This is a genomic window from Streptomyces sp. NPDC055815, from assembly GCF_053616475.1.
On record NZ_JBSHDU010000043.1, the window covers coordinates 1 to 54,526 of the forward strand.

Annotated in this window: 60 protein-coding genes and 2 pseudogenes (1 of these 62 cut by a window edge); 22 read left to right on the forward strand and 40 right to left on the reverse strand. The window is 71.1% G+C overall.

Annotated features, from left to right (window positions below; all coding sequences use genetic code 11):
- Positions 1-175: 175 nt before the first annotated feature.
- Positions 176-1,048: a helix-turn-helix domain-containing protein gene (locus ACWGN5_RS25275; RefSeq protein ID WP_453519040.1), complete on the reverse strand. Its 873-nt coding sequence runs from the start codon at positions 1,046-1,048 to the stop codon at positions 176-178.
- 537 nt (positions 1,049-1,585) lie between these two features.
- Between ACWGN5_RS25275 and ACWGN5_RS25280 the strand changes: the two genes are divergently transcribed.
- The 9 genes from ACWGN5_RS25280 (at position 1,586) to ACWGN5_RS25320 (ending at position 8,646) form a co-directional block, all read left to right on the forward strand.
- Positions 1,586-1,912: a transcriptional regulator gene (locus ACWGN5_RS25280; protein WP_453519043.1), complete on the forward strand. Its 327-nt coding sequence runs from the start codon at positions 1,586-1,588 to the stop codon at positions 1,910-1,912.
- A gap of 1 nt (position 1,913) precedes the next feature.
- On the forward strand, positions 1,914-2,933 hold the full coding sequence (locus ACWGN5_RS25285) for a hypothetical protein (protein WP_453519046.1): 1,020 nt from the start codon (positions 1,914-1,916) through the stop codon (positions 2,931-2,933).
- The gene (locus ACWGN5_RS25290) at positions 2,933-3,637 is read left to right on the forward strand and encodes an ATP-binding protein (protein ID WP_453519048.1); all 705 of its coding nucleotides are present in this window, start codon (positions 2,933-2,935) and stop codon (positions 3,635-3,637) included. Before ACWGN5_RS25285 ends, ACWGN5_RS25290 begins: the two co-directional genes overlap by 1 nt.
- A gap of 117 nt (positions 3,638-3,754) precedes the next feature.
- Positions 3,755-4,321: a WhiB family transcriptional regulator gene (locus tag ACWGN5_RS25295; RefSeq protein ID WP_453519051.1), complete on the forward strand. Its 567-nt coding sequence runs from the start codon at positions 3,755-3,757 to the stop codon at positions 4,319-4,321.
- Positions 4,318-5,385, forward strand: a complete 1,068-nt coding sequence (locus tag ACWGN5_RS25300) for a DUF2637 domain-containing protein (protein WP_453519054.1) — start codon at positions 4,318-4,320, stop codon at positions 5,383-5,385. Before ACWGN5_RS25295 ends, ACWGN5_RS25300 begins: the two co-directional genes overlap by 4 nt.
- Positions 5,386-5,486: 101 nt before the next feature.
- Positions 5,487-5,711 carry a hypothetical protein gene (locus ACWGN5_RS25305; RefSeq protein WP_389669801.1) on the forward strand — a complete coding sequence of 75 codons (225 nt, stop codon included), beginning with the start codon at positions 5,487-5,489 and terminating at the stop codon, positions 5,709-5,711.
- Positions 5,708-6,376: a MobC family plasmid mobilization relaxosome protein gene (locus ACWGN5_RS25310; RefSeq protein ID WP_453519057.1), complete on the forward strand. Its 669-nt coding sequence runs from the start codon at positions 5,708-5,710 to the stop codon at positions 6,374-6,376. The genes ACWGN5_RS25305 and ACWGN5_RS25310 overlap by 4 nt, the downstream gene beginning before the upstream one ends.
- A complete protein-coding gene (locus tag ACWGN5_RS25315) occupies positions 6,376-8,133 on the forward strand; it encodes a relaxase/mobilization nuclease domain-containing protein (protein ID WP_453519059.1) in 1,758 nt (585 codons plus the stop codon). The genes ACWGN5_RS25310 and ACWGN5_RS25315 overlap by 1 nt, the downstream gene beginning before the upstream one ends.
- Positions 8,134-8,241: 108 nt before the next feature.
- The gene (locus tag ACWGN5_RS25320; protein WP_453519062.1) at positions 8,242-8,646 is read left to right on the forward strand and encodes a hypothetical protein; all 405 of its coding nucleotides are present in this window, start codon (positions 8,242-8,244) and stop codon (positions 8,644-8,646) included.
- Between the two features lie 14 nt (positions 8,647-8,660).
- Here the strand turns inward: ACWGN5_RS25320 and ACWGN5_RS25325 are convergent, their stop codons facing one another.
- Entirely contained in the window at positions 8,661-10,331 is a 1,671-nt protein-coding gene (locus ACWGN5_RS25325) for a hypothetical protein (protein WP_453519207.1), read from the reverse strand.
- Between the two features lie 254 nt (positions 10,332-10,585).
- Here ACWGN5_RS25325 and ACWGN5_RS25330 point away from each other — a divergent pair, with 254 nt between their 5' ends.
- Positions 10,586-11,185 carry a hypothetical protein gene (locus tag ACWGN5_RS25330; RefSeq protein WP_453519065.1) on the forward strand — a complete coding sequence of 200 codons (600 nt, stop codon included), beginning with the start codon at positions 10,586-10,588 and terminating at the stop codon, positions 11,183-11,185.
- Positions 11,186-11,273: 88 nt separating this feature from the next.
- Here ACWGN5_RS25330 and ACWGN5_RS25335 read toward each other — a convergent pair whose 3' ends face one another.
- From ACWGN5_RS25335 to ACWGN5_RS25355, 5 genes are all read right to left on the reverse strand, one after another.
- Entirely contained in the window at positions 11,274-11,582 is a 309-nt protein-coding gene (locus ACWGN5_RS25335) for an esterase (protein ID WP_453519067.1), read from the reverse strand.
- Between the two features lie 94 nt (positions 11,583-11,676).
- Positions 11,677-11,889 carry a hypothetical protein gene (locus ACWGN5_RS25340; protein WP_453519070.1) on the reverse strand — a complete coding sequence of 71 codons (213 nt, stop codon included), beginning with the start codon at positions 11,887-11,889 and terminating at the stop codon, positions 11,677-11,679.
- Positions 11,890-11,930: 41 nt separating this feature from the next.
- Entirely contained in the window at positions 11,931-12,191 is a 261-nt protein-coding gene (locus ACWGN5_RS25345; RefSeq protein ID WP_453519072.1) for a hypothetical protein, read from the reverse strand.
- A 64-nt stretch (positions 12,192-12,255) separates the two neighbouring features.
- Positions 12,256-12,399 carry a hypothetical protein gene (locus ACWGN5_RS25350; RefSeq protein WP_453519074.1) on the reverse strand — a complete coding sequence of 48 codons (144 nt, stop codon included), beginning with the start codon at positions 12,397-12,399 and terminating at the stop codon, positions 12,256-12,258.
- A gap of 123 nt (positions 12,400-12,522) precedes the next feature.
- Positions 12,523-12,858 carry a DUF317 domain-containing protein gene (locus ACWGN5_RS25355; protein WP_453519075.1) on the reverse strand — a complete coding sequence of 112 codons (336 nt, stop codon included), beginning with the start codon at positions 12,856-12,858 and terminating at the stop codon, positions 12,523-12,525.
- Between the two features lie 223 nt (positions 12,859-13,081).
- On the opposite strand from ACWGN5_RS25355, the gene ACWGN5_RS25360 reads away from it, so the two are divergent.
- Positions 13,082-13,348, forward strand: a complete 267-nt coding sequence (locus ACWGN5_RS25360) for a hypothetical protein (protein ID WP_453519077.1) — start codon at positions 13,082-13,084, stop codon at positions 13,346-13,348.
- Between the two features lie 4 nt (positions 13,349-13,352).
- Here the strand turns inward: ACWGN5_RS25360 and ACWGN5_RS25365 are convergent, their stop codons facing one another.
- The 26 genes and pseudogenes from ACWGN5_RS25365 to ACWGN5_RS25490 all read right to left on the reverse strand — a co-directional run bounded on the left by ACWGN5_RS25365 (position 13,353) and on the right by ACWGN5_RS25490 (position 36,683).
- Positions 13,353-13,841 (reverse strand): hypothetical protein, encoded by a 489-nt coding sequence (locus tag ACWGN5_RS25365; RefSeq protein WP_453519079.1) that lies wholly within the window; start codon positions 13,839-13,841, stop codon positions 13,353-13,355.
- 59 nt (positions 13,842-13,900) lie between these two features.
- The gene (locus tag ACWGN5_RS25370; protein WP_453519081.1) at positions 13,901-14,839 is read right to left on the reverse strand and encodes a DUF317 domain-containing protein; all 939 of its coding nucleotides are present in this window, start codon (positions 14,837-14,839) and stop codon (positions 13,901-13,903) included.
- 126 nt (positions 14,840-14,965) lie between these two features.
- Positions 14,966-15,817 carry a winged helix-turn-helix transcriptional regulator gene (locus ACWGN5_RS25375; protein ID WP_453519084.1) on the reverse strand — a complete coding sequence of 284 codons (852 nt, stop codon included), beginning with the start codon at positions 15,815-15,817 and terminating at the stop codon, positions 14,966-14,968.
- Complete coding sequence (locus ACWGN5_RS25380) at positions 15,814-16,482, reverse strand: hypothetical protein (RefSeq protein WP_453519086.1); 669 nt, start codon at positions 16,480-16,482, stop codon at positions 15,814-15,816. The genes ACWGN5_RS25375 and ACWGN5_RS25380 overlap by 4 nt, the downstream gene beginning before the upstream one ends.
- On the reverse strand, positions 16,479-16,958 hold the full coding sequence (locus ACWGN5_RS25385; RefSeq protein WP_453519088.1) for a hypothetical protein: 480 nt from the start codon (positions 16,956-16,958) through the stop codon (positions 16,479-16,481). Before ACWGN5_RS25385 ends, ACWGN5_RS25380 begins: the two co-directional genes overlap by 4 nt.
- Complete coding sequence (locus tag ACWGN5_RS25390) at positions 16,955-17,731, reverse strand: glycosyl hydrolase (RefSeq protein ID WP_453519090.1); 777 nt, start codon at positions 17,729-17,731, stop codon at positions 16,955-16,957. Before ACWGN5_RS25390 ends, ACWGN5_RS25385 begins: the two co-directional genes overlap by 4 nt.
- Positions 17,728-18,339, reverse strand: a complete 612-nt coding sequence (locus ACWGN5_RS25395; RefSeq protein WP_453519092.1) for a DUF4913 domain-containing protein — start codon at positions 18,337-18,339, stop codon at positions 17,728-17,730. The genes ACWGN5_RS25390 and ACWGN5_RS25395 overlap by 4 nt, the downstream gene beginning before the upstream one ends.
- Positions 18,340-18,432: 93 nt before the next feature.
- Positions 18,433-19,332: a DNA cytosine methyltransferase gene (locus ACWGN5_RS25400; protein WP_453519208.1), complete on the reverse strand. Its 900-nt coding sequence runs from the start codon at positions 19,330-19,332 to the stop codon at positions 18,433-18,435.
- Positions 19,333-19,447: 115 nt separating this feature from the next.
- Positions 19,448-19,708, reverse strand: a pseudogene (locus ACWGN5_RS25405) (hypothetical protein); the annotation flags it as partial.
- Entirely contained in the window at positions 19,632-20,216 is a 585-nt protein-coding gene (locus ACWGN5_RS25410) for a hypothetical protein (RefSeq protein ID WP_453519094.1), read from the reverse strand. The pseudogene ACWGN5_RS25405 and the gene ACWGN5_RS25410, both read right to left, overlap by 77 nt.
- A gap of 43 nt (positions 20,217-20,259) precedes the next feature.
- A complete protein-coding gene (locus tag ACWGN5_RS25415) occupies positions 20,260-21,432 on the reverse strand; it encodes a DnaB-like helicase N-terminal domain-containing protein (protein WP_453519096.1) in 1,173 nt (390 codons plus the stop codon).
- Positions 21,429-21,659 (reverse strand): hypothetical protein, encoded by a 231-nt coding sequence (locus ACWGN5_RS25420; RefSeq protein WP_453519097.1) that lies wholly within the window; start codon positions 21,657-21,659, stop codon positions 21,429-21,431. The genes ACWGN5_RS25415 and ACWGN5_RS25420 overlap by 4 nt, the downstream gene beginning before the upstream one ends.
- Positions 21,656-23,357, reverse strand: a pseudogene (locus ACWGN5_RS25425) (type IV secretory system conjugative DNA transfer family protein). The gene ACWGN5_RS25420 and the pseudogene ACWGN5_RS25425 overlap by 4 nt, the downstream one beginning before the upstream one ends.
- Positions 23,269-24,639 carry a hypothetical protein gene (locus ACWGN5_RS25430; protein ID WP_453519099.1) on the reverse strand — a complete coding sequence of 457 codons (1,371 nt, stop codon included), beginning with the start codon at positions 24,637-24,639 and terminating at the stop codon, positions 23,269-23,271. The pseudogene ACWGN5_RS25425 and the gene ACWGN5_RS25430 overlap by 89 nt, the downstream one beginning before the upstream one ends.
- Positions 24,640-24,890: 251 nt before the next feature.
- Positions 24,891-26,159, reverse strand: a complete 1,269-nt coding sequence (locus tag ACWGN5_RS25435; RefSeq protein WP_453519100.1) for a hypothetical protein — start codon at positions 26,157-26,159, stop codon at positions 24,891-24,893.
- A gap of 181 nt (positions 26,160-26,340) precedes the next feature.
- Complete coding sequence (locus ACWGN5_RS25440) at positions 26,341-26,838, reverse strand: hypothetical protein (RefSeq protein ID WP_453519102.1); 498 nt, start codon at positions 26,836-26,838, stop codon at positions 26,341-26,343.
- Between the two features lie 26 nt (positions 26,839-26,864).
- Complete coding sequence (locus ACWGN5_RS25445; protein ID WP_453519103.1) at positions 26,865-27,626, reverse strand: hypothetical protein; 762 nt, start codon at positions 27,624-27,626, stop codon at positions 26,865-26,867.
- A 99-nt stretch (positions 27,627-27,725) separates the two neighbouring features.
- Positions 27,726-28,553, reverse strand: coding sequence for a hypothetical protein (locus ACWGN5_RS25450; RefSeq protein ID WP_453519104.1), 828 nt, complete (start codon positions 28,551-28,553; stop codon positions 27,726-27,728).
- 134 nt (positions 28,554-28,687) lie between these two features.
- A complete protein-coding gene (locus ACWGN5_RS25455) occupies positions 28,688-29,386 on the reverse strand; it encodes a hypothetical protein (protein WP_453519105.1) in 699 nt (232 codons plus the stop codon).
- A 21-nt stretch (positions 29,387-29,407) separates the two neighbouring features.
- Positions 29,408-30,913: an ATP-binding protein gene (locus tag ACWGN5_RS25460; protein ID WP_453519106.1), complete on the reverse strand. Its 1,506-nt coding sequence runs from the start codon at positions 30,911-30,913 to the stop codon at positions 29,408-29,410.
- Positions 30,914-30,940: 27 nt separating this feature from the next.
- Positions 30,941-31,393: a DUF6238 family protein gene (locus tag ACWGN5_RS25465; RefSeq protein WP_453519108.1), complete on the reverse strand. Its 453-nt coding sequence runs from the start codon at positions 31,391-31,393 to the stop codon at positions 30,941-30,943.
- Positions 31,394-31,427: 34 nt separating this feature from the next.
- Entirely contained in the window at positions 31,428-32,894 is a 1,467-nt protein-coding gene (locus ACWGN5_RS25470) for an SCO6880 family protein (RefSeq protein WP_453519109.1), read from the reverse strand.
- Positions 32,895-33,026: 132 nt separating this feature from the next.
- On the reverse strand, positions 33,027-34,424 hold the full coding sequence (locus ACWGN5_RS25475) for an SCO6881 family protein (RefSeq protein WP_453519112.1): 1,398 nt from the start codon (positions 34,422-34,424) through the stop codon (positions 33,027-33,029).
- 26 nt (positions 34,425-34,450) lie between these two features.
- Entirely contained in the window at positions 34,451-35,140 is a 690-nt protein-coding gene (locus tag ACWGN5_RS25480) for a hypothetical protein (protein WP_453519113.1), read from the reverse strand.
- Positions 35,140-35,448 carry a DUF6112 family protein gene (locus tag ACWGN5_RS25485; protein WP_386869888.1) on the reverse strand — a complete coding sequence of 103 codons (309 nt, stop codon included), beginning with the start codon at positions 35,446-35,448 and terminating at the stop codon, positions 35,140-35,142. The genes ACWGN5_RS25480 and ACWGN5_RS25485 overlap by 1 nt, the downstream gene beginning before the upstream one ends.
- Before the next feature lie 89 nt (positions 35,449-35,537).
- Positions 35,538-36,683, reverse strand: a complete 1,146-nt coding sequence (locus ACWGN5_RS25490) for a C40 family peptidase (protein ID WP_453519116.1) — start codon at positions 36,681-36,683, stop codon at positions 35,538-35,540.
- A 581-nt stretch (positions 36,684-37,264) separates the two neighbouring features.
- Between ACWGN5_RS25490 and ACWGN5_RS25495 the strand changes: the two genes are divergently transcribed.
- A complete protein-coding gene (locus ACWGN5_RS25495; protein ID WP_453519118.1) occupies positions 37,265-38,011 on the forward strand; it encodes a DNA-methyltransferase in 747 nt (248 codons plus the stop codon).
- Between the two features lie 96 nt (positions 38,012-38,107).
- On the opposite strand, the gene ACWGN5_RS25500 is transcribed toward ACWGN5_RS25495, so the two are convergent.
- Entirely contained in the window at positions 38,108-39,043 is a 936-nt protein-coding gene (locus ACWGN5_RS25500) for a DUF5655 domain-containing protein (RefSeq protein ID WP_453519120.1), read from the reverse strand.
- Positions 39,044-39,251: 208 nt separating this feature from the next.
- Here ACWGN5_RS25500 and ACWGN5_RS25505 point away from each other — a divergent pair, with 208 nt between their 5' ends.
- Positions 39,252-39,425 (forward strand): helix-turn-helix domain-containing protein, encoded by a 174-nt coding sequence (locus tag ACWGN5_RS25505; protein WP_453519121.1) that lies wholly within the window; start codon positions 39,252-39,254, stop codon positions 39,423-39,425.
- A 40-nt stretch (positions 39,426-39,465) separates the two neighbouring features.
- On the opposite strand, the gene ACWGN5_RS25510 is transcribed toward ACWGN5_RS25505, so the two are convergent.
- Positions 39,466-40,590, reverse strand: coding sequence for a tyrosine-type recombinase/integrase (locus tag ACWGN5_RS25510; RefSeq protein ID WP_453519124.1), 1,125 nt, complete (start codon positions 40,588-40,590; stop codon positions 39,466-39,468).
- Between the two features lie 625 nt (positions 40,591-41,215).
- Between ACWGN5_RS25510 and ACWGN5_RS25515 the strand changes: the two genes are divergently transcribed.
- The 7 genes from ACWGN5_RS25515 to ACWGN5_RS25545 all read left to right on the forward strand — a co-directional run bounded on the left by ACWGN5_RS25515 (position 41,216) and on the right by ACWGN5_RS25545 (position 47,433).
- Positions 41,216-42,841 carry a sulfatase-like hydrolase/transferase gene (locus ACWGN5_RS25515; protein WP_453519126.1) on the forward strand — a complete coding sequence of 542 codons (1,626 nt, stop codon included), beginning with the start codon at positions 41,216-41,218 and terminating at the stop codon, positions 42,839-42,841.
- A gap of 224 nt (positions 42,842-43,065) precedes the next feature.
- On the forward strand, positions 43,066-43,977 hold the full coding sequence (locus tag ACWGN5_RS25520) for a universal stress protein (protein WP_453519128.1): 912 nt from the start codon (positions 43,066-43,068) through the stop codon (positions 43,975-43,977).
- A gap of 376 nt (positions 43,978-44,353) precedes the next feature.
- Positions 44,354-44,746, forward strand: coding sequence for a hypothetical protein (locus tag ACWGN5_RS25525; protein WP_453519130.1), 393 nt, complete (start codon positions 44,354-44,356; stop codon positions 44,744-44,746).
- On the forward strand, positions 44,743-45,663 hold the full coding sequence (locus ACWGN5_RS25530; RefSeq protein WP_453519132.1) for a universal stress protein: 921 nt from the start codon (positions 44,743-44,745) through the stop codon (positions 45,661-45,663). Before ACWGN5_RS25525 ends, ACWGN5_RS25530 begins: the two co-directional genes overlap by 4 nt.
- A 409-nt stretch (positions 45,664-46,072) precedes the next feature.
- The gene (locus ACWGN5_RS25535) at positions 46,073-46,528 is read left to right on the forward strand and encodes an Hsp20/alpha crystallin family protein (RefSeq protein ID WP_453519133.1); all 456 of its coding nucleotides are present in this window, start codon (positions 46,073-46,075) and stop codon (positions 46,526-46,528) included.
- Positions 46,525-46,791 (forward strand): flavodoxin domain-containing protein, encoded by a 267-nt coding sequence (locus ACWGN5_RS25540; protein ID WP_453519136.1) that lies wholly within the window; start codon positions 46,525-46,527, stop codon positions 46,789-46,791. The genes ACWGN5_RS25535 and ACWGN5_RS25540 overlap by 4 nt, the downstream gene beginning before the upstream one ends.
- 48 nt (positions 46,792-46,839) lie before the next feature.
- On the forward strand, positions 46,840-47,433 hold the full coding sequence (locus ACWGN5_RS25545) for an Rv1733c family protein (protein ID WP_453519138.1): 594 nt from the start codon (positions 46,840-46,842) through the stop codon (positions 47,431-47,433).
- Between the two features lie 71 nt (positions 47,434-47,504).
- Here the strand turns inward: ACWGN5_RS25545 and ACWGN5_RS25550 are convergent, their stop codons facing one another.
- Genes ACWGN5_RS25550 through ACWGN5_RS25560 form a run of 3 tightly spaced genes read right to left on the reverse strand, consistent with a single transcriptional unit; the run spans position 47,505 to position 49,115 of the window.
- Entirely contained in the window at positions 47,505-48,161 is a 657-nt protein-coding gene (locus tag ACWGN5_RS25550) for a DUF4389 domain-containing protein (RefSeq protein WP_453519141.1), read from the reverse strand.
- A gap of 5 nt (positions 48,162-48,166) precedes the next feature.
- Positions 48,167-48,508, reverse strand: coding sequence for a CBS domain-containing protein (locus ACWGN5_RS25555; RefSeq protein WP_453519143.1), 342 nt, complete (start codon positions 48,506-48,508; stop codon positions 48,167-48,169).
- Entirely contained in the window at positions 48,465-49,115 is a 651-nt protein-coding gene (locus ACWGN5_RS25560) for a CBS domain-containing protein (RefSeq protein WP_453519146.1), read from the reverse strand. Before ACWGN5_RS25560 ends, ACWGN5_RS25555 begins: the two co-directional genes overlap by 44 nt.
- Before the next feature lie 580 nt (positions 49,116-49,695).
- Between ACWGN5_RS25560 and ACWGN5_RS25565 the strand changes: the two genes are divergently transcribed.
- Positions 49,696-50,778: a zinc-dependent alcohol dehydrogenase family protein gene (locus ACWGN5_RS25565; protein WP_453519148.1), complete on the forward strand. Its 1,083-nt coding sequence runs from the start codon at positions 49,696-49,698 to the stop codon at positions 50,776-50,778.
- 92 nt (positions 50,779-50,870) lie between these two features.
- Here the strand turns inward: ACWGN5_RS25565 and ACWGN5_RS25570 are convergent, their stop codons facing one another.
- Both ACWGN5_RS25570 and ACWGN5_RS25575 read right to left on the reverse strand, forming a co-directional pair.
- Entirely contained in the window at positions 50,871-51,857 is a 987-nt protein-coding gene (locus ACWGN5_RS25570; protein ID WP_453519150.1) for an Acg family FMN-binding oxidoreductase, read from the reverse strand.
- 26 nt (positions 51,858-51,883) lie between these two features.
- A complete protein-coding gene (locus tag ACWGN5_RS25575; protein ID WP_453519153.1) occupies positions 51,884-52,516 on the reverse strand; it encodes a CBS domain-containing protein in 633 nt (210 codons plus the stop codon).
- A gap of 351 nt (positions 52,517-52,867) precedes the next feature.
- On the opposite strand from ACWGN5_RS25575, the gene ACWGN5_RS25580 reads away from it, so the two are divergent.
- A protein-coding gene (locus ACWGN5_RS25580; RefSeq protein ID WP_453519155.1) for a GAF domain-containing protein crosses the window boundary here: on the forward strand, positions 52,868-54,526 show its 5' portion. It continues 75 nt past the right edge of the window; 1,659 of the gene's 1,734 nt are visible here — the first part of the coding sequence; the start codon lies at positions 52,868-52,870; the stop codon falls past the right edge of the window.

Consider the following 54,526-nt stretch of genomic DNA (forward strand, 5'->3'; position numbering starts at 1 on the left):
ACCCCGGTAAGGGGTATCGCCGTAGTCCCTTCGCTGCTGTCGGTCATTAACGCGGCTGCGAAGTAGCGCGCACCGGCCTGGTCCACGCACGGTAGACGGTACGTATCAGACGCCAAGTCGGCGGAGCGGAAGCGCCTCGGAAATCCAAGCCGGTGAGGGGTGCTCGGCGACGCCGTCACTCCCCGTCCTGCACCTCTGGCAGCTTGTGCTTCAGCTCTCCGACGAGCTCGTTGATCTTGGCCATCATCTCGGCAGAGAGGCCCCCGCCGTTGCCGCGGGCAGCCAGGCCGAGGATCTGCCCCCTGCGAATCGAGCCGAGGAAGAGGAGTGCCTCCAGGAATTCGCGGGCCTTGGGGTCGAGCTCGGCATCGTCCTGGAAGAGGGCCGCGTCGACCTGAAGTGCTTCGGCTAGGCCGGCACGCACCACATCAGAAGCCTCCGTCGTGGCACCCGCACGAAGGGCGGCGATGTCGTCGGCGGTGACGGTCGCCACGCCCGCGTGCTCGTTGACGATCCGCGCAATTTCGTCATCGGAGGGCGCTTCCTGACCAACGTATCCGTGCTGCAGAAGATAGTTGATCTTCTCTCCCACCGTGCGGGGTGCGGACGCATGCTCGTCACGCGAGGCCCTGGGGCGAAGCCCGAACGAGAGATCCTGGGCGGCCAGCAACTCCTCTTCGGTCACCCCGTACGCCTCTGCGAGCGGCTGCACGTAAGCATCATTGAGTCGGCGCCGGCCGGATTCGGCGTTGCTCACCGGCACGCGGCTCGCGCCGATGATCGCAGCGGCCTGCGCGACGCTGAGGCCGGCGTCGCAGCGCAGGAGCTGCAGGTCCGGCGGACCGTCGTGAGGGAAAAGGACATCAAGCGACTGACCGAGCGCCGCTGCGATTGCGGGGAGCTTCTCACCCTTGGGGAAGTCCTGGCCGCTCTCCCACCGCGCGACCGTGGGGGCGCTGACGCCCACCATCTCGGCCAATTCCTTCTGATGGAGGTCCTTGCCCCGCCGGACAGCACGCACGCGGCTGCCGTCGAACTGACGTGGCACATGAACTCCTGCGGGGTGGCGATCGGGCCGGTGGTGGCGGCCTCTAGGGCAACTGTAGCCCAGGCTTGATACATTTCCGCAACTGACGTACGTTTCCGTATCGCACCTGCTGGCCGGGCTCCGGCTCTCTATGGTGCCAGCCCTGGGGGACCTCTATGCACGTTGCGTTGCCGTGACCACTCGCGCAACGCGCCGTCGGATTCGGTCCAGACGTTGCCGGCCGGTCGGGGGACCACCTTCCCCAGCACCGACCGTCGCGAGCCCTGTGTGAGCTGTTGGGAGCCGGGGATGGACTTGCCGCAGGTGTCTACATATGTTCGTCGTCCCCCACCGGGCAGCGACCCGGGGAGGGGTCACGCAACGAGCAGACGAAAGGCACGAACCGATTAGGCCGTAAGACGAAAACCGGCGCCCGGGAGCTACCAACTCCCAAGCGCCGGGTCGGCACCCCGAGAGGTGCCCATACACATCACGCGGGCGGCGGGGCTTTTGCACGAGAACCGCCGCACCGCGCTCCTACGAAAGACGGAGTATCGCATGCTTGCCATGCCGATCGGAACCCCGGCCTGCCCGGACGCTGGCCGCCAGCGCCGCCTGGCCGCCCGGCTCGCGGACATGATCGCGGGCGCGGCCACCATCCGGGTCAGCCTCAACGACCCGAAGCAGACGTGGCCCCACCAGCACGCTGTCGTCAACGACGAGACCAGGAAGACCACGGAGGTGGGCCGCGCCACCGTCAGGGGCGCGGGCCGCTGGATCCTGAGGGTCTGGCCGGGGGCGGACTCGACGCGACCGCACACCTTCCACCTTGCCGACGCCACCCTCACGCGCAGCGGCCTGACCGCCGCCGGTCGGGGCCGCTGACATGGCGCGGATACGAACCATCAAGCCGGAGGCATTCGTCTCCGAGTCGCTCGCCGAAGTGCGCGTCGAGGCGGAGCGGACCTTCTTCGGACTGCTCACCCAGGCCGACGACCACGGTCGCCACCGCGACAACGCCGCGATCATCGCCGGGCTCCTCTGGCCCCTCCGCGCCGAGCACACCTCGGTCCACGTCGAAGACGACCTCCACCAGCTCGCGGCCGCCGGCCTGGTCTGTCGGTACACCGGCTGCGACGGCCGTCGGTACCTCCACATCGTGACCTGGTCCGACCACCAGAAGATCGACAAGCCGAGCCAGTCGCGTCTGCCCTCCTGCCCGCAGCACCAGGCGGCCGACCGGTGTGCGCCCTGCAAGGGCTCCTGCGCCAAGCGGACCGAGGGTTCGTCTGCTACTCCCCGAGGACTCGCCGAGACCTCGCCGAATGCTCCCCGAGCCCTCGACCTGCCCGCCAAGACCACCTCCGCGCCTTCCGGAGGCGCGGGTGGGGCCTCCGTCGACCGGCAGGAAGCCGCCGACAATGCGTGCGGCGTTCCTAGCCGGGCTGGAACGAAGAGCGCAGGTCAGGAGGCATTCCCCGAGGACTCCCCGAACCTTCCCCGAAGCATCGGAGAGGGCTCGGCGCCTGGATCTAGGATCTTGGATCCTGGATCTCTTGTCCCTACGGGGCGCACGGCGCCCGCAACCGGCGTCTCGGCCAATCAGCTCGTCGGCGAGTATGTCGCCGCCTGCGACGAGCGCCCGCCCAGCGACGTGATCGGACACCTCGGCCGGATCACCAAGAAGCTCCTGGGCGAGGGCATCGCCCCGGAGCACATCAGGGCCGGGCTGGCGAACTTCGCGGCCAACCCCAAGCACCCGAGCGTGCTGACCAGCATGGTCAACGAGGCCATGAACGCACGCCCCGGCGGTTTGGCACGGCCGGAAATCCGGCCTAACGTCCCCGCCCATCAGGCGTGGACCAACCCGGCCAACGCCGCTGCCGCCTACGCCGAGGAGCTGTGATGCGCACCCGTCACCGCGAACCGCAGACCCTCGGCGAGGGAACCCTCGACCGGATGGCCCGGATCCTGGCCGCCCGCAACATCGCCCCCGCCACCGTCGCCGCACCAGCCCAGGAGCCCGAGCCCTTCTCCCCGCTGGAGGCCCTGTCGGCCGGGATGCCCCCGCGCTACCGGGCCGCCGTCGCCGACCACCCCCAGGTCCTGGCCTGGGTCCGGACCGTCGCTGAGGCCGCCGTCGCTCCCAACCAGGGAGCCAGGCGACAGGTCACCACCGGACCCAGCCTGCTGATGGCCGGCGTCGTCGGCGCGGGCAAGACGCACCAGGCGTACGGCGCGGTCCGGCGATTGGTGCAGAGCGGAGTCGGCGTGCGCTGGCACGCGACCACCGCCGCCGACCTGTACGCCGCCCTGCGGCCCCGGCCCGGAGCCGACAGTGAGCGGGAGCTGGCCGCCGTCAGCCGCTGTCCGCTGCTGATCATCGACGACCTCGGCGCGGCCAAGGCCAGCGAGTGGGTCGAGGAAGTGACGTACCGGCTGATCAACCGCCGGTACAACCACGAGCTTCCGACCCTGATCACCACCAACCTGGCGATCAGAGATCTCCGGGCCTACGTCGGCGACCGGGTCGCCTCCCGGCTCGCCCAGATGACCACTCGGGTCGAGTTCGAGCAGGTCGACCGCAGACGCCGCCGTCTCGCGGCCTGACCCGCCCCAGGCCGCCACGCCGGGCCGCGCCTTCTGCGCGCCGCCCCGAGCCCTTCCCCGACCCATCGCACCTCTCCGCCGACGCCCCTGCGCGCGGAGAGCGATCGGAGTACCCGTATGACCAGCACGACGCCCCGCCCTGCCCGCCACCGGTCGCTCGGCGACCACACCTGGCGGGACCAGGCCGTCTGCCAGAGCACCGAGTGCAACCCGGTGGACCCCGAGATCTTCTTCCCGGACCCCGATGAGACCGACAAGATCACCGAAGCGAAGGCGCTGTGCGGCCAGTGCCCGGTTCGCCGCGTCTGCCTGGACGCCGCCCTGGAAGCCGGCGACGCCGACGGCATCCGAGGCGGACTGACCGAGGAGGAGCGCGGACCTCTGCACGAGAAGATCGCCCACCGCCTCGACTACAGCCGCGTCAACGACACCATCGCCGGTCGCGACATCCACCTCAGCAAGGCCGAGCGCCGCGCGGTCATCCGCGCCGCCTACCGCCACGGGGTGACCGAGCAGCGCCTGGCCTGGCTCCTCAAGATCACCGAGGAGCACGCCCAGAAGCGGTACCGCGAACTCCGCCGAGCCCTGCGCAACCGAGACCTGAACCAGCCCGAGACGGCCACCGCCTCGTCCGAGGCCGGCGGCGAGCGCCTGGGTCGCGACGACTTCGGGACGGCGGCGTGACCACCAAGACCGTGCCGAAGACGGCGCACATATCCGGCTGGGACCGAGCGGTCGTCATCGCCCTCGGCGGTGCGGGATGCGCGCTGTCGTACGACGCGCTGCAGCAGATGGCCGTCGCCATCCACATCCGAGGCTTCCTCACCTACCTCTTCCCCCTGGTGATCGACGGATTCATCGCCTACGGCGTCCGGGCGCTCCTGGTCCTCCGCGACGCGCCGCTGCGCGCCCGGCTCTACGTCTGGACGCTCTTCGGTACGGCCACCGCCGCCAGCATCTGGGCCAACGCGCTCCACGCGGTGCGGCTCAACGAGGACGCGGTCGCCGGCACCGGCCTCCGGCTCGGGGACACGGTGGTCGCGGTGCTGTCCACCATCGCCCCGCTCGCCCTGGCCGGAGCGGTCCACCTCTACATCCTCATCGCCCGGGGGCCGGTCAAGGGCAGTGACCGCGAGGACCTCGGTCACCCCGGTTACCCGGGTCAGGGTGACCGGCGCGACGCCGTGGAGGTCACCCGGACTGACCGGGTCGGTCAGAACCGGTCGGCGGTCGGTCAGGTCAAGGCCGGTCAGCCGGTCACCGCCCTCACCGGCCGGCCGTCACTGTCCCTGGGAAAGCAGGCTCCTGCCTCCCGGTCACTGACCGGGGACAGGGTCCCGGTGGGCAGCAGCAACCCGGTCAGCGATGACCGGGGACAGTCGCACGAGGCCGCTGACCTGCCCGGACAGTCGGACTCGGCTCGGCCGGTCACTGACCGCCCCGCCGACACCGCCCCGGTCACCGGCAACCAGGACAGCCCGGCGGCGGTCACCACCCCGCCGGTCACGCCGCCGCCGGTCACTGACCGAGAGGCCCGGACACCCGGTGACCGGCGGCCTGACCCGGACACCGAGGAGCTGCTGAAGATCGCCCGGTCAGCGGTCAGGGCCGAGGACAAGCTGACCCGCAAGGTGGTCGCCCAGGCGATCCGCGGTCAGCAGATCCCGCTCTCCAGCGACACCCTGACCGCCCTGATGGCCCAGCTCCGCGCCCAGCACGGACAGCCGGTCACCTCCAGCCGGAACTGACCGGACGCCAGGGAGCGGGTGACCGAGCCGGTCACCTCAGCCGGTCACCCGCTCCGGACACCCGTGCAACACCCCTCCAGAGCAGAAGCGGAGAACACCCGATGCGCACCCACCCGGCCACTCCCGCCGAAGTCGACTCCTGGCTGACCGTCCTTCACCAGCGCGGCCACCTCCACCGCGCCCAGTCCGGCCCCGACACCACCTGGATCGTGCAGCGCGAGCAGCACGATCGCCCCTGGACCCTCCACCACCCGGTCCTCGCCATGGACTGGATCGAGGAGCTCGTACGTGAAATCCAGCAGCAGAACCCCGAGACGAGCCGATGACCAGCGACGACCCGGCGGTGACCACCGCCGGACAGCAGCGTGACCCCATGACGGCTCCTGGCGGAGCAAGCTATCGCGTACGACGGTCCTACGGCCCGTCGCACGCACTTGCCCCCGCCCAGGAGGGCGAGGGAAGCCCGGCTGGTTCCCGAGCGAGGGCGCACGGGAACCAGCCGGGCTACCGGCACCAGGGGGTGCCGGTCACCGGGGGAGAAGCAGCAGACGACCACGCTGACTGCGAGCAGCCGAGCCCGAGCACGCCCGCCTTCCCCGACCGCAAGCCGCGCCGCCGCAGCCGCAACCCGAGCGAGCGCACCCGCAAGACGACCACCCGCCTCTCCGACACCGAGAAAGCCGAGATCGTCGCCGCCGCCGCGCAGCGCAACGTCACCGTCGCCCGATTCCTTGCCGCCGCTGGCCTCGCCGCCGCCCGCGGTTCGACCATCCTGCACACCAACGAACGACTCGACACGGCCATCGACGAACTCGCAGCCCTGCGCACCGCCCTGGCCCGGATCGGCAACAACATCAACCAGATCGCCTACGTACACAACGCCGGCGGACAGCCCCGCCCCGGCGAACTCGACCACGCACTGAGCTTTCTGACCCGGTCCCTCAGCCGTCTCGACGACGCGGCGAACGACCTGGTGAACAGGCGGCTGTGATGGTTCCCGACATCGGACGCGGCTCCCGCACCCACGGACTCCTCGTCTACCTCTACGGCCCCGGTAGGCGCGAGGAGCACACCGACGCGCACCTCGTCGGCTCCTGGGACGACTTCGCCCCCGACCCCGGCCGCGACACCGACCCGCAAGTCACCCTCGCCCGCCTCACCGCCGCCCTCGACCTCCGGGTCAAGCAGGCCGGCGACCGCGCGCCCGCCAAGCACGTATGGCACTGCTCGGTCCGGACCGCCCCCGGCGACCGGCGGCTCTCCGACGACGAGTGGAACGCCGTCGCCCAGCGCATCGTCCACGCCACCGGCATCGCCCCGGACGGCGATCCCGACGGCTGCCGGTGGATCGCCGTCCGCCACGCAGAAGACCACATCCACATCGTCGCCACCCTGGTCCGTGGCGACCTGCGCAATCCCCGCCTCAACTACGACTTCAACAAGGCCCAGGCCGTCTGCCGCCGCATCGAGAACGAGATGGGCCTGCGCCGCCTCAACGCCGGCGACGGCACCGCAGCGAAGAACCCCACCAGCGCCGAGAAGTTCAAGGCCGAACGCACCGGCCGCACCGAGACCTCCCGCGAGACGCTCCGCGAAGCCGTCCGCCAGGCCGTCGCGGGAGCGGACAACGAGAAGGAGTTCTTCACCCGGCTCCGCGAGGCGGGCCTGCGCGTGAAAATGCGCCACGCCCCGTCCGGCGACGCGCTCGGCTACAACGTGGCCCTGCCCGGCGACCGCAACCGCCACGGTGAACCCGTCTGGTACCCCGGCTCCAAGCTCGCTCCCGACCTGTCCCTCCCGAAGATCCGCCTCCGGCTCGCCGACGGAACCACCGAGCGGCCAACGCCTTCGGCCGCCGACGGCCGGGCGGACTGGTCCCCGCCCGCCCGAGAGCGACGCAGCGCCACCGGCATCGCCGAGCGTGCCGCCGTCCTCCTCGAAGGCGACGACGACGAAGCCGCCGCCCAGCTCGTCGGCGTCGGAGAACTCCTGGACGCGGTCGCCCAGACCTCCCCGGCCGCCACCCGCGCCGAGCTGGCTGCTGCCGCCCGAGCCTTCGAGCGGGCGACCCGCAGCCACATCCGAGCAGAGCACGCCGACACCCGGGCTCTCCGCTCGGCCGCCCGGGGCATCGTTCAGGCCGGCGGCGCGCTCGGCCGGGGCGAGGATGGCGGCACCACCGCCATGCTCCTCTCCACCCTGGTCCTGGTCACCCTCGCCGCCGCCCGCTGGCACTCCGCCCGCGGTCACGCCCAGCAGGCCCACGCTTCCCGACAGGCCGCCGAGCACCTGCGCACCGCCTACCGACAGGCCGCCGCCACCCCGATGCGGGTACTGCACGACCAAGGACGTGCCCTCCCCGAGGCCCAACGCCGGACACACGAGGCCACCCTCCGCGCGGCTCTGCCGGAGCAGGGCGTACGAGCAGACGGGACGCCGGCGAAGACCGACGCCCTGGTCGCGACCCTCGCCCAGGTCGAGCTGGCAGGCCATGATCCCGAGGCCCTCCTGCAGCAGGCCATCGACATGCGCGAACTTGACACCGCCGAGGACGTGAACGACGTCCTGGTCTGGCGTCTGCGCCGGATTGCCCAGCTCCCCGCCCACCCGGGCGAAGCTCCCCGTCGACCGCAGGCCGGCACTCGCCCGACCAAGACCTCGGCCAACCGCGCCAGCGAACGGAACGCACTCACGGCGGCACCGCGCCCTGCCGTCACGGACCCGCGCAGCCGACCACCGCGCCGCTGACCAGCGAGTCTGGAAGGCCGGCCACCGACCGACCGGACTCCACGAAATGCATGGACAGTCGGTTCCACCGGCTGTTACGGATGAAAACAGGAAGCCCTCGACCGGGAGATGACGCTCATGCTCAGAACCACCGACCGCACCACGGAGCCGGCACCCGCGCTGCCCGTCCTTCCCACCGGCACCGACCCCCTGCTGCAACTCCAGTACGAGACGCAGCCGGCCGACGGCCCCAGCGCGACACGCTGCGTCAGCCACCCACACGAACTCGCCCTCGGTGGCATCCCCGTGATGTGCTCGGCCTGCCAGGCCCGACGCGACTGGCTGCTCATCAACCACGGCCGCAGCGTCTGGATCCGCTGCCGGTGCAGCAATCAGTGGATCGAACCCGAGATCAGCCGCGCCGACTTCGACGCCCTGATCGCCAGCCCGTGCGGCACTACCTACCCCACCGTCGAGCAGGGCCTCGCCGCGCTCGGTTTCGACGGCGTTCTCGCCGGCACCTACCTAGACTAACGAGCGGTTGGGGATCAGGCGCTGCCCGGTCCGGTCCCGGCGACGGAACGTTCGGGCTGCCCGTCAGCATGCTGAGCCAGCGCCTCGAGTACATCGGCAGTTGCGGTGAGGAGACGGGAGAACTGTTCATCGGGCGTCAGGCTGTCGAGCCCCGCTCGGGTCAGGGTGGCCTTCCAGTCTCGGGTCCGGGAGTGGGCAGCTCCGGCGGAGCGCAGGCCCTGAAGGATTCGCAGGGGCGCAGTGAGCACATCGGGGTCGCCCCCGGTCACCTTCACCCAGGCTTCAAGGGCGTTGATGGTGGCGGCCTTGGGATCGCTGCCGGGCAGAGAGCGAATTGCCTTGACGTCGAGGTAGTCGATGACGCCCTTGGTCAGCGTCAGGATCAACGCGTCGGCCGCGCCCTGCTCACTGCTCGTGGGCAAGTGAAGGCCCTCGAAGGCGATCCGGTCCGCGGGGTCCCACTCTCTGTAGACCGGACGGTCGGCAAGCCGGGACAGCGAGGTGCTGAATCGGCTTCGGCCTTCGAGTAGGCGGCTCACTGGATCGGGCGGACCGTCGACCCACTGTCCGAGGATCTCCCGGTGGTGGCGGGTTTCGTCCCGGCCGCCCCTGGGAGGAACGTTGAAGCCGAGCCAGTGGTCCCGCTCCTCGCTAGGGAGTTTGCTTCCCAGGTCTCCGAGTCGGGTCTCGACCAGGCCCTCCGGGTTCCTGCCCAGGGGCAGGAGCCACAGGCCCAGGCAACTGAGCTGCTCCTTTGTCACGTGATAGCGGGAGGGCTCGGAGGTGTAGCGGTGGAGGACTTCGCGCCGGAAGTACACCTGGGTCAGGTAGTGCGGGGTTCCCCGGTCCTCGAAGTAGGTGCTGAGCTTCCTGGGGTCGCAGGTCGAGGTGATCTTCTCGCCCGTGTCGGGGTCGACCGCGATGGTGAACTTGGGGAAGCGGTCTTCCGTGGGATGCGGACGGGCCAGGTCGGCCGGGTCGGCCGCGACGGGCAGCACGAACTGTTTGCCCACCAGCCGGACGAAACCGGGCCTGTCGGCGGACCGCAGATCGCCGCTGTGGAAGGCGAAGTGGCGTAGTTCCGTGCGGTCGACTGCCTCGACAGGTGGTTCCGGTACGGTCTCCAGCCGACTGATCCGATCGTGCTGGAGGACCAGGATTCGCTCGCGAACGGCGAGGTACCGGCGCAGTGGCAGGGCCGCGACATCGATGCGCAGTTCGGTGCCGGTGCGACGGATGCGGACCAGGTCGTGGTCGCGGCCGGCGTCGTCCAGGTAGTACATGGACCCGTCCGGGCGTGGGATCGCGTCGAAGTACCAGAGGAAGGAGGGTGTGAACTCCACGCTGGGCTCGGCCAGGTCATGGTGGGCACGGCGGTGGACGAAGAACTCCGACTGCTCGTCGGGGTCTTGGAGACCGTCCTCGAATACGGTTCGGCGGCTCGGGTACTCGGTGGTGATGCCGGCTGACCCGATCGCGCCGTCGCTCCGGGTGTACTCGGACAGCGCGTGCTCCCGCCCGGCGGGGCGGGTCAGATAGCTGCTGACGCCCCAGTCGAGGCTGTGGTCCAGCAAGACACCAAGGACCGTCACCCACTCCGTCGGGGCGGAGTCGAGTGCGGCCAAATATGCCTCCGGACGAGCCTGTGCGGGGAGGTCTGCGCTACTGCCACTGCTGTAGGTCATCGCCACGGGATCAAGTCTAGGCACCGCGGAAAGACGGGCCAGCGGCTGGGAACGCAGCACACCAGGAATTAGTGATCTTCGCCCCTACAGGAGAGCGAAACGCGGCGCCTTCGTAGGCCAGCGACCGCTCCTGCCACCGGTTGCTCCTCCTTGCCCAAGCGTTTGCGTGGGCGGCAGCGCTGCTTCACGGTGGGTACGGACGGGGCACTGTTCATCTCGCTCGGTTGTCGGTAGGCGTCGATACGATCGTCAGCGTGTCTATAGAGGTCATCGCTTCCCTTGTCACCGCCGCTGTTGCTGTAGTCGGCGTACCTGCGGTCTATATGCAGGCCCGAGCAGCCCGCTTGTCGGCGCAAGCCGCTGGACGGGCGCAGTTGCAGCACACTCGCCGGACGAACCAGCACGCGGCGTGCGTCGAAGTATTGGCAGCCGCAGATGAGCTGAAGAGGGCCTGTGACCTCAGCGGAAGTGCGGCCACGTGGCTGGGCATGATCTATGAAGATGCGGCAAGCGACGATGAAGGAGCCAGGGAACGGGCCAGGGAGCGCAAAGAGAGCGCTGAACGGCAGCACGACGAAGCGCACGACCATGCTCACGAGATGTACCAGCGCCTGGTGAAGGCAGTCGCACGCCTGGAGCTGGAAGGCCCTGACCAGCTCATAACCTCAGCGGCCCGTCTGGCCGACCTCGGCGACCTGCTCCAGCTTCAGGGGCAGAGCACGGCCTTTGATGAGGACGATCTGGTCTATGTGACCGAAACCGAGCAGCAGCCCTTCACCTGGGTCATCAGTCAATTCGCGGAGGCCAGACGTACGTTCATCCTGGACACTCGGTCCTACTTCAACGACGTCTGACCACGCAGGTTGTTCCGAATGTGCGGCTGGGCGTACGGCAAAGCCGCCCCTGCCTGATCAGCGAGGGGCGGCCTTCTGTGGTTCCTGGTCAGACCCCGGCGAGGCGGTTCGAGAGGTCCAGGGTGTCGGTCGCGAACGCGAGGGCGGCGCAGAGCCCGGTCACCTCGTGGAGGGTCGGGCGGACCAGGCGCGGCCAGTCGTCCGGGGCGGCGGGCCAGGAGGCGAGGTGTACCTCGGTGGTGGCCAGGCCCAGGTGGGCGGTGACGTTCCAACCAGAGCGAGAGGCGGGCTCCCAGTGGAGGCGAATGCGGCCGAGGGGGAGCTGCGGGGTTCCGGCGGCGAGCCACGTTACGTCGAGTGGGCCGTCGTGCCGGGTGGAGACGCGCTGGACCAGCACGCCACGTGCGCCGTCCGGCATGGGACGTGCGGCGAGGCCGTGCAGCGGGAATATGTGCGACGAAATGAGAGCCTCCGGAGAGCGGGGGAAGGGGTCAGGACCAGGTGAGGGCGTCGCGTACTGACATGGGGAGGTAGTCCTCTTGGCCGTCGTCGGGGATGAACGCCTTGCCGTCCTGGACGATGACCTCGCTCCCCAGGTAGTGGGTGAAGGGGAAGTCGGGGTTGACGGCGAGGCGGATCGGCAGGTCGGGGTCGAGGTCCTGGAGCTGGCGGAGCAGGTGGCCGACGGTCAGGTACTGGGGCAAGGAAGCCTCCGAAGGCGGTACGGGCGGGCGGGGGCGGCGAGTCAGGGAGCGTCGAGGCGGAGCAGGTCCCGGAGGACCTTCGGCCCCTGGGCGTGGCCCGCGAGGTGCCGTTTGCGGCACTCGTTGACGTAGCTCTTGCCGCGTTGCTTCATCTCCCAGTTGCCGCACGAGCAGACGGCCTGGGTGTACGAGCGCCCCGGGCAGTCGGTGTGGAGCGGCTTGCCGGAGCTGGTGTGCTTGTGGTCCGCCGGGCAGAGGGTGCCGTCGGCGTGGTGGTTGGTGAGCGGGGCATGGAAGGACACGTGGATTCCTCATGTTGGGGTGGAGCCCCAAGACGGCCGGCGCGGCGGACGTCAGGGCGCTCGGTCATTCGGAGAGGTCGCGCTGCCACTGGCGTCGTTCGGCTCGGCGGGCGGCGCGGCGGCCGTACTGGCCGGGCAGGTAGTAGCAGGTGCAGCGCCGAGTGAAGGCGCATTCACGGCGGTAGCCGGGAGAGGTGGCCAGGAGCATGCGTGCGATCGAAGCCTCCTGTTGGGCCAGTGAGCGGGACGGGGCTGGTCGGCCCGGAGCGGCGCGGTCTCGAACAGGTGCGGGTGGGCGAGACGGACCAGTGGGGCCGCTCCGCTTAACGATTCAGCGAGAGGAGTCGGCGACGAATCCCGCCACCGCCTCGGAAGGGGTGTCGATACCGAACTCTTGGACCCACGCGCCGCCTTCGGCGGGCTGCACCTGGACCCGCCAGACGACGCTGCGTGTCCAGGCGGCGGGGTCCTCGGGGAGCCAGCCGACGTAGACACGGCCGTCTGGGCTCGTCGCGTGCACGTTGGCCTCCGGGGTGTCGACGACCGTCCAGTCGAGGGCGTGGAGGAGTTCGAGCACCGGGGTGGCGCAGTGGTCCGAGGAGAGCCAGTAGCGGTCTTCCACGGCGGGGCGGACGACAGCGGGCAGGAGGGTGGCGGAGGCGTTCATGGTTGGACGATCCCTTCGTTGACCTGCGGTTTTCCCGACACTTGTACGTTGACATGGGGTGTGCCGAAGTCCGTAGTCGTTTGCGGGGATGCCCCGTCTGCCGTGGGCGAACTGATGACGGCCAGGTGCCCGGAGTGCCAGCGGCGCGGGAATGGAACGACGGCCGGGGTTGTCGTACTCGAGTTACGGCAGCGAGTCGTACGGGACTGAAGGGGGAGCAGGGATGACGGAACCGAGCAGACATTGGGATGGGGCCGGGCTGGAGCGCAAGATCCGCGCCGCTGGGCGGCCGTGGACCGTGGGTGACATCGCGATGGTCGCCGACGGTCAGTGGGGCGTCGGCGCGCAGTCCGACAGGTGGGCGGACGAGGCAGTGCTGGTGGAGCACCGGGGCGCGGAAGGACGGCACGTTGAGCTGACGGTGGAGGAGTTGGCCCGCGTGGTGGGCGCCCGCATCGAGGACGCCCACCACGACGAAGACCTTGCCTGACCGTTCAGCGGTGCGGCCCCGGTGAGGGCGCCGACGGCCCGACGATAGCGGCAGGAACAGGCTGGTCGGGCACCTGGCCCGGGGCATGTGAAGCGAGCCCCGAGCGGGCGACAGCAGCCCGGGACAGGTTCGCCGCCGGACCCCGGTCCGTGGCCGAGGCGGCTTCGCGTGCTTCGACCACACGCCGGATCGCCTGCACGTACGCACCGCTCTCCGCGAGCGCGACGCGAAGGTCGGACGCTGAGCTGGCGAGCCGGTCCAGCTCGTAGAAGGCCGGCACGTACCCGGGCCGGGTCATTGCGTGCAGACGATCCTGGTGAACGGACACCGCGTTGTCGGTGATGGCCAGGGCGGTACGGATATGCATGGCCGAGCGCAGAAGCGGGTCGTCGCAGGGGCGGCGGACCGCGAGGACTTCCAACACCTCGATGGGCTGACCCCAGGCTTTCTCGATCATGGAAGTGGCCTGGTCGAGCGCGGTGGTGTCGGGCATGAAGGAACTCCTGTCGTCCGGAGGGGCAGAGAGGGCGTCCGGGAAGGTCCGGGCGGGGGTCAGCGGCCGTGCCGGGGAGCCGACGAAGCGGCCGACGGCCGGGCTGCGGCTGTGGGCGCGAAGGTGCTCGACCGCTTCTGCGCCGAGGACGTGGTGCGGCTCTGGGCCGCCATCACGCGGAGGTCGGCTGCTGTCCGCGGAGCGCGCGAGGCACGGCGTACGGCCTCGGTGACAGCGGTGCGGCGTACGTCGAGCGGAGTCGGAGAGCGAGGGACCCGGGGATCGACAGCCGGGCCGACCGGCGTCAGCGCGACCAGCGGCTCCATCTCGCGGTGGATCATGTGCCGTTCACGGACCACCGGGGCCGAACTCGCCATGACGGCCGCTGTCGCAGCGATCAGATGGGACGGAGTGCGGGCCGTGAACACCGCCTCCGCCCGCGTACCCCAGCCCCGGGGACCGGCCCACAGCACGACGGTCTCGGCGTCTCGTCCGCCGCGAAGGGTATCGATCTCTACACCTGCCAGTCCGTCGGGAGCGGTGACCTCGACGGTTCCGTACTTGGCTGCCCTTCGGCGCCAGCTGGCATCGAGCAGCGGCTGGACGGCATCAGCCCAGTACAACGACGGGTCCGCCAAGAAGCGTCCGTTGTTCTCGTACGGGTCGGATGCGGCGTAGTCCTGGGCCAGGGCGGTGGTGAGGCCGGCGACGATCTCGGCCGGGGTGACGTGGTTGAAGGTCGCCGTCCAGCAGGGCGTGGCGACGGCCTCCTCGGCCGCAGTGATCCTCCACAGCTCGAAGTCGTCGCCGAACCAGCCGATCCGGATCCGCTGGTCGGGAGAGGTGACGAGGAGCTGGCAGGGCCCGTCGTCGAGGTAGTGGTGAGGCCAGTGGGCCACGGGGGCGAAGCCGGCGTCTCCGGTCCCGTTGGAGCCGGCGAGATACATGGGGCTGACCAGTACCTCTTCGTGGCGGGACGGGTCAGGGAGGGCGGGCATGGTCGAAGCTCCAGGCGCGTGTGGGAGGAGGGGAACGCGCCCGCGTGCGCAGCGCGGTGAGGGGTCGGAGCGCACGCGGACGCCGTTGAGATGGAGGGGTGCCTCTGGTTCTCGGCGCCATCCGGATCACCTGCCCCGTCCCGGGGTCGACTGGGCGGCTACGGCCGTCGGCACCCGAGGTTGTGGCTGGGAGGAATGGCTGAACAGGGCGCTCGGTACGGCAGCGCTCCGGCGCAGTGCCGCTGCGGTTCGGGCGCCGTCCGACCCCAACGGGATGGCGGAGTGGGTCCGCTGGGCCGTCGCGACGTGGACAGGGGGCGACGGGGTCCACCGCGTGGCCAAGGGGGCGCTCCAGCGCTCGACGGTCGCGTAGACGGGGCCCAGCTCCCGGCCGGCATCGGTCAGCACGTAGGGGTCGCCGTGGCGCGGGCCCGTGCGGGTGACCAGGCCGTCGGCCTGAAGCCGGAGGAGGCGATGCTGGGTGAGGCTGACGTTCAGGCCGACGCCTTCGGCGATGTGGACGAACCGCATAGGGCCGCCCGCGTCGAGGACTTGGATCATGGCGGTGGAGTGCCGCAGCCGCAGACGTTGTGCGGCGTCCTCGACACGTTCTGCTTCGGCCATCGCGCCGGGCGACAGGTAGTTGCGAGACCATTCGGCCAAGGTGCGGTGCACGTGCGTCAGGGACTCGCCGAGGGCGCTGAGCCGGTACGGAGCCCCGTGGCGCTTGTCGGTTCGGGTGACCAGTCCGTCGGCGTGCATGGCCGTCAGTCGCTTGCCGACCAGTTGCTCGCTGACGAAGGGGAGCCTGGCGGCGACATCCCGCACCCGTATGGGACGGCTTTCCTGGGCCATGGTCATCACCGACCAGGTGGTCCACTTGGGTCCCATCAGGGAAAACGCGTCCTCGATGCGCTGAGCGTCGAACGAGCCGATGGGGAAGACGGCGGGCCGGTCGGGCGTATCGCGCGGGTTCATTCGACCGCCTCCATCCGGGCGAGCAGCGAACGGATCAGAGTGGGCAGTCCCCCGGGTTCGCCGCCGGTCCAGATCTGGTCGGCCGCCTCGTCGAGCACGTAGGCGGCGTCTTCGATCAGGCCGCTAGAGATCTCCATGCAGGCGTCGGTGATCCGGGAGGCCGCGAGCAGCGACTGGGAGAGCACGTCGACGTAGTCGCCCGGCGGGAGCCCGGCGGCCTCGGCGGCGGTGCGGATCGCCGCCAGTTCCAGCGCGCTGAAGGCGGAGTCGAACCCGTCTTCCTCCTCGGCGTCCTTGGTCGCGGTGAAGGCCAGGTCCCGAGGTTCCGTGGGGATGCCGACGCGCGTGCAGATCTGGTCGACGGCGGTGGTCAGCTCGGCGAGGGACTCGGTGAGCCAGCCCAGCGCGGAGGCGTAGGAAGCCAGGGTGAACAGACCCGCCGGAGTGGCGGGACGCGGCTCGGTGGCCATGAACTCTTCGAGCCGGTCAGCCAGTTCGCCCACCACGTGCGGACCGGCGGACAGCGCGCCCAGCACGGGGTGCAGGTAGGAGCGGCTGGGGGCCGTCGGGTACTCGGCGGCGAGGATTCCGGAGACGCTCTGCGCAGCCCCGGTGAGGAGGCCGGCCAGGTCGGTACGGGACAGCGGGGCGCGGTCGGTGGTCATCGCTGGGGGACCTTTCGGGAAGTGGCGGCCGTGGAGTGAGCCACTGTGGGAGTAGCTGCCAGGGCGGCGGCCGTAGGGCGGCTTGCGGTGAGGGAGGAACGGGATCGGGCGGCCTGGACGCGGGCCTCGGCGGCGGAGGGCGTCTCGGTGATCTGCTGAGGGGCGGTGCGCAGGTGCGCCGAGCGGTAGACCGCGTAGTCCTTCCGGCTTCCGGCGGCGACGAGGTAGACCTCGCGCTTATGGTTCGAGGTCGGCTGGGCCGGGCGGAACTGGATGACCAGCCGGTAGGAGACGGAGGGGTCGACGTAGACCTTGTGGAATCCGGCGAGGCGGCCCTTCAACGGCAGGCAGTCGTCACTCCCGTGGACCAGGTTCTGCAGTTCCAGCAGCGCCAAGTCACGGATCTCATCGGGAAGTTCCCGAAGATCGGCGATGGCGTCAGGGTGTGCGGCGAAAGCGAAGCGGGCGCGGCTCACAGCAGCCTCCCCTGTACCGGACGCTGGACCGGTCCCGGAGGCGTACGGGGGGCGTCGAGGCCCGCCTTCGGTGCCGCGAAGGCACCGGCCGACCGGGCGAGGGCGATGCGGGCGACGCGGGCCCGGACGACGGCGCCGTTGTCATCGCTGTACTCCGGTGGCTCGGGCAACGGGCCGCTGCGGTCGTCCAGCCAGGAGCGGGCTGCGCCGACGTTGGCGAAGGCGCCCTCGCGCATCGTGTACGTGCCGGCGTCGTGGTCCCACTCTTCGTGGAAGACCCGAATCGGTGCCTCGTTGGCGCGGGAGTCGCGCGTCAGCGTCCACGTCTCGCACGGGTCGGAGTCCGAGGTGTGACTGTCGAGGCCCTCGTACCGGGTGCCCGACTCCCGGATCTGCCGTTCGACCTGGACCGTGAGGTCGTCGGCGGGCTTCACCAGGCCGTCGCGGACCTTGGCGATCTTCTCGGGCGGGCAGCCGCGCTCGACCAGCCACGCCTGGGCGAAGGGCACCGTGGCGTGGTGGCTCGTCTCCAGGGTGTACGTGAACCGCGTGAGATCCCGGGCGACGGCGATCGCCATCACCTGAGGAGCGCCGGGCGCTCCCCAGATGGCCGACTGGTCGTGGGCGATGACGAAGCTGTGGGAGCCGTTGGGCGTGGTGTGGTGCTGGGACAGCGCGGTCAGGTCGCCGGACCAGAACCTCTCCGCTGTCTCCTCGGACGAGGCATCGGTGGGGGCGAGTTCGTCGAGATCGAAGTCGAAGCCGTCGTTCATGCCGCCACCCCCGACTGCTCAGAGGCGGGAGTGGCGAGCACCCGGTGGTTGGGACGGGTCGGGCTCGTCGTGCACGCGGCGAACGGACCGTCCGGGGCGCGGAGGTGCACGAGGGCCTGGTCCAGGTGGTCGCGGTGCCAGGTCGACGGACCGGCCAGGCCGGCCTCGGTGTCGGTGAGCTGCTGCCACGCGAGCCAGAGGGCGTGCAGCCGGGCAACGGCCTCCGGGTGCTCGTGCCACTGCGCGCACCAGGGGCGCGTTGTGCTGATCTCCCGGCCGTACACCGGCAGGAGGAGGTGGTTCACCCAGTTGCTGAGGGCGGTGAGTTCGATGGCGTACGCCTCGCCGCCCAGGGCGAGGATGAACACCGAGGTGGGGCCGTCGGCCTTCTCGGGGCTGGCCGCCCCGGCTTCCGCAGCGCCGTCCGTCTGCTGATCGGCAGGGGGTACGGGATCGGGCTCGGAGCCGAGGCGGTCGAGGATGACGCCGTGGCGCCTGACCTCCGCGATGGTCTTGGCGAGGGCGCTGGCGAGGTCGTCGAGGTCTTCGTCGGAGACCCGGAACGGCTCAGGGCCGGGGGTGGGGGCGGTCGGGCTGGTGTCGGACATGAGAGCGTGCTCCATCTGTGAGACGGGGACATGCCCGAGAGGATGCGGAGAATCCGCGGTTTGGCCCGGCCGGGAAAACCCGGTAGGGAGCCGCTACCCGGCCGCGCAGCGCGGACAGCGCGGAAACGGTGGCGCCAGCAACTGCAAAGCTTGAGTGGCCTGTTGGGGCACGACGCCGTTGCCGAGCGCGGTGAGCTGCGCCGGGCGTCCGAGTCCCGGGGTGGCGGTGACCCAACCCGCGTCGAGGCCCTGCATCCACTCGACGAAGTCGGCACGGAGCCGACCGGCCGCGTCCGTGGGCGCCGGCGCGGGACGGGTGAGCGTCTCCCATCGGGCGATGGCGGCTGCGTACGGTCCCCATCGCCGCTCGACTCCTCGGCTTCCGGGGACGGCTCCGCCCACAGCGGCAGGACCACCGCCGACAGGGGAGGGCGCCACCCCTTGCCGGGGCGGCGGCCCGGGGTGCCCGTGTCGCTGGCCCTCGGCGTGGGCAACAGCGACGCCGCCGCACTGGGCAGGGTCATGTCCCCATTGCCATGCCGCTGGTTGGGCGAGCCCTTGATCCCGTCCGACGCCTTCGGCGTCGGCAGGAGCCACTCGACCTCGTCGGCCAGGTTCGGACCGTGGCCCCCGCTCTTCCTCTTGGCCGGGTGCTGGGAGCCGCCGTTCTTGCCGATGTTGCTGGTCGGCGTCTTGAGCAGGGTCTCCGGCGGGCCAGGCCGTGAGGAAGGTCCGCTCGCGCCGGTGCGGGGCTCCGACGTCAGAGGCGCGAAGCACGAGCCACTTCGCGTCGTACCGGAGGTCGGCCAGGGATCCGAGTACGGCACCGAGTGCCCGCAGAGGAGGCTGACCTGCGGTGTCTCCCAGACACCACGGACAGGGTTCCACGTCGCCAGGGGAACCGGCGGGGGAGGTGAGGAGGCCGCGCACATTCTCGATCACTACCAAGCAGGGTCGGAGGACCTCGACCGCACGGGCGACGTGCAGCCACAGCCCCGATCGGGTCTGGGAGTTGAGTCCGGCCCGGCGACCGGCGACCGAGACGTCTTTGACAGGGGAAGCCGGCCGTCAGGACGCACACCCGGGGGACGGCGGACCAGTCGACGGTCGTGATGTCGCCCAGGTTCGGGACGCCGGGCCAGTGGCGGGCCAGGACGCGCGAGGCGTTCGGATCGACCTCCGCGTGCCAGGCCAGGGTGCCGCCGAGAGCGGCCTGCACCCCCAGGTCGAGGCCGCCGTACCCCGAGCAGAGCGACCCGATCAGCGGAGGGCGGGAGATGATGGCGGGCATGTCACCGACCTCGTACGGTCCGGGGCACGAGAGCCGTCGCTGGTGTAGGCGCTGCGGGGGCAGCCGGTACGGCCTCATAGACGGAGGTGATGGTTCGGGTGAGGGCGGCCCGGAGCCGTGAGGACGGCGGTGAGACCGCCGTCGAGGCGGCGTGCAGGGAGTCGGCCGCCTCCCGCAAGGCCGTGTCCGCCGTCCCGAGCGCCTCGTCGATCACCAGCCCCGCTGCTTCCCGGGCATCCCGGGTGTCGGGCCGGTCGTGCAGGTGCTCGGTCCGTTCCAGGAACGCGAGCTGATGGGCCACTTCCCCGAGAGCCGCTGCCGCCTCACCGGCAGGCCGTACGGCGGCGGAGAAGCTGGACACGGCCAGGGAAGTGCGAGAGCGGTGTTCCCTGTTGACGGTGCGGAAGAGGACCTCGTCGCCCAGCTCGTTGATCAGTTTGCCGAGTTCGGAGATCTGCTGGGCGACGGCGACGCTTCCGGGGAGGCGGTGAGGGTCGCCGGGGACCGGGAGCTTGCCGCGCTGGGCGTCGAAGGCCGAGGCCGTGGCACGTATGGCCAGAGCGTCGGCGAGAGGGTTCGTGGGCACGATGAATTCCTGTACATGAGGACGAGCGGTGGATAAGGGCGTGTCAGCTGTGGTTGCGCGAGGGCGGGCGTGCGGCGGTCGGGGTGGGCCTGGGACCGAGCCAGCCCGGTGGCGACGGAGCGGGGCGCGGCGTACTGCGCGTGAGGGCCGCGTGTACCCGCGCCGCCGGCGGCCCGCTTGGAGGAGAAGCGGTGGTTGGCGCCGGTGAAGCCGGCCGGCCGTGCGCGGTCTGCCAACGGGCGCGGACCTCTTCGAGCGGGCCGAGCGCGTGCAGGGCGTGGTTGATGAGTCGCCCGGGGGCCAGGGCCGCGTCCTCGGCAAGGGCGCGGACGGTGCGGGCGGAGGCGGCTGCGGTGCGCATGAGGGAGGACCGCATCACCTGCTTGCCGAGCCACTCGGCGTCACCGGCCCCCACGCCGTCGCAGATAGCGGCGAACCGGTCTTCCGACAGCGTGCCGTCGGCCAGCAGGCCGCGCCGCTGGGCCTCCCAGAGCAGGGTGATCCGGTCGATGGGCTCGCCCCGGTGGTGCAGCGCCCCGAGGCACCGGTAGAGCTGCCCGTGGACCGGGTCGGCGAAATCCCCGGGACGCAGCCAGTCCACCACCTCGCCCATGGCCCCCGGCCGCTCGACGAGGACGGCCAGAAGGAACTCCTCGTCCTCGGCAACCCGATCGGCCTGAGCCGGCGGAAGGGCAGGTGGGTCGGGGACCTGCGACGTCGCGGGCGCGACCGGGCGCGGTTCGGTGCCCCACCGCCGTGCGAGATCAGTGAGCACCCCCGTCAGGACGTCCGCGTAGTGCAGCGCTCCCTCGACCTCGCCCCGCAGGGCGCCCGCGCGAGCCTCCTGGTGAAGGTGGATCGCGTGCTGGGTGACGGTGCGGTGGATCGCGCCCTCCAGCACCATGCGGCCGTACACCGGAGCGTGCGCCGGACGCGGACAGGCCGAGACCAGGAGATGCGCGTACGAGGCGGTCAATCCCCGGACATGGAGGCCGGCCTCGTCGACCGCGTCGGTCACCCACGACAGCGGCACCGGCCCCTCGCCCTCCACCGCGGGGTGGCCATCACCTCGGAGCTTGCGCAGCGCGGCGAACAGCGCCTGGTGGACCGGCCGGTAGAAGTGATCCGGCGTGAGCCACTCTAGGTGCGAGAGCTGGCCCGGGTCGAGCAGCACCGCGCCGAGGACCGCCTGCTCGGCCTTCAGCAGCGGGTTCATTGACGACCTCGCGTGTTGGAAGCGGGCGGCTCACTCGGCCCGGCACGCAGATCGGCGACCGCACGGTCGGCAGCGGCCACCGCCTCAGCGAAGTCGTCCAGCACGGTGGCGAAGGAGGGATCGGCGAGGGGAACCGCCCCGGCTTCGCCGACCAGCCACCACCGGCCGTCGCGCAGGACGGCCGGCGACTGCGCGAGCCGCGCGGAGGGCGGCGTGGGCGCGCTCATGCCGACAGCCCGAAGTCGTCGTGGCCGGCGGTCTTCGCCAGGGCCCGCTCGGTGATCGCTTTCGTGGCGCGGGCGGAGGCCGGTCCGACGACCTTGGCGGAGGGCTCCTTGTACCAGGGCCGGATGGAGAGCATGGCGATGCGCAGGCCGGTGGCCAGCAGTAGCACCTTGCCCTTGGGCAGGGCGCGGATCGCGTCGGGCGGCAGGATCCGCTCGGTGCGCATGCTCACCGAGGTGGACTTGCCGCCCTCGCTCGTCGAGACCGAGACGGTCTGGACGTCGTGGTCGCCGACCTGTCGGCTGAGGCGGTCGGCGAAGTCGGCGTCGTCGATGCCCGATCCGACGATCTTGACGGTGGCGGCGGACCAGAGGGCGTCCATCCCGGCCTCGCCCCAGCAGCGCTGGCCCTGCCGGTAGCTCTGCAGGATCGTCATCGGGATGACGCCTCGGCTGCCCAGGTGGGAGTACAGGTCCGGGAGGTCCGAGATGCGGCAGACGTTGGCGGCCTCGTCGAGGACGCACAGGGCGGGCGGGTCGAGCCGTCCGCCGGAGCGCTCGGCGACGATCACGGCCGCGCGCATCACGGCGTCGGCCGCTGCCGCGATGATCGCGGACGCGCTGCCTCCGCCGTCCTTGCTCAGCAGGTACAGCGTGTCGCGGGAGGTGGCGAAGGCGAGGGGCTTGAACTCGGGGACGCCCTCGCACGGGGTGACCCAGGCGGCGACCTCAGGGTCGAGCAGGCAGCTCGCGTACTGCCTCGCCGTCTCATAGATGCCGTCGCGGGTCTCGGTCGCGCCGGAGACGGTGCCCTGGAGCTGGGCGGCGACCGCGTCGTGGCCGGCGTCGGTGAGCAGGTCGACCGGGGTCCGGTCGGCGGGGGAGGCGAGCCAGGCCAGTACGTCGGTGATCGGGCGCCAGTGGCTCGCGGCGGCGAGGAACAGGGCGCCGAGCGTGTTGGACGCGGCGGTGGACCAGAAGTCGGAGCCGCTCGACTCATCCACGCTCGCCGCGACGAAGTGCCCGGCCAGCCGCTTTGCCCCGGCGAGGTCGCGGGCGTCGGCCAGGATGTCCCACCACATCTCACGCGGATGGTGGGCGATCTGCTGGGGGTCGAGGGTCCAGACCGTGCCGACCTCGGCACGGGCGTCCACCGTCGCGGTGAACGCGTCGTTCGCCGCCTTGTTGGAGGTGAGCAGGACCGGGCCGGGAGCCGCGAGGATCGCGGGGATCGCCAGCCCGGAGGTCTTCCCGCTTCGCGGGGCCATGATCGCGACGATCACGTCCTCCCAGGAAGCACGGACATCGGCTCGACCGGGATCAAGGGTGCCGAGCAGGATGCCGCGGTCGGCGGGAGCGACCTCTTTTACACTCCCGGCCGCTCAGGGACGGCCGCAGGCTCTTCGCCTTGGCGGTGATCTCCTTGTCCAGCAGCGGCGTCAGGTCGCTCTTGCGGGCGAGACCGTTCTTGGCACCGGAGCGCCAGCGCAGCCACAGCACCAGGCCAGTGGTGAGCAGCGCCAGGGTGAGCAGGCCGGGGACGACGCGGACGCCGACCAGCAGAGCGGTGGAAGTCAGGGCCGGCCACAGCGCCTCGGGGTGCAGCAGGGCGTCAGTGGCGCGGAACGGGGTCCACGGACCGCTTCCGACGAGGGAGTTGGTGAGGTTGCCGGTCAGCCAGGCGAGGGAGCCGAAGGCCATGGCGGCTCCGAGGGCGCCGAACAGGAGATAGAGGAGCGCGTCGGAGCCGGTGGTGGTCGACGGCGCACTGGTGCGCGGGGAAGGCACGGGAAGTTCCTTGGGGTGCGAGCGGGCGGGGCGGAGCGCGCTCGGCTCTCGTGCAGCTCACGGGCCTACTCCTTGCGGATCGAACGGAATGCTTCATCGCGAGCGGGGGGCAGGGCGTGCCGCGGACGGGGGGCGGCGCGGCGGGCGTCGGGGCGTTGGTGCCGGTGTTGCTCTCAGTCGCCACGGGGGAGACCTGACGGGCAGCGGCCAGCCGTCGGGCCTCGGGATCGACAGCCTCTCCGACGTAGCCGGCGGCCAGGGACGGGTCGATCGCGATGCGATACCCCAGGTCGGCCAGCATGCTCGCGGCAGAGGAAGAGGCGAGCTGCCGGTCCGGGCCGACGATGTGCGACGCGAGGCTGTAGGAGGCGGGATCGCCCGGGTCGCCTAGGGCGGCGAACCCACAGGAGCGCAGGATGCGGTGGGCGGATTCGGGCAGGCCGGTCCGGCAGTCGGCCCAGACCAAGTCATCGGCCCAGGGGAAGATTTCGACGTCGGTGCCGTAGGTGTCGGCGAGGTTGGCCATGGAGGGCAACTCTGGAGAGCGGAGCGGTGGGGTGCGCGCCGGGACTTCTTCGGTGCCGGGCGGCGACGACGGTTGTCGGGGGCCGGTCTGCGGCGTGGAAGCACGGGCGGCACGACGGCGGTCGGCGTCCGGATCCCGGGCGGAAGGCTCTGCGGCGACCGGGCCGGCGCCGAGGACGTCGTCGAGCAGTTCCCGGGTCCGCAGGACGTTGACCCTCTCGTGGTACCGAGGGTCGGTCCGCTTGGCAGGGCACGCGGCGATCCCGTCCTCGGCGGCTGCCAGCTGCTCCTGAACGTCCTGGAGCATGACGTGGGCGGCGGCCAGTCGCGTCCAGGTCTCGAAGACGGGGTTGTGGTGCGGGTCGTCGAACGCCAGACGGACACGGGTCCAGTCGGCGGCAGCGGCGACGAGTTCGGTCAGCTGAGGCAGAGCCCCGACCAGCGCACCGTTGACCTCCTCGATGATCCCCGCCACCTCATTGGGCGTTGCGTCCTCGGTGAGGCGGGCGATCATCCCGGGGACGGAGTACGGGTCGGCGGAAGCGCTGGGCAGGTGTCGGACCCGCGGCGGCTTGGCGGAGCCGGGTGCCACGCTGCGGTGTGCGAGCCGGATGTTGTGCTGCATCGCGGCGCCGATGGCCTCGCCGATGCTGGAGTAGAACTCGGGCACGGTTCCTCCGTGAGTTGGTGGTGCTGGCTGGCCAGGGCGGGTGGAGCACATGGCACACGTGCTCCACCCGCAGGAACGGTCCTGGGTCTGGTGTCGGAAGGCAGAGGCGGCGGAGTCACGGCGTCACCGGCAGGGGAAGGCTGTCGGCGAGGCACGAGAGCCGTTCGCGGACGGCGGGGCGGCCGGCGGTGGCGCTGCAGGAAACACGTACGCGACAGGCCGACGGTGAAGAGGACGAGGAGAACACCCGATCACCGCCGAGGACCGGAGGTACGCGGGGGGCGTGCGGCCGCACGGGCATCCGTGAACTCGATACCGAAGACTGAGACGACCTCGGCCTTGGCCGCTGCGGGCGACACGGCCAACGCCGCGCTTTGGGAAGCAGGCAGATCCGAGGACCGCGTCCGAGCCTCGGCCCGGGACGGGCCGCCGACACGACGCAACTCGTCCTCCGAGTCGACGACCTCCGACTGTGCCGAGCTGACGAACTCCGCCGCGAAGCCGAACCGGTCAGCCAGCGCGTACGCCTCGTCGTCGAGGTCGGTGATGTGTTCGCTCGCCGCCTCCAGCGCTTCCCGGACACGTTCCAGGGCCCCGTGCTCGGGGTGAAGGAGCTGGTCGACCGCTCGCCGAAGGTCCGCCCCGTTCTCGGCCGACCTGACGCGGTCCGTGATCTGAAGGAGCGCGGCTCCGGCGGCATAGGGCCCGAGGGGATTCGCCGGAGTACTCATCCGGGCCACGTCCAGGGAAGGAGCGAGATCGACGCCGTAACGGGCGGCACGGAGCATCTCGGCCGCGTGGCTGGCGATGGCGACCTGGTCGGCGACCGCGGTGGTGGTGGGAAGCCGGTGGCGCCGGCCGTGCCAGTCCTCGATCTGCCGGAAGCCGGCGTGCTTGAGGATCATCGCGGAAAGATCATCATTGGCGCCCTTCGCCACGACACTGCCGCTGGCCTCGGAGGAGATGGTGATGAGAAGGGCAGGCACAGAAGTCTCCTGGGCACGGGAAGCCGGATGGGGTGCGGTGGGCAGGTGCCCCAGCTCGGCCGCGATACGGCGGCACTCGGTCTGGAGACGGAAGGCGTCGCGATAGCCCTGGTGCAGGCCGCCGTCCTCACGGGCGAGGGTGGCCACGACATGCACCTGACGGGGCTGGTTGCGCAGGGCGATCCACCGGCAGGCATCCGGATCGCCCTCCGGGGCGATCCCGACGGCGGACACCAACCGGCGGGCGACGACGGCCCACTGCGCGTCGGTGAGGTCCGGCCGGTGAGGATCGGAACGGACCGAGCAGACCCACGTCGGCCGGACGGGAGCGCGGGCCCCGAGCCGCTCGACCGGAGCGTCGAGAGCATGGGCCAGGTAGGGCAGCGAGCCCGGCTCGGTGAGCAGCTCGATCGGCGCCCCGTGACCGTCGCCCGCGATCAGCCGGGGGCTGACGTGGACACCGCGTTCACCCGGCCCGTACAGGTACGCGAGCAGGCCGGCGGTGTCGCTGGCGCGCTGCAGGTGGGCGATCACGGCGTCTACCTCGAAAGAGAAGGAAGAAACGAGGGCCCGGAGAGGGACCAACAGGGAGAGAATCCGCCGGATTCGGGATTTGGCCAGGCCGGGGATCCCTGCTAGAAGCCCTGCTCACCCGGCCCCTGGCCTTGGCGGGAGACGAGGAACCGATGCCCCGCCGAAGAGGGGCACCGGACAGCTAGAAGTGGGGGTTCTCGCTGGGCCGGTCGGCGTCAGTGGCGGCCTGGAGCAGCTCGGTGAGGTCGTCGGGTTCGGAGGAGCGCTGGTCGATCCACCATCCAGCGCGGGTGATGGTGCGAGCGGTCTCCTCAACCTCCTCCCACTCCGTCTCGGTGGTTTCGCCCTCGAGGACCGGGGCGGTGTAGGCGGCAGTCAGGATCTGGTGGCGGCAACGCACAGCCCAGGGGACGGCGCGCTCGGTTCCCTCCAGCGGAGGCATCCGGTACTGCTGCGACCAAGCTTCGGACTCGGCCTGCTCTTCGGCGCGTTTGGCCTTCACCCAGGCGGTCTTGTCCTGCTCGCTGTTCTCCTTGGAGGCGCGCCAGCAGTCGCTGCACTCCTGGCTGGCGAGCCACTCGGCGAAGCCCGCGCGGCGGTCGGCCGGCCGATTGGACAGGTCACGGTCGGCCTTGTGGCCGCATGAGTGGTTGATCGGCCAGATGGTCTTCACGGCCATGGGAGCTATTCCTTACGGGAGTTGGGTCAGCGGTCGCGGGTGAACGCGATGCGCGGGTCGACCGGCCGGGCCGCCGCTACGGAAGTGGCGGGAGCCGACGCTGGCGCCTTGCCCGGCAGATTGGCGAGGGCCGGGCTGGCGGTGAGCGCGGCGGCCACGATCGGAGAACTACGGCCAGCGCCCTGGACACGGTCGCGGGACGAGGCGGGCGCGGGACGGTGGCGGACCGCTACGTCCTGGGCGAGGCGGGGCTGCACCGCAACCTGGACACCGGAACGGTGCAGGGCCAGCGTGGCGTCGGCGACCTTCCCCAGGGCCTCGTCGCGGCTGGCGCCGGGCAGCGTGTAGATGTCCAGGCGGTGATCGTGCCGCCAGCCGTGTTCGACCAAGGCGAGTCCGGTGAGTCCGGAGGCACGGCTGTCGATGGCCGCGACGATGCCGAGCCGCGGATGCTCGGCGAATGCGACATCGGGCTCGGCGTGCGGAGCCCGGGAGGGGACGGGCTCCGCGTCGGGTACCAGGGAAGGGTTGAACACGGCGTCCGTGTCGACCCGGAAGCCGGCGTTGCGCAGCAGCGCGACGGCCCGGGTGGCGCGGCCCTGCCCGTCACGCTGCTGGTCGGTCAAGGCGTACAGGGTCGGCTCGCCCAGGACGGGACGGAAGTCGAGCCGCTCCAGCATCCAGGTGCCGGCGGCGAGGCTCTTGGGGTTCGCGGCGACGATGCCGTAGTCGGGGTGGCGGCCGACGGTGACGTCGGCAAGCAGTTCTTCGGCGGAGGTGGGCAACACAGCTGATCCATCCGGTGCGGGCTCGATGACGGGGGAGGTCGAGGGCCGGAAGGGTTCTGCTGGTGAGAGGCATACGGCGTACTCCGAGACGGGAAGAGATCAGCGACCAGGGGTGGTGGAGGGACATGCTGGTGGAAGCACGGGACGTGGGGGAGGGGCCGTCGCCAGGGGTGTGCGGACCACGCGCGGTCCGGCCGACGGCGAGGGCGCGAGAGCAGCGCTCACCCGTGGCTGAGCAGAGACCAGCAGGGCGGTCCGGTCTGTCCGACTTCGACCCTTGGACGTGAGCAGGGCCGAGTCGCACAGGACGGTGAAGCCCTCGTCCTGCAGCGCTGCGAAAGCCCGGGTCACCGCCCGCCGCTGCTCGGTCGGATCGGTCATGGCAGAGGGCAGCCGGTGGTACCGCTCCCCGTCGAATGAGACGGCGGTGATGAAGCCCGCACGGTGGAGCACGGCGTCGGCGACGCGCTCCTGTGAGGAGCGTTGCTGCTCGGGGCGTGGCGGCACGCCGAGCTGGTCCAGTCGTGTGTCGATGGCGGCGAGCAGACTCGGGACGCTGCCGCCGTACCGGGCGTCAGGGCCGCCGGGTTCCGAGTCGTAGATCTCTTCGTACACCGAGGGCCCGGTGTCCCTGTGGCGGATCGCCGTCCAGCTCTCGGGGAACTCGGGCTCCTCGCTGGGTGGTTCCTGCGGCGGCGAGATGATCAGCGAACTGCCGTCGGGGAGGGCGGCGTGGACGATGTAGTCGCTCAGGCCGTACTCGACGGTGACCTCCAGGCCGCGTTGGCGGAGGGGAGCGGTGAGAAAGCCGTACCCGTGATCCTCTTTCGGATCCTCGGAGACAACAGGCGAGGAGGAGGTGCTGGTCCACGCGGTGATGTGTGGTCCCTCTCGCTCGAAGGTGATCAGCGGGTTGTCCTGGTACATGGGCTTTCTCCGTAGTGGGGTGTTCCAGCGGTCGGCGGCGTGGGCTGCGGGCACGCCGTACAGGGGCGGGCGGTGGTCCACGAGGATCTGGCGATCGGAAGGTTTGGTCCCGCTGGGACTCGGTGCTATGGGCGTCAGCGGGAGCGGCCCGGCACCGGTGGGCCGGGTGCCGGTGGCGCCGGGGGAGAAGCGGACAGGGGCCTGCGACGGTCGGAGGTGGATCGGGCAAGGGCCGCACGTGCCTGTTCGGTCCGCGAGGACTGTTCGCGGTCCGCTCGGTCGGCCAGGTAGTCGGCGGCCCGTACGAGGGCCGGGCCGCGGATGGACAGCTCGTCGGCGTAGTGCCAGCCGTCGGAGTTGCGGTTCTCCTCCGCCTGGCTCTCGTAGAGCTTCCGCGAGCCGGGGAGCGAGGCGTCCATGAGGGCCATGATCTGATCCCACTCACGCTGGAGCTGTTCCGCCCGTTCCAGGGTGGTGTCGATCCCGCGCAGCCGGTGGAGGTCTTCGCTGATCGGCCCCTCGACGTAGTCGGCACCATGGGCGGCGGCGCGGACGCCGGCCAGGACCTCGGGACCGTGGGCGAGGAAGACCTCCACGTGTTTCCACGCCTCGGCGTCGCGTTTCACCTTGCCGTCCTCGTATCCCTGCTCGTCGACGGGCCAGCCGTCCCCGTCGCAGAAGGAGTCCGAGACCGCGTCCCAGGCGTCGGACGCCTGCCTGATCCCGGCGGCGGCGGAGGCCAGCGCCGGGATGTGCCTCCGCCACGCCAGGCGGTCGGTGGCCGCCGGCAGCTGATCTTCGGCCAGGCCGGGAGAACTGGGAGAAGCAGACATGATTGATCCTCCGGACAGGCCCTATGCCGACATGCGGGCGTCGGTATCGAACAGTTCGCGTTCGGCCGGGTGCAGGATGTGCTGCGTAATGAAGGACCGGCCCGCGACCTTCCACAGGCCCCGGCCCTTGGTCAGGGCGGACACCGCCTGGGTCTCGACGCCGGTCAAGCCGAGCAGGGATGCGGCGGCGGCGAGCTGGTCGGGCTCCTGGCGGTAGATGATGCGGGTGGAGCAGTCGGCCAGGAGGCCCTCGGCCAGCACCCGGCCGCGTGAGCCGGCATCGCCCGCGGAGAGCAGATCGCTGAGCCGGTGGATCACCATCAAGTTCGCGATGCCGAGACCACGGGAGAGCTTCCACTGGCTCTGCATCCGCTCGAGCAGGCCGACGTGCCTCATCAGCCGCCACGCCTCGTCGTAGATCACCCAGCGCCGGCCGCCGTCGGGGTCGGCGAGGGCGGACTCCATCCACGCGCTCGCGCAGGTCATCGCAAGGACCAGCGCGGTGTCGTCGCCGGAGCCTCCGAGGCGGGAGAGGTCGATGGACAGCATCGGCGCGGTCGGATCGAACGCCACCGTCGAGGGGGCATCGAACATGCCACTCAGGTCACCGTGCACCAGGCGGCGCAGGGCGTGCGCGAGGTCCTGGGCGGCCGACCCGAGGTGTCCGGTCTGGTGGCCGAGGGCCCGGTCGAGGCGTTCGGGCGAGCCGAGGGCGTGCGCGATCTCTCCGAGCAGCGGCACCGCGCCCCGGGCGGCGGCCTCGGCGACGACCAGGTCGAGGGCGAGGTCGAGGGCGGTGTGCTCCATCGGCAGCAGGTCGCGCTTGAGGACGGTGCGCGCCAGGCCGGCCAGGAGCAGCAGACGGCGCTTTCGGACCTCGGTCGCCCAGTCCTCCTCGCTGACGGAGGTGGGCCGGGGCGGGGCGTCCAGCGGGTTCAGCCGGCCCGGGAGGCCGGGGCCCAGGGCGATGCTGTAGCCGCCGAGGGCCTGGGCGACGCCGGTCCACTCGCCCTTCGGATCGCAGGGGATGTAGATCCGGTAGCCGTGGGCGATCGACCGGGTGGCGATGGACTTCGCCAGCGCGGACTTGCCCATGCCGATGATCCCGGCGAGGACCACGTTGGGGTTCGTGAAGCCCTCGATCCGGCCGCTGCTGTACAGCGAGAACGGATCGAAACAGAAGGCGGCTTCGGCGTGGACGTCGCGGCCGATGAAGATGCCCTCGGCCCCCAGGCCGCCCTCGGCGACGAAGGGGTAGGCCCCCGAAGCGGTGGCGGTGGTCATTCGGTGGGCGGGCAGGTGGAGCTTGCCGCCCCGGGCCGAGGCCGGACCGGGACGACCGGTCGGCGGGTAGACCGGCCGCAGCTCCGGGTCGAGGGTTTCCTCGGCGCGGTGCTGGGGCGGTGTCCCGGCGAGGCGCGCCTGGCGGCGGGCCTCGGCGAATCCGGCTCGGGCGGCCCTCTGCTGGGCCCGCGAAGCCTTGTGCGGCACGTACAGGGGAGAGGCGCTGGCGCGGGTACGGGGCATGAACGTTTCTCCAGACAGGTGAGGGGGTCAGCGGCGGACGAGGCCGGTGAACGGCGTGTGCAGGTCGGCCGGGGTGGTACGGCGGCGGACCAGGTGCGCGGCGCGCTGGTGGCGCTGGCAGATGGTCAGCTGCGGTGCCCCTTCGGGCAGGCCGGCCTGGCACGCCTCGGGTTCGGGCACCTCGCCCGAATCCGGCCGGGGCGCCGCGTGGTAGGCGGCGTGGACGTGGTCGGCGGCCTGCCAGATGCGGGTGCGGGCGGCGCGAAGCTGGTCGCCTTCGATCGGCACGAGCTGACCGGTACGGGCGGTATGGGCGTCGAGCAGCCCGTGTACCGAGACGAGGTGCGCGTGCAGAGCGTCCAGCTCGGCGCGGCTGGTGACGAGCGGGCCGCCCGGGAGGTTGAGCGCACGGTGGAAGTCGAGCGCGGCGGTGGCGAAGGGCACGAAGTCCTGCGCGGTCGGGCTGGCGGTGCGGGACATGGGGTGCTCTTTCGAAGGGAGGGAAGGGCCGGCGTCAGGCGGCGAGCGCGAGCGGCAGGGCGGCGGCGGTGAACGCTTCGGCCTGCTGCCAGGTCAGCGGCCGGACGTCGAGCTGGGCGCCGACGGCCGCGGTCTCCACGACCGCGCAGGCGGAGCGGAGTTCGTCCTCGGAATCGGCCGAGACGGTCAGCAGCCCGGTCAGGGCGACATCGGCGTGGCCCGCGATGAGCTGGCGCTCGCGGGACTTGATGTCCTGGTACTCGATCGAGTCCGCCTCGGAGTCGACCTGGCCGCGCCGGGCTCGCTCGGCGGTGTCCGCGATCACGCTGGCCTTCTTGCGCTGGACGTCGCGCAGGGCGGCGTCCAGTCCCTTCGGCTCGTAGGAGAGCGACAGCGTGCGCCGGACGCCGCCGGTGAACAGGAGCTGGTGCAGGAAGCCGGCCGACGTCTCGGTCCTCGGCCAGTTCTCCACCCAGTACGTGGCGTGGACGGCCGAGTCGGTCGCGATGTGGTCCGCCTTCTCGACGACCACGACGGGGCCGGCGGCTGCGGGCTCGGCCTCGGGACGGCCGGCGGTGGACCACCGGTCCAGCGCCGTGAGGGCCTTGGGGTCGTAGGCGGTGCGGACGACGGCGGCGATCTCGCGGGCGGTGAGCCAGCCGGTGGGGTTGAGCCCGGCGGTCCGCGCGGCCTGGTCGAACGTGGAGGTCAGCTGCGCCAGGACGCTGAAGGAGCCGGTCAGGCCACCGCCGGCCTGGTTGATCAGCCGTCGCGCGGCCTTGGTGTCCAGCGCCACCGCGACGTATGCCTCGTGGGGTGCCGCCGCCGGGCCCGCGCTCTGGATCAGCTCGCTGTAGATCGCGCCCGCCATGGGGGCGTGGGGTCGGCCGTGCTCTTCCCAGTAGCGGCGAAGCGCGTCGCCGGAGTCCGGGACGGTGCGTTCGATCACCTGGATGCGGGCGATCTGCCCGGTACGGGCCAGCGCGGCCAGCGCGCGTCCCCAGCCGCTGACGTTGGCCTGCTGGGTGCCCGGGTCGAGCAGCGCGTAGGCGCGGGAGGAGACCTTGACCACGGCGGTCAGCGTGCCGCTGTGGGGATCGTGGACCGCACCGTACCTACCGTCAGGGGCGGTGACCACGCGCAGGCTGGCGGCGGTGCCGGGGAGGTGGAGGAGTCCTTCGCGGGTCGGCCGACGGGAGGGCCGGGTGAGCCAGACGAGCTGGCCACGCATCCGGCGCAGGACGTACCGGGTGACGATCGGAGCCCAGTCCGCCAGGGCACGGCCACGATGGCGGAGGAAGACGAACAGGGCGATGACGGCCCACAGCGGGATGAGCTGGAGGGCGCCGACCACGCCGCGGGTGAGGACGACGGCGAGAAGGAGAAGGCCGGTGAGGCCGGCGACGAACAGCTGCGGGGCGGTCAGTCCGAGCAGGATGCCGCGCCTGCTGCGGTGGGGGAACTTCACGGTGGCTGTAGGGGCCTGGTGCTTGCCGGACATGGTGGTTCCAGACGGTGGGAGCGGGCGGAGGACGGGGCGCGCGACGCTCTTCTGGAGGTCATGGGGGACTCCTCTGCTGGTCGGTCAGGGTGGGGCGGGCCGTGGTGTGCAGCCCGCCCCGGGTGTGATGGGTCAGGAACCCGACGGCGGCTGGTTGGGGAACACCCAGTTCGTCGGCGTCGGAGAAGCGGCGGCCGACGGTCCCGCGGGGGGCGGCGGCGCAGTCGCGGAGCCGACAGGCGGCAGGGAGGTCATGCTGCCGCCCGGAGCTGACGCGCCGACGAGATAGCCGGAGCTGCCGGTGACGCCGTGGACGACCACATCCGACCCTTCCGCTTCGGCCGTGCTGGGACGCGTGATGAGCGGTGGGATGCCGGGGCGCTGGATGAGGGCCCGGCCCTTGTCGCCGGTGGCGTTCGGGTCCTCGCCGTAGCGGAAGCGGGTCTGCTGCTTGGGCGGACCGGCGTCGATGCCCTCCTTGCTGAAATTGCCGCCGGCGGGATTGATGCCGGAGGCGACGCCGTCGGCGCCCGCACCGGGGACCTGGCTCGGCCCCTGGGGAGCGGGAGCACCGGTGCCGGCCTGCATTGCCAGGGTGGCCGCGGTCTTCGCCGCTCCTGCGGCGACCGCCATGCCGGCGATGCCGGTGCGGTGCAGGTCGTCGTGGCCACCGCCGTCGCTGGCCCAGTGCACGAACTTGTACGTCGCGTACGGGCAGAGCAGCACGAGGACCATCACGACGATGCCCGCCATCGCGTCGGACAGGGCCGACATCCCGTCGCTGGCGTCGCTCTTGCCCATGGCGGAGACGCCGATCAGGAAGACCACGGTCATCAGGAGCTTGGAGACGACCAGGGTAGCGGTGGCCTCGATCCAGCCGCGCCGCCACCGCTTGGCGACCTCCCAGCCGCCGCCGGCACCGGCGAACACGGCGAGGGAGACCATGATCAGGACGCCGACCTTGCGGGCGACCATGACACCCCAGTACAAGAAGGCGCCGATCGCGCACCCGAGGGCGACCAGGGCTGGGACGCCCCAGCCGAGGCCGTACATCGCCCCCAGCTCGTTGACCTTCACCACGCGCCGGATCGCGTCGTCGACGGAGGTGTTGGCCGCTTGGAACAGCCCGTCGGACAGGGCGTCGACCACGGTGATGGCGACGGTGGTGAAGGCGATGGCGCAGAAGCTGAACAGGACGCCGGTCATGGTGCCGAACGCGGCCTGAGCAAGAGCGCGTTCATCGCGTCGCCAGGCCGCGGTCATGAGCTGGATACAGAAGACGCCGACGGTCAGAGCGAGTCCGATGGGCAGCAGGAGCTCGTAGTTGTCCCGGAACCATCCGGCGTTGAGGTCGATGGCGGTCGTCTCGTTGACGGCCTTGGCGGCCAGGTCGGCGGCGCTGGCCGCCAGTTCGCCCATCGACTTCGCGATCCACGCGCCGATGCCGTCCGTGACGGTTCCGGCGGGGTTGGTGGCGAAGTCGACGGCGCCGCACACCTTGTCCATCAGCGGGAAGTCGCAGACTCCCATGGCGGTACCTCCTTTCTCGAACGGGGTCAGGGCGCGACGGACGGCATCACGCCGACCAGAGCGCAGGGACGGTCGGGCCGGCACTGGACCGCGAGCGTGGTGGAACGGCTCTCCGCACCGCCGGCGGGCGAGCCCTTCCAGGCGATCGACTGCTTGCCGGAGACCGTGACGGCGTAGACGTACGCCTGAGTGATGGCGCCGGGGTCTTCCTGAAGGGCCCGGGTGAACGCGTTCGGGAAGTGCCCCTCGTACACCTTGGCGGTGGCGAACTGGCCGTTGGCGGCCATCTCCTTCCACAGCACCGCCGAGGGGACGACCTTGTCGACCGAGGCCGGGTCGGCGTACTTCGCCTCCGTGGTCAGCCACCCGCGCAGAGCCTTTCGCAGCTCGGGCCGCGAGTACGCACGGGTGTCGTAGGACCACAGCGCTGCGGAGGCTGCCCTCCCGTACGCGATCGGGTCATGGGTCTTCGGCGGGATCGGAAGAGCATGGGGACGGGTGTGCGGGGTAGACGACCCGGACGCCGAAGGAGGCGAAGAGGAGCCCGAGGGTGAACTCGGCGGTGGAGCAGGGGCTTCGGAAGGGCCCCTGCCGTCGCGGGTGAGGTACGCGGCCAGGCCGGCGAGGGCGACGAGCACCACCAGGACGACGGTGCCGAGCAGCGCCCGGCGGCGCACGCGAGATGCGCCGCCGGGGTGGGTGGAGTGCTGAGCCATCAGCGGACCTGCGTCCCCAGCGTGCTGAAGAAGGCCACCACGCCGTTCGCCGCGCCGAGCAGAAGGGCCGCGCCGGCGCTCACCAGCACGCCCTTCTTGCCGTTGGCCTCCGCCTGGTGGCCGCCGGAGTGGTGGCCCCAGGCCCACACGCCCGCGCTGACGGCGAGGGCGCCGACCACGGCGATGAGGCCGAAGAGGTTGATGGAGCCCATCACCTGCTTGAGGACGGACAGGCCCGGCAGACCGCCCTCGTTCGGCTTGATCCCGGGATCGTAGGCGAGCTGAATGACCTGGTCGGCGAGATACATGGAGAACTCCAGTTTGATTGCGCGCACGCCAAAGCCCGATGGGGCGAAGCGGTGGTGCGAGGGAAAGGGGAGAGGGGAAGAAGCGCCGGTCAGACGACTCGGCGGGCCGCGAGAATCCGCGGTTTCCAGGAGGCGAGGGTCGTGATGCGGACCACGTCGCCGGGGCGCGGGGCGTGCACGATCAGGCCCTGCCCGATGGCCATCCCGACGTGCTCGGGTACGGCGGCCGTCCCCTCGGTGAAGAGCAGGTCACCCGGCCGGAGGGTGTCGGCCGACACTGCCTTGCCGTCCTTGACCTGCGTGTACGTCGTGCGCGTCAGGGTGACCCCGGCGGCCTTGTACGCCTGCTGCATCAGGGAGGAGCAGTCGCACCGGCCCATGGCGTCCTTGCCGTGGGAGTTCATGCAGGTCCCGCCCCACTGGTACGGCGTGCCGAGCTGCCCGAGCGCCCACCGGATTGCCGTCTGGACCTCTTGCGGAGCGTCAGCGGGGATCTTGTACTCGGCCGGCAGCACGCCGGGCGGGATGGTGCCGAAGTCGGTCCTGTCCCCCTCGGCACTGCAACCGCCCGCGATACCGGGCGCAGGACTGCCGGTGTCGGCCGAGCCGGACGGCGAAGGGTCCGGTGAAGCGCCACCGGGCTTCGGCAGCAGGGGTTCGATGGCCTTCTGCAGGGCGGTGGCCAGGGGCTCCCACTTGGCGTACGCCTCCGGGAAGCCCGACCGCTGCACCGCCTGGGCGGCCTGGGTGATCGACAGGGACTCCCAGCCCGAGACCTTCCGCAGCCCCTCGTAGAACTTGGTCGAGGCGTGCACCGGGTCGAGGATCTCGTTCGCCGTGCCCCACCCCATCGACGGCCGCTGCTGGAAAAGCCCCAGCGAGTCCCGGTCGCCGTAGGTCAGGTTCCGCAGGCCGCTCTCCTGCAGGGCGGTCGCCAGGGCCACGACCTGCCCGCGGGCCGGGATGTTCATCGCGACGCCGGTGGCCTGGATCGTCTTGGCGTTGGGCACCTGCTCGGCCGGGTCGTCCAGGCCCGGCAAGGAGACCGAGCCCTTGTCGCCGCCGTCCAGGATGGCCTTCACCTGGGCGGCGACGGCGGCGGTATCCACATCCTGCGCCCCGCCGGTCGAGCAGGAGGCTGAGGCGGTCCCGGCCCCAATGGCGAGAATTGGAACGGCCAGCAGCAGCGGAGCTGTTGCGCAGAGACCGACGACGGCTCCGGTGGTCTTCTTCATCGCCGCCGCCGTTCACCGAGGCGGCGGTGCCAGCCGGGTGACGGCGTTGGGGCGGGGCGCGGATGTATCAGGGCATGCTGCATCGCAGCGGCTCCTCGGTGTTCGTAGGAGGCGTGGTGCCGGCTTCTCGTGCAAAGCCGCCGGCACCGCGCCGATGTGCATCCGCCGCTCGGGCGGGCCCGGGCCAGAGGAGTTGGTAGCTCCCGGACGCCGGTCTCAGGTCGCGCGCGGCAGCCAGCCGCGCTCGTAATCTCAGGCAGTACACCGGGGCTCCTGACGGTGTGCGGGAAGAAGGAGGGCAACGTGCCTCCGATACCGCTCGTCCTGGACGAGACAGCACGGATAAGCACAGGTCAGCGGCGGTGGAGCGAGGCTCCTGCCCGGTGACACGGCGAGACAGTAGGCCGGGATTCCGGCCGCACCAAACGACTCCCGGACCGGGTTCCGCGGCACGGCCCGGCTCGTTAGGTCCGGCCGGAAAGCATGGTTAACCTCCAGCACAACCCCGCCCCGGAAGACCGCCGTTGAGCGCTGCCCGGAGCGGGCCCCAGCCCCGCCATGTCCTGAGAGAGGCCCTTCCTATGAGTTACACGCTGCACCGAGGCGACGCCCTGACCGTGCTGAAGTCCCTTCCGGACGAGAGCGTCAACGCCGTGATCACCGACCCGCCGTACAACTCCGGCGGCCGTACAAGCTCGGACCGCACCGGACGGACCGCGCGCGCCAAGTACGTCACCAGTAACTCGACGCACGGCCTCGCCGACTTCCCCGGCGAGAACCGCGACCAGCGCTCCTACCGCTCCTGGCTGACCGACCTGCTCACCGAGGCGTACCGGGCCTCGACCGAGCACGCGGTGGCCATGGTCTTCTCCGACTGGCGCCAGGAACCGACCACGACCGACGCCCTGCAGATGGCAGGCTGGACCTGGAGCGGCACGCTCCCGTGGATCAAGCCGGCCAGCCGGCCCCGCAAGGGCGCGCCGAAGCAGGACTCCGAGTTCATCGTCTGGGGTGTCAAGGGATCCGTCGACAACACCCGCGACCTCTACCTCCCCGGCCACTACATCGCCTCGCAGCCCCGCAAGGGCCGGGTCCACATCACCCAGAAGCCCGTCGGGATCATGCGGCAGCTCGTCCAGGTCTGCCCCGAAGGCGGCACCGTCCTCGACCTCTTCACCGGAAGCGGGTCCACGGGCGTCGCGGCCCTCCGGGAAGGCCGGAAGTTCGTCGGCGTCGAACTGTCCCCGCACTACGCCGACATCGCCGAACGGCGCCTGCGCGCCGAGCTGGAACAGGATGACTTCGCCCTGGCCGGCCCGGAGGAGTGATCATGAGAACGAAGAACCCGGGGCTAACGGGCCGCAGACGTCGAAGGGCGGCTGGAACATCGAGAAACCGATGCTCCAGCCGCCCTTATGCTTCTGTCAGGCTGCCTCGAACGCCCGCCGGATCAACGGCGCCGCCTTCTCCAGGTCCGCCGCCGAAGCGAGACGCACCTCCAGGTCCCCCGTCCCGAGGTGCCCGACACCGCGCATGTCCCGGGTGAAGCCCTCCTCCAGCACGACCGCGTCCGGGTCGAGTCTGAGATAGACCAGGATCACCTCGTGCTTCGGACGGAAGATCACCGACGCCACGTTCACCAGGCGCCGGTAAGCGATGTAGTGCCGCAGAGCCGCCACCTCGACCTCGCCCCACGCGGTGAGCGCCTCGTCCAACTCCGCGTACAGGTCCCGCAAGGACTCCGGTACGAGGCCGGCACCCGCCGGCGCAGGAACCACCGGTGCCGCCGGCGCGCTGGCGACCACCGTGTCCCGCTCCCGGCTCCGCCGAGACGAAGTGGCGCTCGCTGAGCCGGGCGAGGAATCGACGAGCAGCAGGCTCAGCAGGCCGCCCTCGAAGACCCGGTAGCGCACCAGGTCGATCCGCTCGGGGAGCCACTGCACGGCCACCCGGTCGTGGTGGGAGAAGCCGGCCGCGATGCAGACCATCCGCGGACGGCGCCAGTCGATCGACTCGGCCGCCTCCGCGCCCAGTACCTTACGGACGAGCGCCTCGAACTCGTGCTGAGCCGAACGCAGCCAGGACAGGTACGAGACGGCCTGCGACAGCACCCCGCTGTCGGAGCCCCTCTTGAACTCGATCACCACCGGGCTGCCGTTCTCGTCCAGCCCCAGCGTGTCGATGCGGCCCCGGTGCCATGGACCAGTCGCATACTCCGACGCCACGAACCGGATCCCGAGCATCTGCTCCAGCCCGGCCTCCACCCGCCGCTGCAGCTCCACCTCCAGCGCCACTGTTGAACCGGACAGCTCGACATCCCGCCCGTCCACGTCCTGCCGGAACAACATCAGCTCGGCCACCAGCGCCCCCTCCCCGTGATCTCTGCAAGAAGACCAATCAATGGGAGGCTGTGGGTATTCCGCCGTCGGGTAGTGGGAAGGGCGGCTTGCCCAGTTCTTCGTGCTATCGACCGTTCGGATCAAGGGATGGCCTCGCACGCTCATTAGGGGTGGCCGCGTTTGCTCCGTACCATCGGGCCCAAAATTCCGATGAGAGGCGGGGCGCCCTATGAGCAGTCAGTTCCTTGGGATCGCTGAAGCGGCCGAGTATCTGGGTATGTCTCAGCGGTGGATGTATCGCGATTCGCGGAGGCATGGCCTTCCTCGCTACTACTTCGGGGGGCGGCTTAAGTTCAAGGTCGAGGACCTCGAACGATGGGCGCAGCAACAGAAGGTTTCATGAAGAAGGGGCCGGGTGGCAACCCGGCCCCCAGTTTTTCCCGTTAGAGCCCGTCCTCAAGGACCTTGGCTGCGCGACCGATGGATGCCGGCATCAGATGGCGGTAAATGCGGTACGTCATGTTGATGTTCGAGTGCCCCATCCACTCGGCCACGTCGGTGATGGGGATTCCCTTGGACAGGCAGTTCGAGGCGAAGAAGTGGCGCAGGGAGTACGGGTTCAGCTTCCGTGTGATGCCAGCCCGCCTCCTGGCGGCACTCCACTGATAGTCGAGCGTCGTGTATGCCCAGTGGGGGCTGCGCTGAGTGCGCAGCAGAAAGCCGTTCTGGTCTGTGCCGACGTCGTGCGCGTACCGGAGGAGGGACTCCCGGACCGTGGCCGGCATGGGGACTTCGCGGAAGTCGCCGGCCTTGCGGTGCTTGAGCGGGGCGCGCTGGCGGGTCCTCCCTTCGATCTGCTCGGTGATGCGGTACACGTCGTCAGCGACCATCCCTTCGAGGTTGGCTGCGAACGCTTCGCCGTTCCGGTGCCCACACCCGGACATCAGATCGATGCCAACGACGAGGGCCTTGGACGAGACCTCCTTGAGAGCGTGGATCTCTTCCACAGTGGGGATGGTGATCCGAGTGGGGATGTACTCCGGTGGGACGACACCTCGGAGGGGGTCGTCGGCTATCCCGCCCCTATGGTGGGCGTCCCGGAGGATCTTCTTGAGGGTGTCGAAGGCGTTCTGCTGTGTGGCCAGGCCGACCTTGCGCTCCTCCATCGACATGATGAAGTCGTCAACGACGGTCGGCGAGAAGCTGTGGATCCGGCGGGACTCGAGGGCTGGGAGTATCTGACGGTCGAGCAATTGCTTGACCGTGCGTACCGTGCCGGGTGCGTAATGTCGCTGGCGCGGCAACCAGGCGCCTGCGTACTCCCCGAAACGCTGCTTGCCCAGCGTTCGTTTGATCTCGGACTGCTGCACGGGAGTGCTGCGCTTCTCCCTGTAGACCTGCGTGAGACGGTCGAGGGCGTCGTCCTGCGTCGGGTAGCCCGACTCCTCGCACTGTCGTCCCGTTCCATCACGGAACCGGATAGCGTAGGGGTGTGCGCATCCGCCCTGCCGTTTGCAGCTGCAGGTCTTGAAGAAACTGCCCATCCCGCGGATGAGTTTGGCCGCCACGTACACCGCTCCTGACTCATGCTGGGAGTTTGCTGACCAACGGCTCCACAGCATGGCCCTGACCTGCGGCCGCACCAAACTAGGGCACGTTGATCAGCATCCTCATGGATACCTCCAGGTGAGATGAGCAGACAAGTCCCTGACCTGCGTTTCCGCAGGTCAGGGCTGGCGTGCTGGTGTGTCGTCGGTTCCGTGCGGTATTGATGCCGACTCAATGCCGACTTTCCTGATGGCACGTCGGTGCTGGGTTTCGGGGGCGAGCTGTGCGCATGCGCATCACGGAGCGATTATCGGCGCAAGGACGCGAGTGCGCACCGATGCGCCACCGGTCGGATCCGGACGATCTCGAACCCGGGGTACTCCGAGGTCGGGAGCCGGACGAGCGTGGCGCCCGCAGCAGAGGCCGGCCGCTGCGGCGCCGCATGCCGCCGACCGCGCCCGGACCCCGGCCCGAACCGGCGTCTCGACTCGTCACCGCCTGGGTCGACGTCCCAGAGCCCCCTACGCCTCGGCTCCGTCACTCGGACAGCCTCACGGTCCGTGTCCGTGCGGGCTCGTCGGCGTCGCCGGCTCTTAGATTCGGGATGCAGTGCCCCGCACGAGAACCATCGAAGGGCAGGTGGCCATGACGAGTCGCCCGAACATCCTGTTGATCACCACCGACGAGGAGCGGGCGGTGATTCCCCGCCCCGACGGGTTCTCGCTGCCGGCCCGGGAACGGCTGGCCGCGAGGGGGACGACCTTCGAACGGTTCTACTCGGCCTCCGCGATGTGCAGCTCGGCCCGGTCCGTGCTCTACACCGGTCGGCACCTGCCCGTCACGGAGATCTACGACAACGACAACATGCCGTACATCCGCCCTCTCGATCCCGCCCTGGGCACGCTGGGCACGATGCTGCGCTCGGCCGGCTACTACTGCACCTACCAGGGGAAGTGGCACCTCTCGAACGCCTACGTCACCCCGGAGCGGCCCGGATCCACGAAGGACGCCCTGGAGCCGTACGGGTTCAGCGAGTTCAACGACTGGGGAGACATCGACGGAGGAGCGTGGGCGGGGCTGAAGGTCGATCCGGTGATCGCCGGCCAGGCGGTGCGATGGCTGCGTGACCGGGCCCCGGTGGTGGCGGCGGACCAGCCGTGGTTCATGGCCGTCAACTTCGTCAACCCGCACGACATCATGAGCTTCGACTACGGCGGCTCCCCCCAGGTAGAGCTGCCGTTCGGGCTCGCTCACGCGGTGGTCGCCAAGGCGGCGGCCGACATTCCCGTGTACCGGAGGCGGTGGGACTTCCAGCTTCCCGACAGCCTGCACGACGACCTGTCGGGCGCGGCCCCCGCGGTGGCCGAGTTCGCGCGGATGCTCGACACCGTCTTCGGACCCGTCGCCGATGACGCGCACTGGTACGACGGTCTGAACTTCTACCTCAACGCGCTGCGCGACGTCGACCGCAGCGTCGAGCTGGTCCTCGACGCGCTGGAGGCCTCGGGTCAGGCGGACCGCACCGTCGTCGTCTTCACGGCCGACCACGGCGAGATGGCCGGCTCCCACGGACTGCGACAGAAGGGCAACCTCGTCTACGACGAGAACTTCCACATCCCGTTCATCATCAGCCACCCCGACGTCCCCGGCGGCACCCGCACCGAGGCCCTCGGATCGGCGGTCGACCTCGCCCCCACCCTCCTCGCCTGCGCCGGCGTCACCCCCGAGGAGACCGCCAACCGTTTCCCCGAGCTGAAGGGCCGCTCCCTCGTACCGGTCCTCGACGGATCCCCCGTACGCTCCGGAGTCCTCTCCGCGGTCGAGTCGATCGTGACCCTGGACGCGTCGTTCTGGTTCGAGTTCGCCGACCCCGACGCCCCGGCACGCATCGAGTCCGGTGCCCTGCGCCCCGACTGGACCAAGCGCGGCTTCCTGCGCGGATACACGGACGAGCGCTACACCTACGGGCGCTACTTCTCCCCGCTGAACCCGAACCGGCCCAGGGATCTCGACTCCCTGTACGCCGACAACGACGTCGTCCTGTACGACCGTCAGGCGGACCCGGGCGAGGTCCGGAACCTCGCCGCCGACCCCGCCCACCGTGACCTCGTCCTGCGCTACTCCGGCCTCCTGGAGGCCCTGATCGACGCAGAGATCGGCGCGGACACCCGCGCCTGGGTCACCGAGCGTCCCCGGCTGCTCGGCTGGCCCACGTGGCACGGCGACACCGACCGGCCGGCCTCGGCGGGAGCGGCCGCATCGGGAGGCTGAGGGCCGCGCGGCGTCAGGCCGCGCACCCCCCCCATCGGGATCCGCGAGAAGCGGATGGGTCCTTCCTCCGTCGTCCCTGCCGCCCAGGCTCCCCGTGTGTCCTCCCCTGCGGTCGCTGAGGGGGACACACGGGCCGAGGCCGGGACCGGTCGGCCCTGTCGGCCACCGTGACCCGGTGCGAGCGTGGCCGTGAGCCACCTCGTACTCGGAAGGCGGTGGGGACGATGGACTCGCCCGCGGTAGGCCCCGTGGTGGTGGGCGTCGACGGTTCCGACGCCAGTCTCACGGCGCTGGACTGGGCCGTCGACGAAGCGGTACGGCACGGATGGCTGCTGCGCATCGTGCACGCCTCGCTGTGGGAACACTACGAAGGGGTCGTGCCTGCCTGGTCCAGGGACCGGCCCTCCGGCCAGGTCCTCGCGGAGAACATCGTCGGCACGGCCGCGGAACGGGCCCGGCGACGTGCTCCCGCTCTCACCCTCACCGCGGACGTCCTGGCCGAGGACGCGTCCGGCGCGTTGCTCAGGGAGGGGCGGGAAGCCGTGCTCCTGGTGGTCGGGTCGCGTGGACGCGGAGAGCTGGCCGACCTTCTGCTCGGATCCGTCGGCCTCGTCGTGGCAGCCCGGGCCCACGGTCCGGTCGTCGTCGTCCGTGGGGACGAGTACGCCCTGGAAGCGCGCCACCAGCGGATCCTGTTGGGCATCGGCGACCACGACGTGGACGCCCCGGCCGCACGGTTCGCCTTTAGCGAGGCGGCTGCCCGGGGCGCGGATCTCGACGTCGTCCGCACCTGGCGGCGACCCGTTCACGAACCGGCCGAGCACCCGCTCCTCACCGGTGAGCCCGCCTCGACCTTGGAGCACCGAGCGGCGGAACTCCTCGACAAGGCCCTGGAACGGATGGCGGAAGAGTTTCCCCGGGTCCGGCTGCGCAGAAGCACGGTCGAGGGCCCCGCGCACCGGGTGCTGACCGAGCGCTCCGCCGCGGCCGACCTGTTGGTCGTCGGGGCGCGACGCCGGGACAGCCTGGTCGGCCTGGAGCTGGGCAGGGTCGCCCACCGGGCCCTGCACCACGCCTCCTGCCCCGTCGCCGTCGTCCCTCAGCGCCGCCCCGCCCCCTCGGAGGGAGACCAGTGATGAACTCCGCCGCCCGACACCGTGTGAGCGACCTCGGCCGGAAGAGCAACTGCCGACTCCTGGCATCGAGTTCCTGGTCCGGCTCGCGGACGGCGCGGTCGGCCACTCGTCCGCGTGCAACAGGCGGACCGGCACCTCACGCAGGACCGCTTCCCTCACCGCCCAGCGGCGGCGACGCTTTCCTCCCGCCTCCGAAAGCCGGATCGCGTACGGACTCCAGAACATCGGGCTGTGCCCGTCGGCCTGCGTGACGGAGGGGCCGGGCGGGTCTCGATCGGGGCCGAACGGCCCATCCCCAGGAGGGCCACCACGGTGCCAGCGTGGGAGGTGCCCCTCCGGGTCCCGTGCCTGGGAGGCGTACTCCGCGGGAGGAACCATGGCCAGCGAGATCCTCACCCGACCGGACCTCGGCGTCGTCACCGTGGGAGTCGACGGTTCCCCCTCCGCGCGTACGGCCGCGCTCTGGGCCGACGCCGAGACGATCCAGGCGGTACGTGAAGCCGCGCGCGACCTGCCGGCCGACACCGCGGCCGCGGGCCATGAGGGCTTCCCGGACCTCGTCGGGCACCACGTGGAGACCGGCACGAGCATCCCGGGCCTCCTGATCGAGGCGAGCGGTCGTACCGACCTGCTCGTGAGGGGCCGTGGCCGCCGCACGCTCGGCGTCGGGCCGTCCCCGGGCCGCGTCGCCCACGCGCGCGTCCACCACTCCCGCTGCCCGGTGGAGGTCATCCCCTCCGTCTTCGTCGCGGAGGTCGGGCGGTCGTGAGCGAGGTCCTGGTCGGCATCGACCCCCGCGAACTGTCCGTCCCGGCCCTCGTCTGGGCTGCCGGCGAAGCCGCCCGCAGAGGTGCGAGGCTGCGCCTGGTCGTCGCCGTTCCCCCTGTCCACGACCGGTTCTGGTACGCCGCGGTCGGCCATCAGGGCTCCCTGCGCGTCCGAGCGGAGTCGGCGCTCGCCAACGCCGAGGACCTCGTACGGGAGCTGCACGGCGGCCTGTGGACCGCGACGGAGCTCGTCGACGGCGCCCCCGCGACCGTGCTGTGCGACAGGACACCCGACGCGGCACTCGCCGTGGTCGGCTCCTGCCGCCTGGGCAGGGCCGCCGAGGTTCTCGGCGAGGGCTCGGTGGCCGTCCCGCTGGCGGCACGCGCCGACTGCCCCGTCGTCGTGATCCGCGCACCGGAACACACGTCCGTCCACCCGCCACTGATCGTCGTCGGCGTGGACGGCAGCAGGGACTGCAGGGCAGCCGTCGCATTCGCCGCGGCGGAGGCGAGCCTGCGCGAGGCACGACTCGTGGCGGCCTGGGTGTGGCCCCGCCCCCCGCTGTCCCACGCAGACGGGGTCGAGGGCCTGGCGGACCGTCGCCGACTGCTCGCCGAGTCGGTGGCCGGCTGCGCGGACCGCTACCCGGACGTCGAGGTGAAGCAGGTGATCCTGCGCGGGCACCCTGTCGAGGAACTCACCCATGCCTCCCGCGAGGCCCTCGCGGTCGTCGTCGGACGCAGGGGCCGCGGGGGCTACTCGGGTATGCGGCTCGGTTCCACGGTCCACGGACTGCTGCACCATGCCGCCTGCCCCGTGATCGCTGTTCCGCTCCCCGGGACGGGAACGCCGGACGTCACCGCTTCCGGGGCCGACCGGCCCCGGTCCCGTACGGACCGACCGGCCCCGACGGGCTGACCCCCTCGGCACTGCGGTTCCCCCGCCCCCCGAGGCACAGTGGGAGGACCGGAACAGCCCCGGACAGCGGTCCGGACCTCCCGGAGAGGTGAGAACGATGCGGCGGATGCGGATCAGCGGCAGCCCTCAGCAGACCCGCCGGCCCCACCCTGTCGACCTGCGGACGCCTTCCGGCCGTCCGCTCCCGTACTGAGCGCGGTCAGAACGGAGTGGCCATGCCCCGCAAGACACGACGCCGTCCCGCCCGGGACGCGGAGCCGAGTCCCCGGACCGGGCGGTGGGCGGCGACGGACGAGATGCCGCCGCAGCGGCCCGGGACCGTCCCACGTCCCGTGGCGACGAACGGGCGCCCTCGGCGTCCGGTGCACACGATCCAGGTGCCCGCGGCTTTCCTCTGAGGAGCAGAACGATGACCCGAGACAAGGTGGAACGCAGGCACAGCCGCTTCCCCGACCTCAACGACTGGTTCAGCCGGGAATTCCCGGGGCTGCCCGGATGGCGCCCCGGTACCGCCGCCCACTCCATCCCCGTGGAGGTGTCCAGTGGTGACGGCGCGTATGTGCTGCGGGCCGAACTGCCGGGGATGGACCCCGACGACTTCACCATCACTGTCGAAGCCGACCTCATCACGGTGAGCGCGGAACACAGCGAGAGCGAGGAGGACAAGGAGCACTCCGAGTTCCGCTACGGGTCCTTCCGCCGCACCGTACGGCTCCCGGTGGCGATCCCCGCCGACGACGTCGACGCCTCGTACAAGGACGGCATCCTCACCGTCCGTGTCCCGATGCCGGAGGAGAAGGCCGAGACCCGACGGACCATCCCCGTACGGCGAGCCGACGACACCGGAGGGGGAGGGACGTCATGAACGCCAAGCGCGTCCCGGTCGCCCACGGCAGCAGGCACGGGGCGACGGCGGGCATCGCCGACGAGATCGGCAAGGCGCTCCGGGCCGACGGCATCGACGCGGTCGTCCTGCCGGCCGACACCGTCACCGACGTCAGCGGCTACGACGGGGTCGTCCTGGGCGGAGCCCTCTACGCCGGACGCAAAGGCGGAGACTTCCGCAACCCGACACGGGTCCGGGCATGGGCCCATCACATCGGAAGCGAGCTCGGCTCCCTGCGCTGAGCGGCACCGCTGAAGCGTCCGGCGGGCGTCCTGCCCCGGAGGTGTGCCATGTTCCACCAGAAGCCGTCGGGCCCCGAGCCCACCGCGTCCGGGAGCGGGCCCGCCAGGCGTGCCGCTCTGGTCGTGGTCCTGGCGATAGCCCTGATCTGCGGTGCCGCGGCCGCCGGGATCCTGTGGCGCACCGGGGCCAGGGCCGACCGCGAAGTCGCCGCACACCGCCACCGGGTGCAGGCGACCACCACCGCGCGGTCCGAGGACCCGCCGGCCGCCGTCCGGCCGGGCGCCGAGCCGCAGTCCGTCGCACCGGCCGTCTGGGAGTACCCGGACCACGTCCGCAGGTCCGGACCCGTCCATGTCCCGCCCAGGACGCCTCAGGGCCGCGCCGTCACCCTCTGGGTGGACGACAGGGGCGCTCCGGTGCGTCCGCCGGACACCACCGCGGACCTCGCGCTGAGCGCCGTCGCAGGCGGCACGGCTGTGGCGGGCGCCGCAGGGGCGACGGCGGCCGGCGCACTCGCCCTCGTCCGGCGGAGCGCCGAAGGCCGACGGCTCGCGGCCTGGGAGCGGGAATGGGAACAGGTGGAGCCCGTCTGGTCCGGCCGGCTCCGGCGGGGCAGCGGCCCGGGGAACGGCGATGTCTGATCGCAGCCCGGTCGAGCGGAGTCCGGCGCACGCCGTGCCCGTCCCTCGCGCCTCCGCTCTCGGCGACGCCGTCAGCGGACCTCCGCCCCCGACTCCTCGCCGCCCTGGTCGAGACGGAACGGCGGATAGGCGTCGGTCATCAGGCTCGCGTAGGCCGCGACGCGCAGGACCCAGCGGTTCAGGCCGACGATCAGGGCGAACAGATCGCGCGGATACCGTTCGGTGAAGGTCACGGTGAAGCCCGCGATGAGGGCGAGCAGGGTGATCAGGCCGCCGCTCCACCAGCCGGCACGCATGCCGCCGGTGAAGAAGGCGAGCACCAGGTAGTGGGGGATGGCGAGCAGCCACCACTTGACCAGGACCTGCGCGCGCGAGAGGCGCTCCGGGTAGGCGATGTCGAGCCGGGCCGGGTAGCCGGGTTCCGGGCCGAGGCTGAAGGGCGGGTAGCGGTCCGTGCCGAGGGCGCCGTACGCGTAGTACGAGACGCGCCAGGACCAGCGGAGCACGCCGAGGTTGAAGTCGAAGAGGGCCCGTGGGTAGCGCTCGGTGAAGAGGATGGCGAAGAACGCGATCACCGTCACGAGGACGAACGCGATCCAGAGGAAGACCAGCACGATCCAGTGGGGGAGCACCAGGATCCATTTGACCAGCCACAGCCATCGTGACAGCTTGCCGTCCAGTTCGGCCGTCACCACGACCGGCGGGTAGGGGGCGCGCAGTGTGTCCATGATCGTCACTTCCCTGGCAGGTCGTCTTCTTCGTGCGGCAGCTCGTCTTCTTCGTACGGCAGCCGGTCGACGACCCCTACGACGCCGTCGACGCTGTCGCAGAGCATGACCAACACATTCCCGAACCCGCGGCGCCGTACCGTTCCGCTGCGAATGACCCCTCCCGTAGCACTCAGAGTGCGGGTGATCACGTTCTCGACGATCTTTTCCTGGATCGCCCGGTCCCTGCGCCGGTAGAGCTGGACGAGGTCGCTGCGGCTGAGGACGCCGACGAGCCGCCCGTCGTCTTCGACGACGACACGGCTACTCCGCGCCGACGGTGAGCCCGCACCGTACGTCCACCACACCCTCGATACCGCCGGCCAGACGGGCCGCGACGGGGATGAGCTCGCTGTCGCGGACCGTACCGGACAACGTCACGACGCCGGCATCGACCCGGACGTCGACCCCGCGCTGCGAGAGCGGGAAGAGACGCTCCACGACATCGCGGCGGACCTCGGCGGCGAGGTCGTCGTCCGGGCGCAGGAAGACCTTGAGCAGGTCGGACCGGCTCACGATGCCCTGGATCGCGCCGCGCCCGTCGACGACCGGCAGCCGCTTGACGCGGTGCACGGCCATGAGGCGGGCGGCCTGCGGCAGGGACGCGTCGGAGGCGACGGTGACGGCGGGTGACGTCATCAGGTCCTCGGCCCGACTGGAGCCGGCCTTGGCCGTCGCCTCGGGGCGTCGCATCTGTTCGACGAGGCCGAGCCGGTGTTCATGGAACTCCTCCTTGAGGAGCAGGTCCGCCTCGGAGACCACGCCGATGACACGGCCCTCGCCCTCGACGACGGGGACGGCGGTCACCTTCCAGCGCTGCATCGTGGTGACGATCTCCTTGAAGTCGGCGCCGGGCAGGACTGCGACGACCTTCTTGGTCATCACGTCGGCGACGGTGAACGGCCGGCTGGTCATGGCTCTCTCCTCACCGGGCATGTGCGAGGGCTTCCGCGCTTGCGCGCGGCAAGAAGTCGTCGACGAGACGGCCGGGGGCGTGCGCGTCCCGGCGGCGACGCGCAGCGCCTCCGCCGCGGCCGGTTCGCCGCAGCGGGTGCCCCCGGCCGTCCCAGGTCCCCGGAGACAACCGGCGCATGGCCGTCCTCCAGACGGGCCAGGCGCTCCCGGTTGCGGCGCCGCGGGTTCGCGAAACCCTGGAAGAGACCACAGTCGACGAGGATCCGTGCGTGGTCGCCCTCGACCAGGAACTTGCCGCCGGTGACCGTTCCCACCCCGCCCAGGAACGTGAGCAGGGCGGGCCGTGGCGTGGCGAGGGGCGCAGCGCCGGGAGCAGGGGCGGTGTGCGGGGCTGCCTCGGACATGGTCGGCCCTCCTTCGGAAGGTGGTCCGCTCTCCACCGTCGCACCGGACCCCGCGGCCTGCAGGGCCCGACCGGTCCCTTCCTGGGGGCCGACCGGCACATGCGCCGCCACGGCACGGCGGCTGAGCCTGATCGAGGAGGACACCCGAACGCACCGTGAGGAAGTGGGTGGGAGCCATGAAGGCAGCCGTCTTCGAGGGACCGGGCTCGATCGCCTGGCGGGACGTGCCCGACCCGGGAATGAAAGACCCCGGCGACGCGATCGTAAGAGTCGACGTCGTCACCATCTGCGGCACCGATCTGCACATCCTCAAGGGCGACGTCCCGGAGGTGACGCCCGGCCGGGTGCTCGGCCACGAGGCCGTGGGCACGGTGGTCGAGACCGGCCGGGACGTCCGTACCGTACGGCCGGGGGACCGCGTCCTGATCTCCTGCATCTCGGCCTGCGGCCGCTGCCGCTTCTGCCGCGAGGGCCGCTACGGCCAGTGCGCCGGCGGAGGAGGTTGGGTCCTCGGACACACCCTCGACGGCACGCAGGCGGAGTACGTACGGGTGCCGTTCGCCGACCTGTCCGTGCACCCGCTGCCGAACGCGGTCGACAGCTTCGACGCCGTCCTGCTCGCGGACATCTTCCCCACCGCCTACGAGGTGGGCGTCCTCAACGGCGGGGTACGGCCGGCCGACACGGTCGTCGTGGTCGGCGCGGGTCCCATCGGCCTCGCCGCCGTCGCCACGGCACGGCTCTACAGCCCCGGCCGCATCATCGCCGTCGACCTCGACGAGTCCCGGCTCGCAGCCGCGCGCAGGCTCGGCGCCGAAGCCACCGTGACCGTCGGCGAAGAACCGGAGCAGCTCGTCGAGGATCTGACGGAGGGTCTGGGCGCCGACGTCGCGATCGAGGCGGTCGGGGTTCCCGAGACCTTCGAGATGTGCACCCGTATGGTCCGGCCCGCCGGCCGGGTCGCGAACATCGGGGTCCACGGCAAGCCAGCGGTGCTCCACCTCGAGGACCTGTGGATCAGGGACATCACCATCACCACGGGCCTCGTGGACACGTCGTCCACTCCGATGCTGCTGCGCATGATGGCCGCCGGCCGGCTGCCGGCGGCGGAGCTGGTCACCCACCGCTTCGAACTGGGGCAGATGGAGGAGGCGTACGACGTGTTCGGCCGCGCGGCCGACACCGGCGCACTGAAAGTCACGCTCGGTGGCCCGCAGCACACGGCCCTCCAGGCCCCTGCACCTCCGGTGGCCGGATGAACGGGGGTTCGTCGACGGCCAGTTCGACGGCCAGCCGCCTCGGCGCCCGGCACGGACGCCGTGTCGCCGGGGCGACCGGTGGGGAAGGCCACTCAGTCGAAGGCGAGCACCTCGGAGACCGGCCTCCGCGGGGTGGACCGGCCCCGGGGCCCGTAGCCCAGGCGGATCACCATGTGGACGTAGCCGATCGAGGAACTCGGGTCACGCGCTTCGGCGCGGAGTTCGGGCCATTCGAGAGGCTGGGACATGAGGGAGTTGGAGAGACCGTCGAGGGTGGCCCGGAGCAGCACGTGCTGCATCGCCTGGCCCGCCTTCAGCCAGTCTCTCGGGGTGTCCTTGGCCGTGCCCAGGAGGGCGATCAGGGGGCGCTTCTCGAACCGGACGGAGGGGCGGCCGGTCACACGGCGGGCGACGTCGAAGTTCCGGACCGGAGCGGTCACGTCGTACTGGCGTGGGCCGAGGGCGTACGAGGGGATGCCCTCGGCCGCGTCTCCCTCGTCGGCCGCGCCCGTCCGGATCCAGGCAGCGATCTCCGCCCGGACCGAGGTGTCCGCGGACTCGAACAGCTCGGCGACGTGCTGGAGGCCCAGGACGGTGTCGGCGTGCCACGCTCCCGGCAGGACCAGGCGACACCCTTCCAGGAGGGCGGCGGCCTGGAGGCCGTCCAGGATCTCCGGGGGTATCTGCTCGTCGGTGAAGGGGAACCGGCTGGTGTGCCTGCTCCGCAGGGCAGGGTGGAGTGCGGCCAGGTCGTCGTCGACGGGGGCCTGCGGCAGCTGCACGTCGGCGAGGTGCCAGGGGTCGTCGCGGCGGGGCAGCAACCGGGTCACAGCCCTCCGGCCGTGGTGAGCGGCGGCGACGCGCAGGTTGAACAGGGCCGCGCCGCAGCCGAGGTGGAGGGCGCGGTGGTCGGGGTCCTCGCGCGGCATCTCGCGCGAGGGGTCACCGTGCAGCGCGACGGTGTCGGTGCCGGCACGGTGGACGAACTTCCACGGCTGGGCGTTGTGCATCGACGGTGCGGTGATGGCGTCCTCGACCATCGAGGTCACGAGCGCCCGGGGCAGATCGGTGGTGGTCACGGCTCTTCCTGCCTGTGTGCGGGGGTTCATGGGATGCGTTCGAAGGCGTCGTGTGCGGTCCGCGCGGCGGGCGCGGACCGGGTGTCGTCCTCCTGGGCGGAGATGCGGTCCACGATCGCGACGACGCCGTCGACACGTTCGGTGAGGTTCACGAGCAGCCGTGCCTGGCTGTGCCACCGGAGGCGGCCTGCCAGGGTCACCACACCGTCCAGGACGTGCACGTCCACCGCGTCGGCGGGCAGGCCCATGACGTCGGAGAGGACGTCCTCGCGCACGCGGTGCCGTATCTCCGCGTCCGGACGGAGATACACGCACAGCAGATCGCGCCGGGTCACGATGCCCACCAGCCGCTCCTCCTCGTCGACCACCGGAAGGCGCTCGACTCCGCGCCGCACCATCAGACGGGCCGCGTCCGCCACCGACTGCTCGGCGTGCACGGTGACGGCCGGCTCGGTCATCAGAGCCCGCGCGATCGGCTCCCGGGCGGCCAGGAGGTCGCTCTCGGACACGACGCCGAGCACGTGGTCGTCCTCGTCCACGACGGGGATTCCGGTGATGTCGTGTTCGGCGAGCAGCTTCGCCACTTCCTTGAACGAGGCCCCAGGGGTGGCCGAGACCACGTCGGCGGTCATCAGGCCGCCGACCTTCATGTGCTTCATCGCCGCGCCTCCTGTTCGCGCGTGCCGCTGCCGTGCGCTGTTCCGTGTCACCACCCTGATCGGACGGCCGGCGCTCGGCGAGGGCCGAACGGTCCACAGCGGGGCCCGATCGGACTCGGACCCGGCGCGCGCCCCGAGGGGACCTCTGGTCCCCGTACTTGCCCCCAGCGGCCCTCCGACGGCGCCGCCCTCCCTCCGCACTGCCGGCCGCCGCCGCGCTGTACGTGCCCTTCCTACGCCCGGACCGCGTTCAGGCGGCCCTGCCCAGCAGGAACGGCCCGGGCATCCGGACTACCGTGAAACCGGGCGCGACGGGTGTCGTGCGCGCGCTTGACGCGACCGGAGGCTGCGATGGGCCGGGAGAACACCGGATCCGCGGACACGCGGCTGCCACGATTGAGACTGGACGAACTCCTCGACGAGCTCCAGGCACGCGTCGACGAGGTCCGGGGCACCAGGGACCGGCTCAACGGGCTCCTGGAAGCGGTCATGTCGGTCGGTCGCGGCCTCGACCTGCCCCAGGTGCTGAGCGGCATCGTGGAGGCGGCTGTCTCCCTGGTGGACGCCGAGTACGGGGCTCTGGGAGTCATCGGCGACGACCGGAAGCTCTCCGAATTCGTCCCCATCGGCATCGAGGAGGAGCTGCGCGAGCGGATCGGCGCCTTGCCGTCCGGCCACGGCATCCTCGGCGAGCTGATCCGCCACCCGCAGCCGCTGCGCCTCTCGGAGCTGTCCGAGCACTCTGCCTCGTACGGCTTCCCGGCTCACCATCCGCCGATGCACACGTTCCTCGGCGTCCCGATCCGCGTGCGCGACGAGGTGTTCGGGAACCTCTACCTCACCGAGAAGCGCGGCGGGGCCGACTTCGACGCGGAGGACGAGGCCGTCGTCACGACCCTGGCCGTCGCGGCCGGCATCGCCATCGAGAACGCCCGCCTCTACGAGGAAGGACGGCTGCGTCAGCGCTGGCTGGCCGCCAGCTCCGACTTCACCAGCGCTCTTCTGTCCGGCGCGGAGGAGACCGAGGTCCTCGGCGGCATGCTGGAGCGGGCCGTGGACATCGCCGGCGCCGACATCGGGGTCTTCTACCTGCTCGGACCGGGGGGAGAGCTGCGCGGCTCGCTGGCCTGCGGCGAGGGCGCCGAGGCACACCGGGGCGTCGTGCTGCCCAGTGTCGAGGGAACCCTCGCCGCCGCGGCTTTGACCCGGGACGGTCTGACCACCGTGGCCGACGTGGGGAACGATCCTCGTATCACGGTGCAGCCCGAACGATGGAAGGGACTCGGGCCGGCGGTGGCCGTCACCTTGGGCACGAAGGAACGCCTGAGCGGTGTGCTCATCCTCGCGCGATCCGCAGGTCGCTCCCCCTTCACGGGTGTGGAGATCAGCGTCCTGCCCGGCTTCGCCGGGCAGGCGGCCCTCGCCCTCGAACTGGCCGACCGTCGACGCGACGCCGAGCAGGTCAGCCTCCTGGAGGACCGCGACCGGATCGCCCGCGACCTGCACGACCTCGCGATCCAGCGACTGTTCGCCACCGGCATGACCCTGCAGAGCGCACGCCGATTCGTCGAGCACCCGGAGGCCGCGGACCGGCTGACCCGGGCGATCGACGATCTCGACTCCACGATCAAGATCATCCGCGCGACCATCTTCGGCCTGCGGGAGCACGACACTCCGGGAACGGCGCCGAGGCTCAGGAACCGCGTCGTGAAGGCGGTCGACGCGGCGGTGTCGACGCTCGGCTTCACCCCGGCGCTGCGCATGGAAGGCCTTCTCGACACGGACGTGCCGCCCGAGGTGGCCGACGAGGTGGTCGCGGTCATCGGCGAAGCCCTCACCAACGTGGCGCGCCACGCGAACGCCCGCCGCGCGGAGGTGTCCGTCGTCGTCGAGGAAGGCGTCCTCGCGGTGACGGTGAGCGACGACGGAGTGGGCCTGCGGCCGGGTGGCGCGCGCAGCGGACTGCGGAACCTCGCCGAACGGGCCGAACGCCTGCACGGTGAGCTGTCG

Coding starts and splice junctions, on each gene's coding strand:
- ACWGN5_RS25280 (WP_453519043.1), top strand. CDS start 1,586: ATGCTTGCCATGCCGATCGGAACCCCGGCCTGCCCGGACGCTGGCCGC.
- ACWGN5_RS25285 (WP_453519046.1), top strand. CDS start 1,914: ATGGCGCGGATACGAACCATCAAGCCGGAGGCATTCGTCTCCGAGTCG.
- ACWGN5_RS25290 (WP_453519048.1), top strand. CDS start 2,933: ATGCGCACCCGTCACCGCGAACCGCAGACCCTCGGCGAGGGAACCCTC.
- ACWGN5_RS25295 (WP_453519051.1), top strand. CDS start 3,755: ATGACCAGCACGACGCCCCGCCCTGCCCGCCACCGGTCGCTCGGCGAC.
- ACWGN5_RS25305 (WP_389669801.1), top strand. CDS start 5,487: ATGCGCACCCACCCGGCCACTCCCGCCGAAGTCGACTCCTGGCTGACC.
- ACWGN5_RS25310 (WP_453519057.1), top strand. CDS start 5,708: ATGACCAGCGACGACCCGGCGGTGACCACCGCCGGACAGCAGCGTGAC.
- ACWGN5_RS25315 (WP_453519059.1), top strand. CDS start 6,376: ATGGTTCCCGACATCGGACGCGGCTCCCGCACCCACGGACTCCTCGTC.
- ACWGN5_RS25320 (WP_453519062.1), top strand. CDS start 8,242: ATGACGCTCATGCTCAGAACCACCGACCGCACCACGGAGCCGGCACCC.
- ACWGN5_RS25325 (WP_453519207.1), bottom strand. CDS start 10,331: ATGACCTACAGCAGTGGCAGTAGCGCAGACCTCCCCGCACAGGCTCGT.
- ACWGN5_RS25350 (WP_453519074.1), bottom strand. CDS start 12,399: ATGCTCCTGGCCACCTCTCCCGGCTACCGCCGTGAATGCGCCTTCACT.
- ACWGN5_RS25355 (WP_453519075.1), bottom strand. CDS start 12,858: ATGAACGCCTCCGCCACCCTCCTGCCCGCTGTCGTCCGCCCCGCCGTG.
- ACWGN5_RS25360 (WP_453519077.1), top strand. CDS start 13,082: ATGACGGAACCGAGCAGACATTGGGATGGGGCCGGGCTGGAGCGCAAG.
- ACWGN5_RS25365 (WP_453519079.1), bottom strand. CDS start 13,841: ATGCCCGACACCACCGCGCTCGACCAGGCCACTTCCATGATCGAGAAA.
- ACWGN5_RS25370 (WP_453519081.1), bottom strand. CDS start 14,839: ATGCCCGCCCTCCCTGACCCGTCCCGCCACGAAGAGGTACTGGTCAGC.
- ACWGN5_RS25375 (WP_453519084.1), bottom strand. CDS start 15,817: ATGAACCCGCGCGATACGCCCGACCGGCCCGCCGTCTTCCCCATCGGC.
- ACWGN5_RS25380 (WP_453519086.1), bottom strand. CDS start 16,482: ATGACCACCGACCGCGCCCCGCTGTCCCGTACCGACCTGGCCGGCCTC.
- ACWGN5_RS25390 (WP_453519090.1), bottom strand. CDS start 17,731: ATGAACGACGGCTTCGACTTCGATCTCGACGAACTCGCCCCCACCGAT.
- ACWGN5_RS25395 (WP_453519092.1), bottom strand. CDS start 18,339: ATGTCCGACACCAGCCCGACCGCCCCCACCCCCGGCCCTGAGCCGTTC.
- ACWGN5_RS25415 (WP_453519096.1), bottom strand. CDS start 21,432: ATGAACCCGCTGCTGAAGGCCGAGCAGGCGGTCCTCGGCGCGGTGCTG.
- ACWGN5_RS25420 (WP_453519097.1), bottom strand. CDS start 21,659: ATGAGCGCGCCCACGCCGCCCTCCGCGCGGCTCGCGCAGTCGCCGGCC.
- ACWGN5_RS25440 (WP_453519102.1), bottom strand. CDS start 26,838: ATGGCCGTGAAGACCATCTGGCCGATCAACCACTCATGCGGCCACAAG.
- ACWGN5_RS25450 (WP_453519104.1), bottom strand. CDS start 28,553: ATGTACCAGGACAACCCGCTGATCACCTTCGAGCGAGAGGGACCACAC.
- ACWGN5_RS25455 (WP_453519105.1), bottom strand. CDS start 29,386: ATGTCTGCTTCTCCCAGTTCTCCCGGCCTGGCCGAAGATCAGCTGCCG.
- ACWGN5_RS25460 (WP_453519106.1), bottom strand. CDS start 30,913: ATGCCCCGTACCCGCGCCAGCGCCTCTCCCCTGTACGTGCCGCACAAG.
- ACWGN5_RS25465 (WP_453519108.1), bottom strand. CDS start 31,393: ATGTCCCGCACCGCCAGCCCGACCGCGCAGGACTTCGTGCCCTTCGCC.
- ACWGN5_RS25470 (WP_453519109.1), bottom strand. CDS start 32,894: ATGTCCGGCAAGCACCAGGCCCCTACAGCCACCGTGAAGTTCCCCCAC.
- ACWGN5_RS25475 (WP_453519112.1), bottom strand. CDS start 34,424: ATGGGAGTCTGCGACTTCCCGCTGATGGACAAGGTGTGCGGCGCCGTC.
- ACWGN5_RS25480 (WP_453519113.1), bottom strand. CDS start 35,140: ATGGCTCAGCACTCCACCCACCCCGGCGGCGCATCTCGCGTGCGCCGC.
- ACWGN5_RS25485 (WP_386869888.1), bottom strand. CDS start 35,448: ATGTATCTCGCCGACCAGGTCATTCAGCTCGCCTACGATCCCGGGATC.
- ACWGN5_RS25490 (WP_453519116.1), bottom strand. CDS start 36,683: ATGAAGAAGACCACCGGAGCCGTCGTCGGTCTCTGCGCAACAGCTCCG.
- ACWGN5_RS25495 (WP_453519118.1), top strand. CDS start 37,265: ATGAGTTACACGCTGCACCGAGGCGACGCCCTGACCGTGCTGAAGTCC.
- ACWGN5_RS25505 (WP_453519121.1), top strand. CDS start 39,252: ATGAGCAGTCAGTTCCTTGGGATCGCTGAAGCGGCCGAGTATCTGGGT.
- ACWGN5_RS25515 (WP_453519126.1), top strand. CDS start 41,216: ATGACGAGTCGCCCGAACATCCTGTTGATCACCACCGACGAGGAGCGG.
- ACWGN5_RS25520 (WP_453519128.1), top strand. CDS start 43,066: ATGGACTCGCCCGCGGTAGGCCCCGTGGTGGTGGGCGTCGACGGTTCC.
- ACWGN5_RS25525 (WP_453519130.1), top strand. CDS start 44,354: ATGGCCAGCGAGATCCTCACCCGACCGGACCTCGGCGTCGTCACCGTG.
- ACWGN5_RS25535 (WP_453519133.1), top strand. CDS start 46,073: ATGACCCGAGACAAGGTGGAACGCAGGCACAGCCGCTTCCCCGACCTC.
- ACWGN5_RS25540 (WP_453519136.1), top strand. CDS start 46,525: ATGAACGCCAAGCGCGTCCCGGTCGCCCACGGCAGCAGGCACGGGGCG.
- ACWGN5_RS25545 (WP_453519138.1), top strand. CDS start 46,840: ATGTTCCACCAGAAGCCGTCGGGCCCCGAGCCCACCGCGTCCGGGAGC.
- ACWGN5_RS25550 (WP_453519141.1), bottom strand. CDS start 48,161: ATGGACACACTGCGCGCCCCCTACCCGCCGGTCGTGGTGACGGCCGAA.
- ACWGN5_RS25560 (WP_453519146.1), bottom strand. CDS start 49,115: ATGACCAGCCGGCCGTTCACCGTCGCCGACGTGATGACCAAGAAGGTC.
- ACWGN5_RS25565 (WP_453519148.1), top strand. CDS start 49,696: ATGAAGGCAGCCGTCTTCGAGGGACCGGGCTCGATCGCCTGGCGGGAC.
- ACWGN5_RS25575 (WP_453519153.1), bottom strand. CDS start 52,516: ATGAAGCACATGAAGGTCGGCGGCCTGATGACCGCCGACGTGGTCTCG.